Genomic DNA, 49,158 nt, shown 5'->3' on the forward strand with positions numbered 1-49,158 from the left:
CTGGTAGAGCTGGCGGGGGGGGGGGGGCTGCTGTCGCTCCCAGCCGCCCCCCCCCCCCCCCCCCCCCCCCCCCCCCCCCCCCCCCCCCCCCCCCCCCCCCCGCACCCCGACAGCCCCGCGCAGCGGACCCCGCCCGCCGCAGGCGCAACGGCGAGAACCCACCACGGCGGAAAAGCCGACCACGTGGGGACGAGGGCAAAGCGCAGCGAACCGGCTACCCCGAGGCCATGCGCCCACGTACGGTGAACCCATGACGAGCATCGGTGGAACCGAGATGGTCGACTGGAACCTCGCGGTCGCGACCGCGACCCGGTTCGTGCGGCCGGGGCCAGAGGTGAGCCGGGACGAGGCGCGCGCGATCGTCGCCGAGCTGCGCAAGCACGCCAAGTCCTCCGAGGCGCATGTCCGGGCGTTCACGCGGATGGCACAGCCCGACGCGACGGGCGAGGAGCCGCATGACACACCGGTCCTCGTCGTGGACCGGCCCGGCTGGATCAAGGCGAATGTCGCGGGGTTCCGGGCCGTGCTCAAGCCGCTGCTGGCCAAGATGGAGGACCGCCGCTCGACGGTCCCCGGGGGCGCGGTGCTCGGCGCGGTCGGCGGCAAGGTGACCGGCGTGGAGCTGGGCATGCTGCTGTCGTTCCTGGCCTCGCGGGTCCTCGGCCAGTACGAGACGTTCGCCCCGGCCTCCCGGGATCTGCCGGCCGCGGCGCAGGGCGGCCGGCTGCTGCTCGTCGCGCCGAACATCGTGCACGTGGAGCGCGAGCTCGAAGTGGCCCCGCACGACTTCCGGCTGTGGGTGTGCCTCCACGAGGAGACCCACCGCACCCAGTTCACCGCCGTCCCGTGGCTGCGGGACCACATCGAGGGCGAGATCCAGTCGTTCCTCGGTGAGACGGACATCGACCCCGGCGCCCTCCTGGAGCGGCTGCGCGAGGCCGCCCAGTCGCTGGCCGGCGCCAAGCCCGAGGGCGAGGAGGGCGAGGACGAGGGCCGCTCCCTCGTCGATCTCGTCCAGACGCCCGCGCAGCGCGAGATCCTCGGCCGGCTGACCGCGGTGATGTCGCTGCTGGAGGGTCACGCGGATTATGTGATGGACGGTGTGGGGCCCGATGTCGTGCCGTCGGTGGCCGAGATCCGGGAGAAGTTCCAGAAGCGCCGGGCCAGCGGCGCCGGCCGGCTGGACCAGGCGCTGCGCAAGCTGCTCGGCCTGGACGCCAAGCTGCGGCAGTACCGCGACGGCGAGCGGTTCGTCAGCGCGGTCGTCGAGGAGGTGGGCATGGAGGGCTTCAACCGGGTGTGGACGTCGCCGAACACCCTCCCGACCAAACAAGAGATCGCCAAACCGGCGGACTGGATCGCGCGGGTGCACCGCAAAGCGGACGGGGCACCGTAAGCGAATGGTGTGAGCTGGGCACGCCGCGTGGCAGTAGAGCGCCCCTTCAATCACCCGTCTGAGGGACCGTTACCGAGGGATAGGCGTGCAATGCTCGGGGAACCGCTCGCCTCTGTCACCATCTAGGCACTCTGTGTGACGAAGCCGTCCACGGCCCGAGGCTCCCCAGCTGAACGATTGGAAACGGACATGGGTCCCCATCCAGCGGTCGCCGCGATACGCCTGGCGGTCCGCCGCGTACTCCACGACGTGCTCACCCACCACTCCGCGCACGACCGGCACGAGCCCCCGCTCGTGCTCGTCGCGTGCTCCGGCGGCGCCGATTCGATGGCGCTCGCCTCCGCCCTCGCCTTCGAGGCCCCCAAGCTCGGGGTCCGCGCCGGGGGCGTGACCATCGACCACGGCCTCCAGGAGGGCTCGGACCTCCGCGCCGCCGAGGTCGTCCTGCGGCTGCGGGCCCTGGGACTCGACCCCGTAGAGGCCGTCGCCGTCGACGTGGACGAACCGAACCGGGTGGCGCACGGCACCGCCTACCGCGGGAGCGGCGGCCGGCAGTCCGGCGGACCGGAAGCCGCCGCCCGTGACGCCCGCTACGCCGCCCTGGACGCCGCCGCCGAGCGCCATGGCGCCACCGCGGTCCTCCTCGGTCACACCCGCGACGACCAGGCCGAGACGGTGCTGCTCGGTCTCGCCCGCGGCTCCGGGACCCGTTCGCTCTCCGGAATGGCCGCGACCAGCGGCCGGGACGGGCGCTATCGCCGGCCCTTCCTCGACGTGGACCGCCAGACCGCCCGTAAAGCCTGTCTGATCCAGGCGCTGCCCGTCTGGGACGACCCGCACAACGCCGACCCCGCCTACACCCGCTCACGGCTGCGCCACGAGGGGCTGCCCGCCCTGGAGAAGGCGCTCGGCAAGGGCGTCGTCGAGGCGCTGGCCCGTACCGCCCAGCTCTCCCGTGACGACGCCGACGCCCTGGACGCCTGGGCCGCCGACGCCGAGGGCTCGGTCCTCGACGACAGCGGCTCCCTCGACATCGCCGCCCTGTTCGCCCTGCCCCCCGCGGTGCGCCGCCGGGTGCTGCGCCGGGCGGTCATCGGGGCCGGTTCACCGGCCGGTTCGCTCTTCGCCCGCCACATCGAGGAAGTGGACCGGCTGATCACCGCCTGGCGGGGGCAGGGGGCCATCAACCTCCCCGGGCGCGTAGGTGTGCGCCGGCAGGGTGGCAGACTGGTCATTCGGCAGGGCTGAGCCGCAGACGCTGCCCCGCACCGAAGTCTCACGACTGACGCGAACACCGAACAGAGCGAGAGTGGCACGGGTGGACGACAAGGACATGGGTTCCGACCTTCAGTCGGTACTCATCAGCAAGGAAGAGATCGACGCGAAGCTGGCGGAGCTGGCCGCGAAGATCGACGCGGAGTACGCGGGCAAGGACCTGCTCATCGTCGGCGTCCTCAAGGGCGCCGTGATGGTGATGGCGGACCTGGCGCGCGCGCTGTCCACCCCCGTCACGATGGACTGGATGGCCGTGTCGTCGTACGGCGCGGGCACCCAGTCCTCCGGCGTGGTCCGCATCCTCAAGGACCTCGACACCGACATCAAGGGCAAGCACGTCCTGATCGTCGAGGACATCATCGACTCCGGTCTGACGCTGTCGTGGCTGCTGTCGAACCTCGGCTCGCGCGAGCCGGCCTCGCTGGAGGTCTGCACGCTGCTGCGCAAGCCGGACGCGGCGAAGGTCGCCATCGACGTGAAGTGGATCGGCTTCGACATCCCCAACGAATTCGTCGTGGGATACGGCCTCGATTTCGCGGAGAAGTACCGCAATCTGCCATTCGTCGGTACCCTCGCGCCGCACGTCTACGGCGGCTGAGGGCGTCCCGCGCTCGTCCGGCCGCGGTGGCCGGGCGGGCCTCGGACCGTCCGCTGCGGCCCGGCGGGAACCCTTCGGGGCCGCCCGCCGTTGGAGCAGGGAGAGCGGAATCCTCGGCTGCATGTTCACCGTCGGCGCAGGCGCCGGGTGACAATGCTGGGGTACCGTCCGAAGGCAGTTCTTTTTCGGGCCAGTAATACACCGTACGCACGACCAGCCCTCCCAAGGGCGTTGTGCCTCACTGTGGCAGGAGGGACGGGGCCTCAGCGGCTCCGTATGGATGGACGTGAAGCGATACTTCCGTGGGCCGGTCATGTGGATCGTGCTGGCCGTCCTCGCCGTGGTCGTGTTGATGCAGGTCGTCGGCTCGTCCGGCGGCTACAAGACGGTGGACACCGGTCAGGTCGTCAAGGCGATCGCTGACAACAAGGTGAAGTCCGCCGAGCTGACGACCGGTGACGAGAACAAGATCAAGATTGAGCTGTCGGGCTCCAACAAGGTGGAGGGCTCGAACAAGCTCCAGGCGAGCTACATCGGCGACCAGGGCGTCGACGTGGCCAAGAACCTTCAGGCCAAGTACCAGACCGGCGAGATCAAGGACGGGTACACCGTCTCCCCGTCGAAGCAGAACCCGTTCGTCGGTGTGCTGCTCTCGCTGCTCCCCTTCGTCCTCATCGTGGTCGTCTTCCTGTTCCTGATGAACCAGATGCAGGGCGGCGGCTCCCGGGTGATGAACTTCGGGAAGTCCAAGGCGAAGCTGATCACCAAGGACACCCCCAAGACGACCTTCACGGACGTCGCGGGGTCGGACGAGGCCGTCGAGGAGCTCCACGAGATCAAGGAGTTCCTCCAGGAGCCGGCGAAGTTCCAGGCCGTCGGCGCCAAGATCCCCAAGGGCGTGCTGCTCTACGGCCCGCCCGGAACGGGCAAGACGCTGCTCGCGCGAGCCGTCGCCGGCGAGGCGGGCGTCCCGTTCTACTCGATCTCCGGTTCCGACTTCGTCGAGATGTTCGTCGGTGTCGGTGCCTCCCGGGTCCGTGACCTCTTCGAGCAGGCCAAGGCGAACGCCCCGGCGATCGTCTTCGTCGACGAGATCGACGCGGTGGGCCGCCACCGTGGCGCGGGTCTCGGCGGCGGTCACGACGAGCGTGAGCAGACGCTGAACCAGCTGCTCGTCGAGATGGACGGCTTTGACGTCAAGGGCGGCGTGATCCTGATCGCCGCCACGAACCGCCCGGACATCCTCGACCCGGCGCTGCTGCGTCCCGGCCGTTTCGACCGGCAGATCGCCGTCGACCGTCCGGACCTCCAGGGCCGTCTGGAGATCCTCAAGGTCCACCAGAAGGGCAAGCCGGTCGCGCCGGACGTCGACCTCTCGGCCGTCGCCAAGCGCACCCCCGGCTTCACCGGTGCCGATCTGTCCAACGTCCTCAACGAGGCCGCGCTGCTGACGGCCCGGAGCGACGAGAAGCTGATCAACAACCACTTCCTGGACGAGGCGATCGACCGCGTCGTGGCCGGCCCGCAGAAGCGGACCCGGATCATGTCCGAGAAGGAGAAGAAGATCACCGCGTACCACGAGGGCGGACACGCCCTGGTCGCGGCGGCCTCACCGAACTCCGACCCGGTCCACAAGATCACGATCCTGTCCCGCGGCCGGGCCCTGGGCTACACCATGGTCCTGCCCGACGAGGACAAGTACTCCACCACCCGCAACGAGATGCTCGACCAGCTGGCGTACATGCTGGGCGGCCGCGCTGCGGAGGAGCTGGTCTTCCACGACCCGACCACGGGTGCCGCGAACGACATCGAGAAGGCCACCGCCACGGCCCGCGCGATGGTCACGCAGTACGGCATGACCGAGCGGCTCGGCGCGATCAAGTTCGGCACCGACAACTCCGAGCCCTTCCTGGGCCGTGAGATGGGTCACCAGCGCGACTACTCGGAAGAGGTCGCCGCGCTGGTCGATGAGGAAGTCAAGAAGCTCATCGAGACCGCGCACAACGAGGCGTGGGAGATCCTGGTCGAGAACCGCGATGTGCTCGACAACCTCGTGCTGACGCTCCTGGAGAAGGAGACCCTCGGCAAGGAGGAGATCGCCGAGCTCTTCAAGCACGTGGTCAAGCGCCCGGCCCGCCCGGCGTGGACCGGCTCGTCGCGCCGTACGCCCTCCAGCCGCCCGCCGGTGCTGTCGCCGAAGGAGCTGGCCCCGGCCAACGGCGCGGTGACCACCACCGCCACCGTCTCCACGGAGAAGGTGGAAGCGCCCGAAGAGCAGCGCCCGGAGAGCTGATCCCGTGGCCCCCAGGGGCCCCGGAATAAATGCCGCGCCCCCCAGGTTTAGCCTTGGGGGGCGCGGCATTCCGCGTCTCCACCGCGATTCGAGCGGGCGCAGAAGGAACGAGGCACCACATGACGGACCCTGTGACGCTGGACGTCGGCGGCAAGATCGGCACTTTCGACGAGAAGCGCGCCGAGAACGCCGTACGCGAGCTGCTCATCGCGGTGGGCGAGGACCCGGACCGTGAGGGGCTGCTGGAGACGCCGGCGAGGGTGGCACGGGCGTACCGGGAGATCTTCGCCGGGCTGTGGCAGAAGCCGGAAGACGTGCTGACGACCACCTTCGACCTGGGCCACGACGAAATGGTGCTGGTCAAGGACATCGAAGTGGTCTCCAGCTGTGAGCACCACCTCGTCCCGTTCGTCGGGGTGGCCCATGTCGGCTACATCCCGTCCACCGACGGCAAGATCACCGGCCTGTCCAAGCTGGCCCGGCTGGTCGATGTGTTCGCCCGGCGCCCGCAGGTCCAGGAGCGGCTGACCACGCAGATCGCGGACTCCCTGATGGAGATCCTGGAGCCGCGCGGCGTGATCGTCGTCATCGAGTGCGAGCACATGTGCATGACCATGCGCGGGGTGCGCAAGCCGGGTGCCAAGACGACGACCTCGGCCGTGCGCGGCCAGCTGCGGGACGCCGCCACGCGCGCCGAGGCGATGAGCCTGATACTGGCCCGCTGAGGCCGCGGGCCCGTACGGCGGTCCGTCGCGGGTCCCCTCACAGACGACCGGACGGCCGGGCCCCTCGCAGGAGGGACCCGGCCGTCGTCGGTCGGGGGGCGGGGCGCAGGCCCGTCAGGCCCTGAGGTGGTTGCCCAGCCACTCCAGGGCGGCGGGGATCTCGCGGCGCCAGGTGTTGAAGTTGTGGCCGCCGCTGTCGAGGATGATCGACGAGACCCGGCTCGGCGACTTCGTCTGCTCGATGAACCGCAGCGTCTGCCGGTAATTCGCCTCGCCCTGCTTGCTGCTGGTGACCAGCAGGTTCACCGGGGGCGCGGGCAGATTCCGCTGACGCCACAGCAGATTGTTCTCGCGCTCCAGCTGCTGGTTGCCGCCGAAGAGATCGCCGGTGGTGGCGTCCCGCGGGGCCTTGTAGGCGCCGGAGAGGGCGACGGCGCTGGAGTACGCCTCGGGGTGGCGCATGGTCATCTTCAGCGCGCAGTAGCCGCCGGTGGAGTCACCCACCACACCCCAGCTCTTGGCCTCGCGGCCTATTCGGTAGTGCTCGGAGATATCCGCGCGCAGGTCCTTCGTGAAGAAGGTCTCGGTCTGCGGGCCGTTCGGTATGTCCATGCACTCCGTGTCGCGCGGCGGAGCGACGGTCGGGCGCATCATGACCAGGACGGTCGGCCGCATCTTCTGCTTCTTGAGCAGTTCGTGCTGGGTCTGCGGGAAATGCAGCTTTTTGTAGAGCGCCTCGGCGGTGCCGGGGTAGCCGGTGAGCACCAGGGCCGCCGGGAATTTCTTCCCGGCGTATTTCTTCTGGAAGTACTGCGGCGGCAGGTAGACATACGCCGGGCTGGCGATCTGCGAGTGTTCGCCCTGGACCAGCACCTTGTCGATCCGGCCGCCGGTCGCCGGCCGGGAGCCGTTCTGTACGCTCACCCGCTCGGTGCCCAGCATCCGCAGCTTGGTGCCGTCCGGGCCGGTCTGGTAGTCGGTCACCACGCCCGGCTCCTGCTCCTGGCCGAAGAGGTCGGCCCAGGACGCGTAGAAGCCGAAGGAATTGTTGGCGTACAGACCGATCGTGGCGAAAAGGGAGAGCTGCGTCGCCACCAGCAGCCCGATACGCCCGAGCACGGCGCGCCAGTTCCCCTTGGAGAGGCGCGGCCAGAGCCAAATGGTGAGGACGAACAGTGCCACCGCGACGAGGACGGCAAGAAGCAGCACTTTCTGACTGGTGAGACCCATGTGGTGCTTTCTTCCGGGCGGCCGGGCCATCCGTACCGCTAGTGGAACCCCGAGCCCTGAAACGCCGTCATACAGGGCGCAAAAAGTCCAGATGCTGCGACAAGGCTCGCACGTTCTCTCGACCGGGGCGACGGGAAAGTGATGTCTGACAGGCTAGATGGCGAAAAGTCGGAGACGGTTGCGTGGCGTGGACCACGCTGGCTCCGTGGCCCGCGGCCCGAAGCGGTGCCCGGGATCGTCGGTACGGCCGGCGCGGTCGTCGGCCTGCTGAACCTGGCGGCAGGGGTCTTCCCGCGGTTCCGGCACAGCCGGATGCACGCCCTGGCGGAGGTGCTGCCGGGCGCGGTGAGCCCGCTGGCGGCCGCCGCCTCCATCGTCGTCGGCATCCTGCTGCTCCTTCTGGCCCACGGCCTCAAGCGGCGTAAGCGGCGGGCCTGGGGAGCGGCCGTGGCGCTGCTGCCGGTGGGGATCGCCGCCCAGCTGGTCTACCGCCACTCCGTGTTCGGGGCGGTGCTCTCGCTGGCGCTCCTGGTGTTCCTGGTGTGGCACCGGCGGGAGTTCGCGGCCCTGCCCGACCCGCGCAGTCGCTGGAAGGCGCTGGCCAATCTCGTCGTCCTCGGCGGGGTCAGCTTCGGCATCGGCCTGGTCATCGTCAGCTCGCACCCCCACAAGACCATCGGCTCGCCCTCCCTCTGGGAGCGCGCCGAGCACGTCCTGTGGGGCCTGTTCGGCTTCGAGGGCCCGGTCGCCTACACCCACCACGTCGACTACACCGTCGGCTACTCGCTCGGCGCGCTCGGCCTGCTGACCGTCGCCACCACCGCCTACCTCGCCTTCCGCCCCGAGCACCCGGCGGCCCGGCTGACCGACGAGGACGAGCAGCGGCTGCGCGCGCTGCTCGACCGGCACGGCGCCCGGGACTCGCTCGGCTACTTCGCGCTGCGCCGTGACAAGGGCGCGGTCTTCTCCCCGACCGGCAAGGCCGCGGTCTGCTACCGGGTGATCTCCGGTGTGATGCTCGCCAGCGGTGACCCGATCGGCGATGTGGAGGCCTGGCCGGGCGCCATCGAGCGCTTCATGGAGGAGGCGAAGGCGCACTCCTGGACCCCGGCGGTCACCGGTTGCAGCGAGACCGGCGGCCAGGTGTGGACCCGGGAGACCGGCATGGACGCGCTGGAGCTCGGTGACGAGGCGATCGTGGACGTCGCCGACTTCACCCTCACCGGGCGCGCGATGCGCAACGTACGGCAGATGGTCAAGCGCATCGAGCGCAACGGTTACGAGACGCGGGTGCGGCGGGTGCGCGACCTGGCGCCGGACGAGCTGGCGCAGCTCCAGAAGGCCGCGGACGCCTGGCGGGACACCGACACCGAGCGCGGCTTCTCCATGGCGCTGGGCCGGATCGACGCGGTGGCCGACGGTGACGCGGTGATCGCCACCGCGCATCTGCCGGCGGCCGAGGGCGAGGAGCCCGGCCCGTACGGCGACCTCAAGGCGATGCAGCACTTCGTGCCGTGGGGCGACAGCGGGATCTCCCTGGAGCTGATGCGGCGCGACCGCAGCGCCGACCCCGGGATGAACGAGCTGCTGATCGTCGCCGCGCTCCAGGCCGCGCCGGACCTCGGGATCAAGCAGGTCTCGCTGAACTTCGCGGTCTTCCGCTCCTCTCTGGAGCGCGGCGAGAAGCTCGGCGCGGGGCCGGTCATCCGGGTCTGGCGCGGGATGCTGATCTTCCTGTCCCGCTGGTACCAGATCGAGTCGCTGTACAAGTTCAACGACAAGTTCCGGCCTCGCTGGGAGCCCCGCTTCGTGGTCTTCCGCAACAGCCGCGACATCCCCCGGATCGGCCTGGCGGCGCTCCAGGCCGAGGGCTATCTGGAGCTGGGGCTGCCGCGCGTACTGCGGCGCCGGAAGACCGTGGAGCCGCGGCCGTGCGCGCATATGCCGCGGCCGGCCGCCGCGCCGGAAGCCGTCGAGCGGGCCGCCTGACCCAGGCCCGCCGGCCGGGCGACCGGGCCCGCCCCGACGGCCTCCGGCAGCCCGGCGCCCCTGAAGTCCCCGCATGCGGTGGCCGCAATCCGGCCGGTCGGCACACGGCCTACGCTGGTGCCATGAGTACCTTGCGTGGCCGGGTGGCCGGACTGCCGGACTGGGACCGCTGCGCGGTGCTGGGCGTCGTCAATGTGACGCCCGATTCGTTCTCCGACGGCGGCGACTGGTTCGATACCGAACTCGCCGTCAAACACGGCCTCGACCTGGTGGCGCAGGGCGCCGACATGGTGGACGTGGGCGGCGAGTCGACCCGGCCGGGCGCGGCGCGGGTGGACGAGGCCGAGGAGCTGCGCCGGGTCGTTCCGGTCGTCCGGGAGCTGGCCGCGGCCGGTGCCGTGGTCTCCGTGGACACCATGCGGGCCTCGGTCGCCGAACAGGCCGTGGCGGCCGGAGCGCGGCTGGTCAACGACGTCAGCGGGGGCGCCGCCGACCCGGCGATGGTGCCGGTGGTGGCCGCGCACCATGTCCCGTTCGTCGTGATGCACTGGCGCGGCCAGTCCATCGACATGAACAACCGCGCCGTCTACGGGGACGTGGTCGCCGAGGTCCTCGACGAGCTCGGGCAGAGCATGGAGCGCGCGGTGTCTGGCGGGATCGACCCGGACCGGATCGTCATCGACCCCGGCCTGGGCTTCGCCAAGGAGGCCGGGCACGATCTCGCGCTGGTCGCCCGGCTGGCGCGGCTGCGGGCGCTGGGCCGGCCGCTGCTGGTGGCGGCATCGAGGAAACGGTTCCTGGGCAGGGTGCTTGCAGGTGGCGAGGGAGCCGCCCCACCGCCGGCCCGGGAGCGGGATGCCGCGACGGCGGCGGTGTCGGCGATCGTGGCGCGAGAGGGGGCCTGGGCGGTGCGGGTGCACGAGGTCAGGGCGAGCGCGGATGCGGTACGGGTGGCCCGTGCCGTGGAGGGCGCGGCAGCGTCCGGCCGTAGTGGCACGGCGGCGACGGCCGCCGGCAGCGAGGCGAGCGGGACGACGGCGAAGACGACGGGAACGGTGTGAGCGGCTTGGGCCCACGGACGGACATCGAACTGGTCGAGCAGGCGAACACCACCCTGTACGAGACCATCGAGCGCGGCGATCACGAGGCGCTGTCCGACCTGTGGCTGGACGGCCAGGTGAGTGTGGTCCACCCGGGATGGCCGGTGCTGCGGGGGCGCGGCGAGGTGCTGCGCTCGTACGCCCTGATCATGGCGAACACCGAGTACATCCAGTTCTTCCTCACGGATGTGGAGATCGATGTCATCGGGGACACCGCGCTGGTGACCTGCACCGAGAACATCCTCAGCGGCGGGCCCGCCGAGGATGACGGCTCGGTGGGGCCGCTGATCGGCCAGCTGGTCGTGGCGACCAATGTCTTCCGGCGTACGGAGGACGGCTGGCGGGTGTGGTCGCACCACGGCTCGCCGGTGCTGGCGGACCGCGAGGACGAGGACGAGGACGACGACGGGGGAGCCGGCGAGGGCGGCGAGGAGGCCCTCTGAGCGCCTACCCGGGAGCCGGGGCCGGGGCCCGGGGCTGAGCCCGGGGCCGGTGGCCGGACGGGCGGGCCCGGCGCGGGCCGGTGTGAGCCTTGCCATGGCCGCCTGCCCTTGCATCCGGGGTGGATGGCTTGCGCGGCCCTCGGGGCGGACGTCAGCCATCCGGGTGAGGGCGCACCCGTTCGAGCCAAGTGGGGCACGGGTAGGGGTGGGGCGTGGGCAGGGGGGTAAGAGGGCCGCGCGGACGATCTCCCGGCCCGCTGATCGCTGCCCCGCCAGGCAGCGCTTAGCACCAGGACGGGGTCTTGTCCATAGCCCCCGTGGGCGAGGACTGCGGGTTCTCGAAGGTAGATTCGACGGCGGGGCAGTGTTGCCGGATCGCTCCGGCGGCTGCCCGGATCCGACGAACAGTGGCGCCAGAGGTGCCGTGGACCAGTGGGAGTGATTCGCGTGGATCGTGTCGCGCTGCGTGGGCTGAAGGCCCGGGGCCACCACGGGGTGTTTCCCCGTGAGCGTGAGGAGGGCCAGACCTTCATCGTCGACGTGGTGCTCGGTCTGGACACCCGCCAGGCCGCGGCGAGCGACGATCTCGCGAAGACCGTGCACTACGGCGTCGTGGCCGAGGAGGTGGTGGCCGTCGTCCAGGGCGAGCCCGTCGACCTCATCGAGACCCTGGCTGAGCGCATCGCCGAGCAGTGCCTCAAGCACGAGGGCGTGCAGGAGGTGGAGGTGGTGGTGCACAAGCCGGACGCGCCGATCACCGTCCCCTTCGACGACGTGACCATCACCATCACTCGGAGCCGAGTATGAAGTCCACCCGCCACCCGACCACCACTCCGCACGGGGCCGCCGCCGGGCACCCCGGTATGGGTGATCCGACCGTGCAGCCGGTGCCCGCCTCCGTAGTGGAGCAGGTGGACGCCGCCGATGTGACGCTCTCCAACCCCAAACGCGCCGTGATCTCCCTCGGCAGCAATCTCGGCAACCGTCTGGAGACCCTCCAGGGTGCCGTCGACGCGCTGGAGGACACCCCCGGGCTGCGGGTCAAGGCGGTCTCCCCGGTCTACGAGACCGTGCCGTGGGGCGTGGACCCCGGCTCCCAGACGTCGTACTTCAACGCCGTGGTGCTGATCAAGACGACGCTGCCGCCGTCCTCCCTCCTGGAGCGCGGGCAGGCGATCGAGGAGGCGTTCGAGCGGGTCCGCGACGAGCGCTGGGGCCCGCGCACCATCGACGTCGACATCCTGGCGTATCAGGACGTGGTCTCCGACGACCCGCGGCTGACGCTGCCGCACCCGCGCGCCCATGAGCGGGCGTTCGTGCTGGTGCCGTGGCATGACATCGACCCGGAGGCCGTGGTCCCCGGCCGCGGCGCGGTGGCCGAACTGCTGTCCGCGGTGGGCCGCGAGGGTGTGGAACCGCGGGCGGACCTGGAACTGCGGCTGCCGGAGTAGTCGTTAAGGTTGCGGGCCGGCTCCCTGCGGGATGCATCCGTACGGACCGGACGAGGCGGCCAGGACGACAAGGACGGCCGCGACGGCAGGGAAGGTCATGACGGCGCGAGGGGCGATCGCTCGGTGAAGCAGCTACACATCAAGGTGCTGGTCGGGCTGTTTCTGGCGGCCGGGGTGCTGGCCTGGGGCGGCGCCCGGCTGTGGGACTCGTTCGGCACCCTGCCCAGCGTTCCCGTCGCCGCCCCGATCGTGCTGGCACTGATCGCCGCGGTGCTCGCCGCCACCGCCTTCTCCTTCCGCTCGCGGCTGCGCGCCCAGCGCGAGCGCCGGCCGGACGCCAAGGGCGTCGAGCCGCTGGTGGCCGCCCGTGCGGTGGTCTTCGGGCAGGCCAGCGCGCTGGTGGCGGCGCTGGTCGCGGGGCTGTACGGCGGTGTCGGCGTCTTTCTGCTGACCTCCGGGCTCGATGTCGCACCGCGCCGCGACCAGGCGATCTACGCCGCGCTGTCGGTGCTCGCCGGGGCCGCGGTGGTCGCCGCGGCGATCTTCCTGGAGCGGGTGTGCAAGCTGCCCGACGACGACGGCAACGGGAACGGCGGGGTCGACGCGGCGCTGTGACGCCGCGGTGGGCCCGGGGAGGCGTGGTCCGATCCCGGGCAGGCACGGCCGGGCCCGGAGGCGCGGTCCTGCCGCACCGGGGCGGGCCGCCGCGCGGATCAGCCGGCCGAGCCCGGGGCCGGGACGCCGGGGCCCGGGACCGTATCGAGTGAGACCTCGCCGCGCGGGATCCGCGCGGCGTCCGCCGTGGTGGCACGGCGCAGCGCGGTGTGCAGCCGCGCGGGGGTGAGGACCCCCAGGAAACGGTCGCCGTCCTGGACCGCGACCCAGCCCGCGTCATGCTGCAGCATCGTGCTCAGCGCCTGCCTGAGCGGGGCGCCGAGCGGGAGCCGGGCGTCCATCCGCCGGGCGTGCTCGCGGACGGTGGCGCCCCGTGGAGCGGGCTTCTTGAGGTCCGGCCCGGCTCCTTCCGCCGGCTCCATGGGGGCGCCGGTGAGCGCCGCGGCCGGGACCCAGCCGTGCAGCGCCCCGTCGGCGTCCAGGACGACCGCCCAGGAGGCACCGTCGGCGGCGAGCCGCCCGGCCGCGCGGTCCGCGGGGTCGTCGAGGCGGACGACCGGGGGCCGTTCGAGGTCGCCGGGCTCGACGGGCGTGACGGAGAGCCGCTTCAGGCCCCGGTCGGCGCCGACGAACTCGGCGGTGTACGGGGTCGCGGGGGCGCCCAGCACCGTCGCCGGGGTGTCGAACTGCTCGATGCGCCCGGCCCCGTAGACGGCGATCCGGTCACCGAGCCGGACCGCCTCCTCAAGGTCGTGGGTGACGAAGAGGACGGTCTTGCGGAGCGTGGACTGAAGCCGCAGGAACTCGTTCTGGAGGTGCTCGCGCACGACCGGGTCGACCGCGCCGAACGGCTCGTCCATCAGCAGGACGGGCGGATCGGCGGCGAGCGCACGGGCCACTCCGACGCGCTGGCGCTGCCCGCCGGAGAGCTGCTCGGGGTAGCGGTCGCCGTAGGTGGCCGGGTCCAGGCCGACCAGATCCAGGAGTTCGGCGGCGCGCGCCCGGGCCTTGCTGCGCGGCCGGCCGAGGAGGTGCGGGACGGTGGCGGTGTTGTCCAGGACGGTCTTGTGGGGGAACAGGCCGACCTGCTGGATGACATAGCCGATACGGCGCCGCAGTTGCACGGGGTCCAGGTCGGATATGTCCTCGCCGTCGAGGAGGATGCGGCCGCTGGTGGGTTCGATGAGCCGGTTGACCATCTTCATCGTCGTGGTCTTGCCGCAGCCCGAAGGCCCGACGAGCGTGACCAGTTCGCCCTCCGCGACCTCGAACGAGAGGTCGTCCACGGCCGTGGTGCCGTCGGGGTAACTCTTGGTGACGTGCTCGAAGCGGATCATGCATCCCCCCAGTGGTGTACGGCCATTGTGGCCGGGCGGTCGTGAACGCGGTGTTGCGGGTGCATGGCGAAGCGGCCGGTGAGCGGCGGGAGCGGACCGGTTGTCAGTGGTCGGGGTTAGGGTCGCAGACAGTCACCGGATCGGTGAGCGACCGGGGCGGGGGAGGTGACGCGCCATGCGTGGTGGTGCTGCCGGGCCGGGCTGCCTGGAGGCGAACGACTGGATCTGCGGTGAGTATCTGCGCACCCGCAGCCAGGAATTGGTGGACGCGACGGTCCAGCATCTCGGCATCACGGCCGTGTCCGTGGTGCTCGGCCTGCTGGTCGCCTTTCCGCTGGCGCTGGTGGCCCGGCGGTGGCGGGGCGCCGCCGGACCGGTCCTGGGGCTGACGACGGTTCTCTACACCGTCCCCTCGCTGGCGATGTTCGCGCTGCTGACCCCGGTCTTCGGGGTCTCGGCGGCCGTGGTCGTGACGGGCCTGGTGCTGTATTCGCTGACGATCCTGGTGCGCAACATCCTCGCCGGCCTTCAGGCCGTGCCCGCCGAGGTCCGAGAGGCCGCCCGGGGGATGGGCTACGGCCCGGCGCGGCTGCTGTACGAGGTCGAACTCCCGCTCGCCCTGCCCGCGTTGGTGGCCGGACTGCGGATCGCCACGGTCTCGACGGTGGCGATGACCACCATCGGCTCCGTCGTCGGCTACGGGGGCCTGGGCAATCTGATAGCCGACGGCATGGCGGGCTTCTTCAAGGCGGAGGTGCTGACGGCCTCGGTGCTGTGCGTGCTGCTGGCGCTGCTCGCCGATCTGCTGCTCTTGGGGCTCCAGCGGCTGCTGACGCCCTGGACGCGGGCGCAGGGGCGGGCGAAGGCCGGTGCGCGGCGCGGCGCCCGTACGGCGAAGGCGGTGGGCTGAGCGATGGGGGCGATCACGGGCGCGTGGCAGTGGCTGTCGACGGCCGCCAACTGGGCCGGGGAGAAGGGGGTGTGGCACCGGCTCGCCGAGCATCTCTGGCTCAGCGGGCTGTGCCTGGCCCTCTCCTGTCTGATAGCCCTGCCGGTGGCGCTCTGGCTGGGGCACCTCGGCAAGGGCGGGGCGCTGGCGGTCAATCTCTCCAACGTGGGGCGCGCGGTGCCGACCTTCGCGGTTCTGGTGCTGCTGACACTCAGTCCGCTGGGCAGGCAGGGCGACTGGCCCACGGTCATCGCGCTGGTGCTCTTCGCGGTGCCGCCGCTGCTGACCAACGCCTATCTGGGCATGCGGGAGGCGGACCGCGATGTGGTCGAGGCGGCGCGCGGGATGGGCATGTCGGGGCCGCAGCTGCTGCTGCGGGTCGAGATACCGCTCGCCTATCCGCTGATCATGACCGGTCTGCGGTCGGCCACGGTGCAGGTGATCGCGACCGCGACGCTGGCCGCGCTGGCCGGCGGCGGCGGGCTGGGCCGGATCATCACCGCCGGCTTCGGCAACTACGACACCGCCCAAGTGGTCGCGGGCGCGGTGCTGGTGGCCGTGCTGGCCCTGGCCGTGGAGGGCCTCCTCGTCCTGGCGGAGCGGCTCCTCGACCCGATGCGGGGGCGGCGGCGCGCCGCGCGTACGGCTCCGCGCCTCACCAAGGGCGCGGGCCCGGACCGGGCCCCTGGCGCACCGAGCTCCGGCGCACCGGCCTCTGGCCCACCGGCCTCTGGCCCACCGGCCCTCGGCGCACCGGCCTCGGCAACTGCCCCCGAGGCGACGACCCGACCCTGATCCGGCACGACTCGACCGGACCTGATCCGAACGGACTGAATGGTGGCATCCATGAGCAGCACGTCGCGTGTGGCGCGCACCGCGGTGGCCGCGGGCGCAGTGATCACCCTGGCGGCCGGCCTGGCCGCGTGCGGGGGCCAGAGCCTGGAGGAGAAGGGCGGCGGCGGGAAGGGCGGTGGCAAGGGCGAGCTCGTCATCGGCTCGGCCGGTTTCACCGAGTCGAAGGTGCTCGCCGAGATCTATTCCCGGGTCCTGGCCGATGCCGGATACCGCACGCGGGTGCAGACCCTGGCCAATCGCGAGCTGTATGAACCGGCTCTGGAGAAGGGCCAGATCGATGTCGTTCCGGAATACGCCTCCACCCTCGCCGAATTCCTCAACGCGAAGGAGAACGGCAGCAAGGCGAAGCCCGTCGCCTCCAGTGACATCGGCAAGACGGTGACGGCCCTGGAGAAGCTCGCCTCATCGCGCGGGCTCAAGGTCCTGCCGGCGGGCGGTGCGACGGACCAGAACGCCTTCGCGGTGAGTAAGGAATTCGCCGCAGAGAACACCCTGAAGACCCTCTCCGACCTCGGTAAATCGAAGCAGAAGGTGAAGCTCGCGGCGGGGGAGGAGTGCGAGACCCGGGTGTTCTGCAAGCCCGGCCTGGAGAAGACCTACGGCATCGACATCACGGAGCTGGACCCCAAGGGCGTCGGGACCCCGCAGGCCAAGCAGGCGGTCAAGGACGGCACCGACCAACTGGTGCTCACCACGACCACGGACGCCACGCTCGACACCTTCGGCCTGGTGCTTCTGAAGGACGACAAGAAGCTGCAGAACGCCGACAATGTGCTGCCGGTGGTGAATGCCAAGAGCGCCGGAGACAAGGAGATAGCCGCCGCTCTCGGGAAGCTCACCCGTACCCTCACGACCGAAGACCTGATCAACTTGAACCGCAAGGTTGATGCCGAACGACTCAAGCCCGCGGATGTCGCACAGGCTTATGTGGAGTCCAAGAATCTGGTCAAGAAGTAACCAGCGGGAAACGGATCGGCGTGCGGGGCCCCACAGGTCCCGCACGCACGGTAAGTTTCTGGCCATGCCACGAGGACGCCACCGCCAATCCCCACCCCTCCACCGGCTGCTTCCTCCCGCGACGGTCGCCGGTGCGTCAATCGCCTGCGCCGCGGGCGCGTGGTTTGTCGGCGACGATCTGGTGCAACGGGTGCTCGCTGCGGGCGCGGCCGCCGCCGCACTGACCGGCGCCGTCCTTCTGCGGACCTGGGACCGTACGGCCGGCCGGCAGGTCGCCGAACTCAACCGCGCCCGGGTGCGCGACGAGTGGCGTACCGAGGAGCGGATAGCCGAACTCGAAACGGACGTCGAGGAAGCCCGCGAGATCCGGGCCGGCCTGGAGGCCAAACTGCGCTCCAAGCGCGCGGAGTTGGCCCGGCTGCGCAGCGAACACGCCGATCTGCTCCGCCGGTACGCCACCGCCGAGACCGAGCGGGCCAGCGCCCTGGAGGGCCGCCGGCTGCTCGCCATCGAGGCCGCCGCCCCCGCCAAGGCGCTGCCGGCCGTCGCCGGCCTCTCCCTGGCGCTGCACGCATCCCCCAAGCTCGCGACCCCGCACCCCAGTTCCCCCCTGCGCCCGGACGAGGGCGACGGCCCCGCGCAGGGCGGAGCGCCGCGCGCAGGGGCGACCACCGTGCCCGCCCGGCGCACGCCCGCCACGAACCCCGACCGCCCGGCCCCCGCCACCTTCGTGCAGGCCGACCAGGCGCTGCGCCGGCTGGCGCGCAACGCCGCCCGGCAGCGCGCCGCCCAGAAGGCCGCGCAGCTGTCGAAGAACGGCGCCGGGGCCGACGGGGCCGCCCGCTCCGGGCCGCCCGCCGTCCGCGACGCCCAGAGTGGCCAGGACGGTGAGCAGGGCCGGGGGAAGGCCCCGGCGGCAGCCGCACAGCGCACCGGCGAGGCCGACCCCGCCCGTACGGCCACCGCCGCCGGACCCGCGCTCCGCCCGGTGCCGGCCACCGCCGCCGCCATCGCCCCGTCCCGCCCCGCCGCGTCCCGTGCGACCGGCGGCTTCGACTTCTTCGGCAACGCGACCACCGCCGGCCCCCGGCAGCCGGGCGCGCCGCTGGAGGAGGATCTGGCGGACGTGGTCGGAGAAGAGGCCCTCGCCGAACAGTCGGCCCGTACGCAGCCGGCGGAGCCCGCCGAGGCCGAGGACACCCGGACCGACGGGGCGACGACCACCGGCAGCGGCGAGGTCATCGACCTGACCGCCCACGACGAAACCGAACAGCTCGACCTCGCCCCGCTGCGCACCGCCATCTCCTGACCCGGCCGCACAGGCCGACCGCACAGCTCGACCGCACAGCTCGACCGCACAGCCATCCGGCCCCGGAGCGTTCCTCAGCTCCGGGGCCGGACCGTTTCCGGGACGGCGGCGCGCCGCGTGGCGTGGCGGCGACCCGCTGTCCACAGGGTGTGGATGGCGGGCGCGCACGAGCGGGCCCCTACTTGTCGATATCCCCGACCACGAAGAACAGCGAGCCGAGGATGGCGACCATGTCGGCGACCAGGGTGCCCGGGAGGAGCTCCACCAGGGCCTGGATGTTGTTGAAGGACGCCGAGCGCAGCTTGAGGCGGTAGGGCGTCTTGTCGCCCTTGGAGACGAGGTAGTAGCCGTTGATGCCGAGGGGGTTCTCGGTCCAGGCGTAGGTCGCGCCCTCGGGGGCCTTCAGGACCTTGGGGAGCCGCTGGTTGACCGGGCCCGGCGGCAGCTCCGCGAGGCGGTCCAGGCAGGCGTCGGCCAGATCGAGCGCATTGTGGCTCTGCGCCAGCAGGCACTCGAAGCGGGCCAGGCAGTCGCCCTCCTGCCGGGTGACGACGTCGAGCGTGGACCCGAGCTCCCCGTATGCCAGATACGGCTCGTCGCGCCGCAGGTCGAAGTCGACACCGGAGGCACGGGCGATCGGCCCGGAGACCCCGTACGCATGCACCGTCTCCGGCGCGAGCACACCGACGCCGCGGGTGCGGCCGCGGAAGATCTCGTTGCCCAGGATCAGGTTGTCGTAGACGTCCATACGGGAGCGCACATCGGCCACCGCCTGCCGGACCCGGCCGAGCCAGCCGGCCGGCAGGTCCTCCTTGAGGCCGCCGACGCGGTTGAACATGTAGTGCATCCGGCCGCCGGAGATCTCCTCCATGACGGCCTGGAGTTCCTCCCGCTCCCGGAAGGCGTGGAAGACGGGGGTGATGCCGCCCAGCTCCAGGGGGTACGAGCCGAGGAACATCAGATGGTTCAGCACGCGGTTCAGCTCGGCGAGCAGGGTCCGCGTCCAGACGGCACGCTCGGGCACCTCCATGCCCAGCATCCGCTCGACGGCCATCACCACGCCCAGCTCGTTGGAGAACGCCGACAGCCAGTCGTGCCGGTTGGCGAGCATGATGATCTGGCGGTAGTCGCGCGCCTCGAAGAGCTTCTCGGCGCCGCGGTGCATATAGCCGATCACCGGCTCGGCGTGCTGGATGCGCTCGCCGTCCAGGACGAGGCGCAGCCGCAGCACGCCATGCGTCGAGGGATGCTGCGGGCCGATGTTCAGCACCATGTCGGTGCTCTCCGCCGCGCCGCCGATGCCGACCGTCGTCTCCGTCATGGGAACAGTCTTGCAGGACCCCCGCCGGGCGGAAGCCCTGGCCCTCAGGCGTCCCACCCCTTGAGCAGCCCCGCACATTCCCCGCCCACCGGCTCCATGAGCCAGCCGAAACCGCCCAGGCCCGCCGGGTCGGTCAGCTCCGCCGCCGCGCCGGCCGTGCTGAGCGCCCGCACGTACCCGGCCGGGTCGCTCGCGGCCAGGGACAGCGGCGGGCGCCGGCCGGTCACCCCCAGGGCGTGCAGCGCCGCGCGCTGGGTCAGCCGCTCCGCCGACGGCCCGGCGCAGGCGTCCAGCGCCACATGTGCCGTGATGTCGCAGCTGCCGTCCGGTACGGGCGGCACCTCGCGGCCGTCGCGGAAACCGGTGAGCGTGCCGAACAGCGGACGGTCGCCCCGTTCGTGCGCATAGTCGGCGGCGACGGCCAGCCCGGCGCGCAGCGTACGGACGGCCCGTGCCCAGGCATCGTCCCGGGGGCGGCCGATCTCGGCGCGCAGCCCGGGGGAGCCGCCTGCGGTGGCGTCGGCAGCCAGGGGCGGCGCCCACCAGCGGCGGAGCCAGTCCGCGTCGGCGCCGTCCACCGGCTCGCCCAGCCGCTCCGTGCCGTCGGCGCGGACGAGCACCCGGCGCGGCACACCGTCCTCATCCGTCTCGACGACCTCGACCGGCACATTGTCGAGCCATTCGTTCGCGAACAGCAGCCCGCTGACCGAGCCCGGCGCGGGCAGCCCGCCCCGCCAGTCGATCCGCGGATCGAGCCCCTGGGGGCGCGCGGCGCGCTCGACGGCGTACGGGCGCACCCGCGCGGCCACCTCCGCGGGCAGCGCGGCCAGCACCCCCGTGAGCAGTTCGCCGCGCCCCGCGCCCACATCGACCAGCGCCAGCTCGTCCGGCCGGCCGAGCGCGGTGTCGACGCGGCACAGGAGCGTGGCGACAGCACCCGCGTAGAGCGGCGAGGCATGCACGGAGGTACGGAAGTGACCGGCCGGGCCGGGGCCGCCGGGCCGGGTGTAGAAGCCGCTGTCCGGGCCGTACAGCGCCCGCTCCGTGGCCTCGCGCCACCCGCACCACTCGTTCGTCATCTGCCCCACGGTACGGGCGGGCGCCGGCCGGGCCGGCGGCACGAGGTGTCATCCGTCCAGCGCTCCGCCACATCTGGTGCAGAGTGCCTCCACCTTGGGGAGTAGGCCCGGCGCCCAGGATCGCTCGTTCGGTTGACTCGTACACGTATCCACAGTGCCTACGCTGGGTTACGTGCAGCGCCTCTATGACTTCCTCCGCAGGCACCCGACAGGGGTGGACACCTTCTGGGCCGTCCTCCTGTTCGGGTTCACCAGCCTGTGGTTCGGGCTCGACACCGACGGCGGCCTGCAGTTCCTCACCGCGATCTTCACGGTCGGCCTGAGCCTCGTCGTCGCGCTGCGCCGCAGGGCCCCGGTGAAGATGCTGCTGCTGACGGCCGCCATCGGCGTCGGCCAGCTGGTCTTCGGCGTCGGGACCAACCCCGGCGACGCCGCGATGTTCGTGATCACCTACACCGTGGCGTCCGGGCCCACCGTCCCCCGCTGGGCCTCCCGCTGTGCGCTCGCCGGTGCCGTCTTCGGCCCCGCCCTCTCCTTCTGGCGCTTCGAGGACGGCGGCGGCCGGCGGGTGGGAGAGAGCCTGTTCGTCACCGTGCTGCTCACCGTGCCCTTCGTGCTGGCCTGGGTGCTCGGCGACTCCATGCGCACCCGCCGCGCCTACTGGGCCCAGCTGGAGGAGCGGGCCGCCCGGCTGGAGAAGGAGCGCGAGGCACAGTCCCGGATCGCGGTCGCCGCCGAGCGCGCCCGTATCGCCCGCGAACTGCACGATGTCGTCGCCCACAACGTCTCGGTGATGGTCGTCCAGGCCGACGGCGCCGCCTATGTGCTCGACGCCGCGCCCGAACAGACCCGGCAGGCCCTGGAGACGATCTCCGGCACGGGCCGCCAGGCACTGGCCGAAATGCGCCGCCTGCTGGGCGTGCTCCGTACCGGCGAGCAGCCCGAGAGCGGCGAATACGTCCCCCAGCCGGGCGTCGAGCAGCTCAACGACCTCATCGACCAGGTGCGCAGCGCGGGACTGCCGGTCGACTTCCGGCGGGAGGGCGAACCCCGCGAGGTGCCCAGCAGTGTCGAACTGACCGTGTACCGCATCGTCCAGGAAGCGCTCACCAACACCCGCAAACACGGTGGCCCCCATGTCGGCGCGACCGTCCGGCTCTCCTACCGGGACGACGCTCTCGATCTGCTCGTCGAGGACGACGGGCGCGGCGCGCAGCGCGAGCTCTACGAGGAGGGCGGGTCGGACGGTCTCGGCCACGGCCTCATCGGGATGCGCGAGCGGGTCGGCATGGTCGGCGGCACCCTGACCGCGGGGCCGCGGCCGGGCGGCGGCTTCCGGGTCAGCGCGGTGCTCCCGTTGAAATCGGCCCGGTGAGGATGCCAACCGGCCCGGCCGGGACGGCGTCCTTGGATGCGGACCACCGACGCACCCGCCACTCGCATCCACCCCGTACCCTCAGCCCCACTCCTGTCCGAAGGGACCCTTGCACATGACCATCCGCGTGATGCTCGTCGACGACCAGGTGCTGCTGCGCACCGGTTTCCGGATGGTGCTGGCCGCACAGCCCGACATGGAAGTCGTCGCGGAGGCGGGCAACGGTGTGGAGGCCCTGGAGGTGCTGCGCGGCGTCCAGGTCGATGTGATCCTCATGGACGTCCGCATGCCGCATCTGGACGGGGTGGAGACCACCCGCCGGATCTGCGAGGGCGGGCAGAAGAAGGACGCCCCCAAGGTGCTCATCCTGACCACCTTCGACCTCGACGAGTACGCCTTCTCCGCGCTGAAGGCGGGGGCCAGCGGCTTCATGCTCAAGGACGTGCCGCCGAGCGAACTGCTCGCCGCGATCCGGGCGGTGGAGAGCGGTGACGCGGTCGTCGCGCCGTCCACCACCCGCCGGCTCCTCGACCGTTTCACGCCGATGCTGCCCGCCACCTCCGGCGAACCCTCCCGCCCCGAACTGGACCGGCTGACGGACCGCGAGCGTGAGGTACTGCTACTGGTCGCCCAGGGCCTGTCCAACGGCGAGATCGCGGCCCGGCTGGTGCTCTCCGAGGCCACGGTCAAGACCCATGTCGGCCGCATCCTCACCAAGCTGAGCCTCCGCGACCGGGTCCAGGCGGTGGTGCTCGCCTATGAGACGGGACTGGTGCGGGCCGGGGGGACGGGGAGCTAGGGGGCCTGCTCGCGGGGGCTGACGTTATTGGGGGCGACGGTGAGGTGGCTGGGGGCGGTATGGGCCCCGGTGGCGCGGTCGCAGGGGGGCGTGGCACCGGGGTGTGGCACCGGGCCGGAGCCGGGGGTCGGAGCCGGGGGCCGGAGCCGAAGCCGGGGGCCGGAGCCGCCAGGGCACGTCCGCCCCAGGCCCTCGTGCTCAGCGGAGCACGCCCTCAAGGAAGTCGCTGCCCAGGCGGGCCACCACCTGGAGGTCCAGTTGGTGGAGCACATAGCGCCCGCGGCGCCGGGTCTGGATCAGACCGGCCTTCTTCAGCGTCGCGACATGCCGGGAGACCTCCGGTGAGGTGATGCCGAACGCCTCCGCCAGCTCCCCCGTCGAATGCGGCCCCCGCGACAGCGTCCGGCACAGCTGCATCCGCATCGGGTGGCCCAGGGCCTCCAGCCGCTGCTGGACGAGTTCCAGGGCGGCAGGCGCCGGCAACTCCGGGCTCGCGACGGGGTACTGGAGCACCGGGCGCCAGCCCCGGGCATGGGCGAACACCAGATGCGGCCAGCCGAACGACGTCGGCAGGAAGGTGACGCCCGGATCCGCGGGGTCCGCGAAGGCCGTCGTACGCCCCTGGGCCAGCTTGTCGAGGACGATGCGGGTGCTGCCGCTGCCGCTGCCACTGCCGGGGCCGGTGCCGGTGGCGGTGCCGGGGCCGCTGCCGTCCGGGGCGTCCTCCAGCCACAGTGCCCGTGAGGTCGCGGAGAGCGTCTCGGCCAGGCCCTTGCGGCGCAGCAACTCGGTCTTGTGCCGGGCATCGGCGGCCAGTTGGATGCCCACCCGTCGCCAGATGTCCCCGAAGAACGCCTCCTCGCAGTCCTCGAACAGGCGGCGCAGCCACACCCGCAGGCCGTCGGGGTCGGTCAGCATCCGGTCGGTGAAGGCCGCCTGCCGGGGGCCGCGCGCGGCGGCCATCTCCCGTATGCGCGCCCGCTCGCCCGCGTCGACCAGGGGTGACGGGGTGGGGAGGGTGTAGCGCGGGGAGCAGGTGATCTCGAACGCGGCGGCCACGAACCGCTCGTCGTCGATCTTGTCCAGCTCGTCCAGGTCCTCGGCCAGCGTCGCCCCGGGGCGGGCCGGCAGCAGGATGTCGGAACGGGAGGACCGCCACAGGATGTCCGCTTCGCACAGCCGGTCGGCGAGGTCGGTCTTCAGCGCCGCGTTGGTCGCGGTGACCCAGCCGTGCAGCCCGGGGTGGTGGCCCGGCTCGGACAGCGCATGCAGTGCGGCGCCCAGCTCCGCCAAGGGGGACGGGGTGAAGACGACGCGCTCCGGCGGCAGCCCGGTGATGTCGATGACGTTGGCCATGCGCCCATCATGCGCGAGGCTCCCACCTGCGCGGACGCCAATTGACGGCTCTCGTCAATCGACGCGCCCCGAGCGGCCGGACCGCCGCACAGTGAGGCACATGAATGCCGGTCAGCAGCACCTCCTCGACCTCTACCGCGCCGCCCAGCGAGGCGAGGCCGCACCGCCCGCCCCGGGCACCCACGCGGTCCGCACCGCCCGCGAGATCCAGCAGTGGCACCACTTCCGGGCCGTCGTCACGGCCCCCGCCGACCGCCTGCCGTCCCGCATCCGCCGCGCCGTACGCTCAGCCGCCACGGCCCTGCTCCGCCGGGAGACCGGCGCCGCCGGAGCCCACGGCGGCGCACCCGCCCGCCTCAACTCCTGACGCCCCACCTCGGCTCCTGACGCCCCACCTCGGTTCTTGACGCCTCGCCTTAGTTCCTGACGCCCACCTCAGCCCTTGCCGCGCCCACCCACCTCAGCGCTTGTCACGTCCGCCCGGCCCCCTCCCTCCCCCCCCCACGCCCGCCCGCCTCACCCCCTCCCACGCCCGCAGGCCTCACCCCTTCCCAGGTCCGCCCCCGTCGCCCCCCTCCCACGCCGGCCCGCCTCACCCCCTCCCACCTCCGCCCGCGTCACCCCCGTCCCGCACGCCGCACGAAGTCCACGAACTCCCCGGTCGCCGACCGGATGTCTGCGTCCGTCCAGGCCAGGGCACCGGCGCCGACCGTGAGTTCCGTCATCGCCACCCCGGGCGGGCCGGCCGGCGCCGGCTCGTCCCAGTGCCGGAACAGCGCCGTTCCGGTGCGCTCCGCCTGCTGCACGACGGCCTCGTTCAGCAGCTCCGGCGGGTGTGGCAACCACAGCTGGAACTGGTGGGTGTGCGGCACCCCGGGGTGCACCCGGAACCACGGCACACCGGCCTCGGCCAGGCCGTCGCCCAGCGCGCGGGCCACCACCTTCGCGTGGGCCACGTACGCGGGCAGCCGCGGCAGCTCACGGTCCAGCCCGGCCAGGGCGGCCAGCGCGGCCGGCCACTGCTGGAACAGTTGGCCGCCGTACCGGTGCCGCCAGGCCCGCGCCTCCTCGGCGAAGTCCTCGGTGCCCGCGAGCGCGGCCCCCGATATGCCGTCCAGCGACTTGTAGAAGGAGACGTACACACTGTCCGCGAGGGCTGCGATCTCCGGGAGCGGGCGGCCGAAGTGCGGGCCGCACTCCCACAGGCGCGCGCCGTCGAAGTGCACCACCGCGTCACGGTCCCGTGCGGCCTCCACCGCCGCGGTCAGCTCGTCCCACGTCGGCAGCGCGAAGCCGGCGTCCCGCAGCGGTAGTTCAAGGGCGAGGGCCCCGAACGGCTCCGGCAGGTCGTAGATCTCCGCGGCGGTCGGTGGCCGCGGCGCGTGGGTGGGATGCACCATGCGCAGCCCGCTGACCACCGCCCAGGCATCGCCCTCATGCACCTCCATGTGCGACAGCGGATGGCCGGCGACCGTCGCATTGCCCGTACGCCCCGCCCAGCAGCGCAGCGCCACCTGCTGGGCCATCGTGCCGGTCGGGAAGAAGACGGCGGCCTCGGTGCCCAGGGCGGCGGCGGTCCGGCGCTCCAGCTCGCCGATGATGCCGTCGTCGTTGCCGTAGACGTCCGTCCAGTCGTCCAGGTCGTAGGTGGCCGGGGCCTCGGCCACCAGGCGGTCCAGCCGCTCGCGGACCGTCTCCCTGCTGCCGGCCGACAGCACCCGCCGCGCGCCGCGGAGCGCCGCTCGCATCCGCTCCCGCCCCACGCGAGCCCCACCCGCCCCGGCCGACGCCCCGCCCGACGCCCCCTCGCCCGACGCCCCGCCCGAAGCCCCCCGCGAGCCCGCATCCGTGCCGCGTCCGCCTGCTTCCCTCATCCGCCTCGCCCCCCGGTCCTGCCCTTGCCCCGCGCCTTCGCGCGCCGTCGCATCGATGGTCGCCCAGCTCCGCGCGGCGCCGCGACCCCTGTGGATAACTCCCGGAAGAGACCCCGGTCTCACCTTCCGCAGAGCTCTGAAAGTCACCGGAAACACTCGCGTAGCATGGCGATGAATCGTCCGGTACCCCCCGCGGACTGGAACGGAAGGCCATCGCCGCGTGAATGCACTCCCACCCCTCGAGGCCCAGGACCGCCCCGCCCGGCTGACCGTCGGGGTCGTCGGCGCGGGCCGTGTCGGGCCCGCCCTGGCCGCTGCGCTTCAGCTCGCAGGGCACCACCCGGTTGCCGTCTCGGGCGTGTCCGACGCCTCCGTACGCCGCGCCGCCGAGCTGCTGCCCGACGTGCCGCTGGTTCCCCCGGCCGAGGTCCTCGCCCGCGCCGACCTGGTCCTGCTGACCGTCCCCGACGACGCCCTGGCCGGCCTGGTGAGCGGCCTCGCTGAGACCGGTGCCGTACGCCCCGGCCAGCTGCTGGTGCACACCTCGGGGCGGTTCGGAACGGCGGTCCTGGACCCGGCCACCCGGGCCGGCGCCCTGCCGCTCGCCCTGCATCCAGCCATGACGTTCACCGGCACCTCCGTGGACGTCCAGCGGCTGGCCGGCTGCTCCTTCGGCGTGACCTCGCCCGACGAGCTGCGGATGGCCGCCGAGGCGCTGGTCATCGAGATGGGCGGGGAACCCGAGTGGATCGCGGAATCCGCCCGTCCGCTCTACCACGCAGCGCTGGCCATCGGCGCGAATCACCTGGTCACGCTCGTTGCCCAGGCGATGGAACTGCTCCACGAGGCCGGGGTGCAGGCCCCGGACCGGATGCTCGGACCGCTGCTCGGCGCCGCCCTGGACAACGCGCTCCGGTCCGGTGACGCGGCGCTGACCGGCCCGGTCGCCCGGGGCGACGCCGGCACCGTCGCCGCCCATATCGCCGAGCTGCGCCGGCACGCGCCGCAGAGCGTCGCCGGATATCTCGCGATGGCCCGTACGACCGCGGACCGGGCGCTGGTCCACGGTCTGCTGAAGCCGGAGCTGGCCGAGGACCTGCTCGAAGTGCTCGCCGACTCCGGCGACGGCCCCGGCACCGCCCCGGGCGCCCCCGGCCCCTCCGGCCCGGATCCCGACGCTCCCGGCCACGGCCCCGAGGGAGGCGACCGATGACCGCCTCGCCCCTGAGCCCGCCCCCCGAACCGGGCTCCCACCCGGACGCCGCTCCGGCACCGGACATGTCCGTGCCCCAGGAGCCCGTCAACCAGGAGCCCGTCAACCAGGAGCCCGTCAACCAGGAGCCGGACCAGCCCATGGAGGAGCCGGACCAGCCCATGGACGAGAGTCGCCCGACCCCGGCCCGCACCCGGGCCGTACGGCTCCTCCACACCGCCGCCGCCCTCCGCGAGCAGCCCCGGGGTACCGGCGCCCGTGCCGTCGTCATGACCATGGGCGCGCTCCACGAGGGCCACGCCACCCTGATCCGCGCCGCCCGCCGCCGGGTCGGCCCGCAGGGCCAGGTCGTCGTCACGGTCTTCGTCAATCCGCTCCAGTTCGGGGCGGGCGAGGACCTGGACCGCTATCCGCGCACCCTGGACGCCGATACGGAGCTGGCGGCCGCCGCGGGCGCTGACGTCGTCTTCGCCCCGTCCGTCGACGAGGTCTACCCGGGCGGAGAACCGCAGATCCGGGTCGCCGCGGGCCCCATGGGGACCCTCCTGGAAGGCGCCAGCCGCCCCGGGCACTTCGACGGGGTGCTCACCGTCGTCGCCAAGCTGCTGCATCTGACCGCGCCGGACCTCGCCTTCTACGGGCAGAAGGACGCCCAGCAGCTCGCCGTCATCACACGGATGGCCGCCGACCTCAACTTCCCCGTCGAGATCATCGGTGTCCCCACGGTGCGCGAGGAGGACGGCCTCGCCCTCTCCAGCCGTAACCGCTACCTCTCCGCCCCGGAGCGGCGCACCGCGCTCACGCTGTCCGCCGCGCTGTTCGCGGCCCGCGACCGGCTCGCCGCCGAGGAGGCGCTGCGCGCCCGCGCCGTCTCCACGGGCCACGCGGCGCAGGACCGGGCCGCGGCGCTGGCCGCCCTCGGCGAGGACCGGGCCGCCGCCGACGCGCACGCCGTCGCTTACGCCGCCGCGGGACCCCCGCACGGCCCGTCCGTGGCACGCGCCGCGGCCCGTGCCGTCCTGGACGACGCCGCCCGGCTCGAACCGCCGCTCCTCCTGGACTACCTGGCGCTGGTCGACCCGTCCGACTTCACCGAGGTCCCGGACGGCTACGACGGCGAGGCCATCCTCGCGGTCGCCGCCAAGGTCGGCACCACCCGGCTGATCGACAACATCCGTCTCGACTTCGGAGCCGGGCGCTCCGGACCGGCGCCCGCCCACCAGGACGGAACCGGCACGGACGCCGCCCCTTCCGACGCACCCGCCACACCTCCCCCCGCCCCCCAAGGCCCCCTCGGAGCGACTCGATGACCGCCACCGGAACAGGCACCGGCCCCGCAGCAGACACCGGCATACGCATGACCGCCCCTGCCCCCGGGTGGTCCATCGCGGCGGATGTCGTCGTGGTGGGCTCCGGGGTGGCCGGGCTGACCGCCGCGCTGCGCTGCGCCGCGGCCGGCCGCCGGACCGTCGTCGTCACCAAGGCCCGTCTGGACGACGGCTCCACGCGCTGGGCACAGGGCGGGATCGCGGCCGCGCTCGGCGACGGCGACACCCCGGAGCAGCATCTTGCCGACACCCTCGTCGCGGGCGCCGGACTGTGCGACGAGACCGCCGTACGCACCCTGGTCACCGAAGGCCCGGACGCCGTCCACCGGCTGATCGGCACCGGAGCCCGCTTCGACACCGCACCGGGCAGCGACGAGATAGCGCTCACCCGGGAAGGCGGCCACCACCGCCGTCGTATCGCGCACGCCGGCGGCGACGCCACCGGGGCCGAGATCTCCCGTGCGCTCGTTGGGGCGGTCCGCGCCGCCGGGCTGCGCACCATCGAGAACGCGCTGGTCCTCGACCTGCTCACGGACGCCGAGGGCCGTACGGCCGGTGTCACCCTGCACGTCATGGGGGAGGGCCAGCACGACGGGGTCGGGGCCGTACACGCCCCGGCGGTGGTGCTCGCCACCGGGGGCATGGGGCAGGTCTTCTCCGCGACCACCAACCCGGCGGTCTCCACCGGAGACGGGGTGGCCCTGGCACTGCGCGCCGGCGCCGAGGTCTCCGACCTGGAATTCGTCCAATTCCACCCCACCGTTCTGTATTTGGGGCCGGAAGCGGAAGGCCAGCAGCCGCTGATCTCCGAGGCCGTACGGGGCGAGGGAGCCCACCTCGTCGACGCCGACGGCACCCGCTTCATGGTCGGCCGGCACGAACTCGCCGAGCTGGCCCCGCGCGACATCGTCGCCAAGGAGATCATGCGGCAGGCGCACGAACAGGGCGTCGAGCACATGTATTTGGACGGCCGGCACTTCGGCGCCCAGATGTGGGAGACCCGTTTCCCCACCATCCTCGCCGCCTGCCGCAGCCACGGCATCGACCCGGTCACCGAGCCGATACCGGTCGCCCCGGCCGCGCACTACGCCTCCGGCGGCGTCCGCACCGATCTGCGCGGGCGCACCACCGTCCCGGGCCTCTACGCCTGCGGCGAGGTCGCCTGCACCGGCGTACACGGCGCGAACCGGCTGGCCTCCAACTCCCTCCTGGAGGGCCTGGTGTTCGCGGAGCGGATCGCCGCGGACATCGCCCAGGCCCCCGCCCCGCAGGCCGCGGCGAGCGGCGCACCGGCGGACGGCGCGCGCCCCGCGCCCGCGCCCGCCCCGCCCGCGCCCCGCACCGCCCTCCCGCTGCTCGCCCCGGAGACCCGTACGGCCGTGCAGCGGATCATGACCGCCGGTGCCGGAGTGCTGCGCAGCGCGGAGAGCCTCGCCCGTGCGGCCGCCGAACTGGACCGTCTCCACCGGGAGGCGGCCGTGACCGCAGGCCCTGCGGGCGGCGGCGAACCGGCCGGTGCGGCCGCCACCGGGAGCGCCGCCCGCCCCGTCGAACGCAAGGCCCCCGAGCCCGGCGTGGAGGCATGGGAGGCCACCAACCTCCTGTGCGTGGCCCGGGTGCTGGTCGCCGCGGCGCAGCGCCGGGCGGAGACCCGCGGCTGCCATTGGCGCGAGGACCACCCGGACCGGGACGATGTCTCCTGGCGCCGCCATTTCCGCATCACCCTGGATGCGGACCGCGCGCTGACCCTGCAGACGACGGAGACCGCCGAGTTCCCGCCGACGGCCACCTCGTAGCCACCGCTCCCACCGCCCGCCAAGACAGACCGCACCGCACACCCCACCTCCCCGAATACGGAGCCCACCCCGTGAGCAGCACCTCCGACGACCTCCCCCTCCTCCAGATCGGCGGGCCCACCGGCGGCGCCTCCGCCGGTGGCTGCGGCGATGCCTGCGGCTGCGGCGGCGACGACGGCTCGTTCGAACTCGACCCGCTGAGCTGCGGTCTCGACCCCGACCTGGCCGCGCTCCTGGTGGCCGCCGGCCTCGACCCCGTCCAGGTCGAGGAGATCGCCCATCTCGCCCTTGAGGAGGACCTCGACCAGGGCGTGGACGTCACGACCGTGGCGACCGTCCCCGAGGACGCCGTCGCCACCGGCGACTTCACCGCCCGCGAGGCCGGCACGGTCGCCGGTCTGCGGATCGCCGAGGCCGTGCTGTCCCTCGTCTGCACCGAAGAGTTCGCGGTCGAGCGGCACGTCGAGGACGGCGACCGGGTCACGGCCGGCACCAAGCTGCTGAGCGTCACCACCCGCACCCGCGACCTGCTCACCGCCGAGCGCAGCGCGCTCAACCTGCTGTGCCTGCTGTCCGGCATCGCGACCGCGACCCGGGCCTGGGCGGACGTCCTCGAAGGGACGAAGGCCAGGGTCCGCGACACCCGTAAGACGACGCCGGGGCTGCGCGCCATGGAGAAGTTCGCGGTGCGCTGCGGTGGCGGCGTCAACCACCGGATGTCGCTGTCCGACGCGGCGCTGATCAAGGACAACCACGTGGTCGCGGCGGGCGGCATCGCCGAGGCGTTCACGGCCGTACGGACCGAGTTCCCCGGGGTGCCGATCGAGGTGGAGGTCGACCGGATCGACCAGATCCCGCCGATCCTCGCCGAAGGCGCCGACCTGATCCTGCTGGACAACTTCACCCCCGAGCAGACCCGGGAGGCGGTGGCCCTGGTCGCCGGCCGGGCGATGCTGGAGTCGTCGGGCCGGCTGACCCTCGACAACGCCCGCGCCTACGCCGAGACCGGCGTCGACTACCTCGCGGTGGGCGCGCTCACCCACTCCTCCCCGATCCTCGACATCGGCCTCGACCTGCGCGAGGACGACGGCCAGGACGACCGGGGCGCAGCCGACGATGTGCGTGAGGACCGCTGACCGCCATGCTCCTGATCATCGACGCGGGCCCACCCGTCGCCCCACCCGCCACCCCGGGCGAGCCCTTCGTGCCTGACGTGAACCGGAGGCGGTGCGGAGCATGCTCCTGACCATCGACGTAGGAAACACCCACACGGTTCTCGGCCTCTTCGACGGCGAGGAGATCGTCGAGCACTGGCGGATCTCCACCGACGCCCGGCGCACCGCCGATGAGCTCGCCGTCCTGCTCCAGGGCCTGATGGGGATGCACCCGCTGCTCGGCGACGACCTGGGCGACGGCATCGAGGGCATCTCCATCTGCTCCACGGTGCCCTCCGTCCTCCATGAGCTGCGCGAGGTCACCCGCCGCTACTACGGCGACGTGCCGGCCGTCCTGGTGGAGCCCGGCGTCAAGACGGGCGTGCCGATCCTCATGGACAACCCCAAGGAGGTCGGCGCCGACCGGATCATCAACGCCCTGGCGGCCGTCGAGCTCTACGGCGGCCCCGCGGTGGTCGTCGACTTCGGTACGGCCACCACCTTCGACGCGGTCAGCGCGCGCGGCGAGTACGTCGGCGGCGTGATCGCACCGGGCATCGAGATCTCCGTGGACGCGCTGGGCGTCAAGGGCGCCCAGCTCCGCAAGATCGAACTGGCCCGGCCGCGCAGCGTCATCGGCAAGAACACCGTGGAGGCCATGCAGTCCGGCATCCTCTACGGGTTCGCGGGCCAGGTCGACGGGGTGGTCCAGCGCATGGCGCGGGAGCTGGCCGACGACCCCGACGACGTGACCGTGATCGCCACCGGCGGGCTGGCGCCGATGGTGCTCGGTGAGTCCTCGGAGATCGACGAGCACGAGCCCTGGCTCACCCTGATCGGTCTGCGGCTGGTCTACGAGCGGAATATCGCCCGCTCCTAGCGGAAACCGCCCGGTCCGCGGACGCCATTCCCGCACCGGATGATCGGTGGTGCGGCTCGCGGCCGCGCCACCGTTCACGAATTAAGCGGCTTTTGTCGGAATTGGTCGTAAAGTCGCCACATGCCAATGCCAAACGGAACCCGCGGCGGCATGGCGTTCAGCGCCGATGAGTTGCGTGTGCTCCGTCGCGCCCTCGCCCATGCCCTGAAGACGACGTCCCCGTCCGCCCCGCTCGGCGCCCTCGGGCCCGAGTGGACCCAGGACATCCAGGAATACCTCCGGCTGGCCGAGGCGGTCGACGAGGCGGTCAGCGAAGGCGGCCGGCTGCGCGCCTTCCTCCTCGCCGACCTCGCCCGCTACCGCGCGGCCCTGCCCGGCTCGGCCACCGGTTATCTCGCACACCTCAAGGAGGCGCTGGCAGTGGGCCATGTCCCCGGCCCCGACGATCTCGCCGCCCTCCGCTCGCTGCCGCGCTCCGGCGGAAAGGCCGAGTGCGAGCGCCGCAGCGCCCTGCTGCGCCACTGCGAGCAGCTCGCCGAACAATCCGTACGCACCCGGCTGCGCGCGCTGCCAGGCGGCCGCTCGGCCACTCGAAGCGGGCGGGAGCCGGAGCCCGAGCGGGAGCCGAAACCGGAGCGCAAACCGGAGCCCGCGCCGGCACCGCAGCCCAAGCGCCCGCAGCGGGACCGGCCCATCCCCACGCCGGGCGAGGTCTTCCCGCCCCGCCGCAAGCCCGCCCCGCCCCCCGAGAGCCGCACCGCCTGAACGCTGCGTACTCTGGAATCTCACGCCCCAAAGGAGGCCGAACGCCATGGATTACGTCGCAGCGCTGCTCCCGCCCGTAGTGATGGCCGTGGCCTTCACCGCCCTGATCGTGACGATCATCAAGAGCCAGGGCGGCGAGAACAAGGCCAAGGAGGACGCCGCCGTGGACGCCGCCCTGGCGCGAGCCGAATCCGCCGGTCAGGAGCCCACGGCACACGGCGCCTGAGCCGCCCGCCGCCCTTTCGGCGGCCTGCGCGCACCGTACGACCCGGGATCGACCGTCCCGGGTCGTACATCCTTTTCCGGCGCAAACGCAACGAGATCAACGGGCATTCGCGACATCTCCCACTATTGTTCTTGTGTGCCGAGACGCTTGGGTGATCTGGAAGACGCGGTCATGACGCGGGTCTGGGAGTGGAACCGCCCGGTCACCGTTCGAGAAGTCCTGGAAGATCTGCAGAAGGAACGGTCCATCGCCTACACCACGGTCATGACCGTATTGGACAACCTTCACCAGAAGGGCTGGGTGCGCCGCGAAGCAGAAGGCCGCGCCTATCGATATGAGGCGGTCTCCACGCGCGCCGCCTACGCGGCCGCACTGATGAACGAGGCATGGTCCGCCAGCGACAACCCCGCGGCCGCTCTTGTCGCCTTCTTCGGCATGATGTCGCCGGAACAGCGACAGGCCCTGCGCGACGCCGTACGGATGGTCCAAGTCGACGAACCGGCGGAAGACGCGGAACAACCGGCACAAGAGACGGAAGAGAGCACGCCGGCGGAAGAACCCGCGGCAGAAGCGGCACCGCAAGGGGCCGAGGAAGCCGGGCCCGCCGAAGGGGATGAGCCCGGGGCGAACGCCACCGGCAAGGGGCGATAGCGTCCCGGCATGCCTCCGCATTCAAAAGGCCTCACCGTCCGCCGGGCCAGGACCAGCGATGTACCGGCCGTACGCCGCCTCATCGACTCCTACTCACGCGACGGGATCCTGCTCGACAAAGCCACCGTCACGCTTTACGAGGACATCCAGGAGTTCTGGGTGGCCGAGCGCGACGAAGACGCCGAGGTCGTCGGCTGCGGAGCACTCCACGTCATGTGGGAAGACCTGGCGGAGGTCCGCACCCTGGCCGTGGATCCGCGGCTGAAGGGGTCCGGCGTCGGCCACCAAGTCCTCGACAAGCTGCTGCGCACCGCGAGCTGGCTCGGAGTGCGGCGCATTTTCTGTCTCACCTTCGAAGTCGACTTCTTCACCAAGCACGGCTTCGTAGAGATCGGCGAAGCTCCGGTAGACGGTGATGTCTACAGTGAGCTGCTGCGTTCCTATGACGAGGGCGTTGCGGAGTTCCTGGGCCTCGAACGAGTGAAGCCCAACACCCTGGGTAACAGCCGGATGCTTCTGCACCTGTGATGAGTGTTCTATGTCCGAATCGCTCCCCTATCTCATGGGTACGGAAGCATGCGTTCCCCGCTCTGTGGGCAAGTGAACCCTACCCAAGGGTTTGTGTTTTTCCCGGAAAAGCGGTTTGCTTTCCGTCGTAATCCGCATTCGATGAAAGGGAAACCGGTGGCACAGAAGGTTCAGGTTCTTCTTGTCGATGACCTCAACGGTGGCGAGGCGGACGAGACGGTGACGTTCGCTCTCGACGGCAAGTCCTACGAGATCGACCTCTCCGACAGCAACGCCCAGAAGCTGCGCGACTCCCTCGCCGACTTCGTGAAGGCGGGTCGCCGTACCGGTGGCCGCGCTTCTTCGGGTCGCGGCAAGTCGCGTGGTGCGGCCTCCGGTGGCAGCCAGGACACCGCGAAGATCCGCGCCTGGGCCAAGGAGAACGGCTACAACGTCAATGACCGTGGCCGTGTCCCCGCCGACATTCGCGAGGCATTCGAGAAGGCCAACGGCTGATCGCCGTACAGGCGGTCCGATTGGGCATTACCAGCACGCATCAACCGGGCACGGTGGCACTCCGTCGCCGCCGCGCTCACGAGTCGTACGAGGTCGGGGACGCCCCTGTCGTCCCCGTTTCCCGCCCCGAACCCCGTGGTGGGCAGGGAATTCTCCGCTTCGTACCCGGGCCGGGGAGGTCGCACCCATCGCGCGGCCTCCCGGGAACCGAATCCGTATGACGGTGCTGTGCCAGTGGGGAACACCGGCGCGGGCATCCGGTCTCCGGTCCCACGCGCCGTGAGATCCGGGACGAGCGCACCCCACTCCAGCCATTCCAGGATTCCCGGGAGTTCCTCGGCGCCGCCGGCCGCGATGAGCATGAGCAATTTCGGCCGATCACCGGGGTGATTCCCGTCGCATCCGGCCCGAACGAGCGCCACCGGGCCGGTGCGCGGCAATCGCCGGAGTACGGCACTTCCCGCCCCGGCCGGCATCTCCAGCACATCGAAGCGCCGCCCCGTGAGCAGCTCCACCGGCTCCGTTCCGGTGGTCGGCCAGCCCAGCTCTTCCTCGTACCACCGGCGAACGGCGGCGAGGGGGCTGCGGGGGCGCGGAAGCACGCGGGCCATGCCCGGTGCAACTCCCGAAAACCCAGGAAGTTACGCTGGGTAGAGGTGTGGATACGCACCGTGCCAGAGGGAGGGGCGCGGAGGGGCACTCGATGGCGTGCGGATGTTCGCCCGTAGCGGATGGAAGCGGCCCGCGCCGCATGGAGTGTCAGTGGCAGCGGGTAAGACAGTCTCAGTGGGAAGAGACGGTGTGACCGGCGCCCGAGGCGTTCCGCCCCGGCTGATGACCGACGGCGGACGGCGTGTCGGTAACGGGCGCGTTCGCCACGGGCGTAGTGGCAGAGGGCGTATATGCCTGGCCTGCGGGAACATCGTCTCGCACCATCGAGTTGGAGCAGATGTCAGCTGTTCGGCAGTAATTTTCCCCGCCGGAGCGGGGGTGATCCGGACGGGTGTCGGCAGTTGGAATGAGCTGTCCCGCCCCGCGGGACTAGCATGCGGAAGGACAGGGAGGGGACCGACCCCTAACTGCCTGACCGCTCTGAGGAGCGATTAACGATGTTCGAGAGGTTCACCGACCGCGCGCGGCGGGTTGTCGTCCTGGCTCAGGAAGAAGCCCGGATGCTCAACCACAACTACATCGGCACCGAGCACATCCTCCTGGGCCTGATCCATGAGGGTGAGGGTGTCGCCGCTAAGGCCCTGGAGAGCCTCGGGATTTCGCTCGAGGCGGTCCGCCAGCAGGTGGAGGAGATCATCGGGCAGGGCCAGCAGGCTCCGTCCGGGCACATTCCCTTCACCCCCCGTGCCAAGAAGGTCCTGGAGCTGTCGCTCCGCGAGGCCCTCCAGCTCGGCCACAACTACATCGGTACGGAGCACATCCTGCTCGGCCTGATCCGCGAGGGCGAGGGCGTCGCCGCCCAGGTCCTGGTGAAGCTGGGCGCCGATCTGAACCGGGTGCGGCAGCAGGTCATCCAGCTGCTCTCCGGCTACCAGGGCAAGGAAGCCGCCACCGCCGGCGGCCCCGCCGAGGGCACGCCCTCGACCTCCCTCGTCCTGGACCAGTTCGGCCGCAACCTGACGCAGGCCGCTCGCGAGACCAAGCTCGACCCGGTCATCGGGCGCGAGAAGGAAATCGAGCGGGTCATGCAGGTCCTGTCCCGCCGTACCAAGAACAACCCGGTCCTCATCGGCGAGCCCGGCGTCGGCAAGACGGCGGTCGTCGAGGGCCTGGCGCAGGCCATCGTCAAGGGCGAGGTGCCCGAGACCCTCAAGGACAAGCACCTCTACACCCTTGACCTCGGTGCCCTGGTCGCCGGCTCCCGCTACCGCGGTGACTTCGAAGAGCGCCTCAAGAAGGTGCTCAAGGAGATCCGCACCCGCGGCGACATCATCCTGTTCATCGACGAGCTCCACACCCTGGTGGGTGCGGGTGCCGCCGAGGGCGCGATCGACGCCGCGAGCATCCTCAAGCCCATGCTGGCGCGAGGCGAGCTGCAGACCATCGGTGCCACGACGCTCGACGAGTACCGCAAGCACCTGGAGAAGGACGCGGCCCTGGAGCGCCGCTTCCAGCCCATCCAGGTCGCGGAGCCGTCGCTGCCGCACACCATCGAGATCCTCAAGGGTCTCCGGGACCGCTACGAGGCGCACCACCGCGTCTCCATCACGGACTCCGCCCTGGTCGCCGCCGCCACCCTGGCCGACCGCTACATCTCGGACCGCTTCCTGCCGGACAAGGCGATCGACCTGATCGACGAGGCCGGCTCCCGGATGCGGATCCGCCGGATGACCGCGCCGCCGGACCTGCGCGAATTCGACGAGAAGATCGCCGATGTGCGCCGGGAGAAGGAGTCCGCGATCGACTCGCAGGACTTCGAGATGGCCGCGGGCCTGCGCGACAAGGAGAAGCAGCTCCTGGCCGCGAAGGCGAAGCGGGAGAAGGAGTGGAAGGCCGGCGACATGGATGTCGTCGCCGAGGTGGACGAGGAGCTGATCGCCGAGGTCCTGGCGACGGCCACCGGCATCCCGGTCTTCAAGCTCACCGAGGAGGAGTCCTCCCGGCTGCTGCGGATGGAAGACGAGCTGCACAAGCGCGTCATCGGCCAGAAGGACGCCATCAAGGCGCTCTCCCAGGCCATCCGCCGTACCCGTGCCGGCCTGAAGGACCCCAAGCGTCCCGGTGGCTCGTTCATCTTCGCCGGCCCGTCCGGTGTCGGTAAGACCGAGCTGTCCAAGACGCTGGCGGAGTTCCTCTTCGGTGACGAGGACGCGCTGATCTCCCTCGACATGTCGGAGTTCAGCGAGAAGCACACGGTCTCGCGGCTGTTCGGTTCGCCTCCCGGCTACGTCGGCTACGAAGAGGGCGGCCAGCTCACCGAGAAGGTGCGCCGCAAGCCGTTCTCCGTCGTGCTCTTCGACGAGGTCGAGAAGGCCCACCCGGACATCTTCAACTCGCTGCTGCAGATCCTGGAGGACGGTCGGCTGACCGACTCCCAGGGCCGGGTCGTGGACTTCAAGAACACGGTCATCATCATGACGACCAACCTCGGTACCCGGGACATCTCCAAGGGCTTCAACCTCGGCTTCGCGGCCCAGGGCGACACCAAGTCCAGCTACGAGCGGATGAAGAACAAGGTCAACGAAGAGCTCAAGCAGCACTTCCGCCCCGAGTTCCTCAACCGTGTCGACGACACCGTCGTCTTCCACCAGCTGACCGAGGACGACATCATCCAGATCGTCGACCTCATGATCGCCAAGGTGGACGAGCGGCTCAAGGACCGCGACATGGGCATCGAGCTCAGCGGCGAGGCCAAGTCGCTGCTGGCCAAGCGCGGGTACGACCCGGTGCTCGGCGCCCGTCCGCTGCGTCGCACGATCCAGCGCGAGATCGAGGACGCCCTCTCGGAGAAGATCCTCTTCAGCGAGCTGCGTCCGGGCCACATCGTGGTCGTCGATGTCGAGGGCGAGGGTGAGACCGCCAAGTTCACCTTCCGCGGCGAGGAGAAGTCGGCGCTGCCGGACGCCCCGCCGATCGAGTCCACTGCCGGTGGTTCGGGTCCGAACCTCAGCAAGGACGCCTGAGCGGCACAGCGCGGCACTCGCGGATAACCGCCTCAGACACTGCCCCGGAACCGTTTCCACGGTTCCGGGGCAGTGTTGTTCCGTAAGGGAGTCCGCTCTTTCCCGTCTTTCCCGCCCTGTTCTTTAGGGGCCGGAAATGCAGCACATTTTCGCCAGGGGTCATTTTCGGTCATTCGTGCACAGTCGGTCATTGGTGCACGGGTGGCGTACGGCGGATGCGGCGCGGACGCCGGCCGCACGCTACATCTGCACCACGCGAATGCCCTCGGGAACGCCGCTCACCGGTGGAATACGGCGGCCGATCCGCAGGGTGTCCAGCTGCGGAAAAGCAGCCAGCCATTCCATGGAAACGCCCAGGTCATAGGCGAGCCACAGCCGCGTCAGACCCTCGGCCGGAGCGATGCCCTCCAGCAGCTGGTCCGGTGTGAAAGGCCCGGCGATCCGCAGATGCGGGCGGCCGCCCAGCCGGCGCAGCGTATGCAGCTCCTCCAGGTTGGTGACCGGGAAATACAGCTCGGCCGGTTCGAGATGGGCGATGATCTCGCGGGCGTAGCGGGCGGTGTCGTGGCGCCGCCACGCCCCGGCGAGCTGCGCCCGTACGTCGTGATGCGCCCGGTCGCGCAGCCCCGTCAGATAGTCGATCGCCATGTCGTCGGCGATCGAGGTGGCGGTGATCGCGAGCAGATACGCCTCGTGGTCGGAGACCTGGGTGGGATCGGGCAGCATCTCCAGCACGATCGGCCCGATCCAGCCCAGCGCACGGGCCGCCGCCGGGGTGCTGGGCCGCACCATGGCGCGGGTGAAGCGCTGCACCCGCGCCCGGACCGCCGGATCCAGCTCCGTGGCGTGCTCCAGGCAGGCCGCCGCGAGCAGCTTGCGGTGCCGGGCCTCGGAGGCGCGTACGCCGGAGTGCGGGGCGAGCAGGCCGTCCAGGAGCGCCGCGCACTCATCGGGGCGGGCCAGCGCCACCGCCATCCGGACCACGTCCTCCCAGTCGTCGTGGTGGGCATGATCGAGCAGCAGCCCGAAATCGTGCCGCTGCACGGCCGCGCGGGCGGCCAGATAGTCCTGGAAGGTGCGGTGGACGAAGTCGACGGTGCCGGGGGTGGGCTCGCGCAGCAGCCCGGTGCGGTTGAGCAGATGCCGGAAGACGTCCTCGGGGCCGCCCTGGCGGGCCGCGTCCGGTATCGAGGGCAGATGCCGGGCGAGGGTGCCGACCGCGGTCGCCTGGTCCATCTCCGAGCGGCCGTTGACCAGCATCCAGTGGGCGAGCTTCTGCAGCAGCTGGATCTTGGGCTGCCGGGTCAGCTCCACCCCGTCGGTGGGGACCATGGCCCGCTCCCGGTCCCGGCGCTCCAGCAGCATCGACAGCGCCGCGTCATACAGCTCTTTCCGGCCAGACGGCAGATAGCCCCGGCGATCACGGTGCAGGGCACACAGCAGCCCGCACATCAGCGGATTGGTCGCCAGCCGCCCCAGATCGCGGGTGATCCGTACGGCATTGAGCAGCGTGCGTTCGTACTGGCCGAGCCGGTCCAGGTCGGCCGGGCACCGCTGGGCCGCGGCCCGGTGCCAGCGCTGAATGAACGCGGCGACGTCCTCGCGGCCCATCGGCGCAAGCGACAGCTCGCTGAACCCCTCACCGGCGAGCCAGTTGCCGGGGACCGCGGACGGCCGGGACGTGACGATCCAGACGTTCTCCGGATAGCGCGCCGTCCACTCGGCGAGCTTGCGGCGCACCTGCTCGCGCTCGCTCTCCGGGGCCTCGTCGATCCCGTCGATCAGCAGCAGCCCGCGCCCCGCGCCGAGCACCCGCTCCGTCCAGCCGGCCGGCGCCGCCCCGGCGTCCCGGTGGCCGACGGCGCTCAGGAACGTGCCGGGGGAGGGGATGCCCTCACAGGCGAAGCGCCGTACGGGCAGCAGGAACGGCACCCGGCCGCGCAGCCCCGCCAGCGCCTCGGGCAGCTCGTCACGGGCGGTGGCGACGGCCAGCCACTGCAGCAGGGTCGTCTTGCCCGACCCGGCCACCCCGCGGACCAGAACCTGCCCGCGGCCGGACAGCGCCTGCTCCGCGGGAAGCGGCGGGTCGTCCTGCCCCGCGGCGTCCGGCGAACCCTCGGTGTCCTGGGGGCCGGGCTCGCACTGGAGCCCCAGATAGGCGGCGTCCAGCGGCCAGCTGTCCGGGGAGTGCGTCAGATCGATCCCGAAGATCGTCAGGTGGTTGTGGAGGGCGGCGGTGTCCTGGGCGTAGCGGGCTTCGAAGGCGGCGTCTTGGGAGGCGAGGTCCGGTGTGGCGGGGGACGGGGGCGGAGCGGCGCCGTCCTGGAAGGCGGCGTCTTCCGCGGCGGCCTCGGTGGCCGGTTCTGCGGCGGTACGGGACGGCGGCGCGGCGGCGGGAGCGGCGCCCGGCCCGTGGATCAGCTCGGTGAGGGTACGGGTCTGCTCCACGAGCGTCCGGGCGACGAAGGCCGACCGCTCGGTGAAGAGGTACAGCAGATGCCGGGCGGCGACATCCAGCAGCAGGCCGTGCAGCCGGGCACCGTCGTGCGTCAGCTCACGGGTGGCGCCGGGCACCGTCCCGCAGAGGCGCCGGGCGAACTCGGCGGGGAGGAGGCGGGCGGCGTCGAGGTCGTCCATCTCGATGTCGGCGAGGGCGCGCAGGGTGCGGGCGAGGGCGGCGGCGACGGCCTGGTTCTCGGCGTCCGTCAGTCCGGTGTCTGCCCGGTCGGCGTCCCTCCGGCCGGCGTCCGTCCGGCCGGCCGACACCTGCTTGACGAGGGCCGCGGCGAGTCCGTGCAGCTCCTTCTCGCTCAGCGTTGGCTTCTCGCCGGTGAAGGAGAGCAGCCGGGAGATCTGCACGGGCCGGTCGACCGGCTCGGCAACCGGCCCGTCCGGGGCGAGGAGCCTGCGGATCAGCGGATCGACGACCTGGGGCGTGAGGTGGGCAACGATGTTCGTGGGATCCATGGGTTCCCCGTAACTGCGGTGCTGAATATGGGGGTTGAGGGGGCGCGCTGTCGGTCAGCCTAGGTGCGGGGGCGGGGGTAGTGGGTGAGTTTGATGTGGGGAGGGAGGGAGTGGCGGGAGGCCGGGCGGAGGTTGGAGAGATAGACCTCCTGGAGTTCTGGCAGGGCCGCCGCGGGGGAGAGGTCGATGAAGTCGATGATCACGCCGTAGAGCTGGAGTTCCCGGACGCCGGGGAAAGCCGGGAGGGCTGCGCGCAGCAGGCGGCTCATTTCGGACGGGGGGAGGTGTGCCGCGTTGAGGAGGCTGAGCGTTTTCACCTGCGGAAGCCGAAGTCCGGCCGGCAGGCGCAGGGGGACCCCTCCCCTCGCCAGGCCGAACGAGAAATCCTCCAGCTCGCTCAGCGAGGCCAGCGCACCCCATTGATCCTCGCCGAAGTCATCGGTGAGACGCGGAAGTTGGATGCCGCGCAAATGGGGCCAGCGGGTGATGCCGGTGAATTCGGCGCCGACAGGTCGGCTGAGGGTCATGTGGTTCAACGGGGCATCCACGGGGAGCGCCGCCAATCCCTCCGGCGGGAGCGTGCAGTGGAGCAGCAGGGTGCGGGGGTGGCGCAGCCGGCGAAGCCCGCGGGGAATCGGGATGTCTTTCTGGGGCGGCCCGGAGACGCTCAAGGTGTGGAGGCGAAGGTCCGTGATCGGGGCGACGCTTTCGACCGCCGGGCAGTCCCAGAGCGACAGCCACTTCAGTGCGGGGAATTCGCGGAGGAAGGTGAGGTCGGCGATCTCCGGGTTCTCCGTGATCGACAGACTTTCGATCAGGTCGAGCGGCAGCGCGCCGAGAAGTTCGGCAGCCGTGAAGGAGCCGCTCACCGAGACGCGTGGCCGACCGAGCGCCCGGAGTGCGTGCAGTTCGGCGCGCGACGTCGCGGTGATGGTCACCTTGGCGTCGAGGTGCTGGATGACCTCCCGGGCATAGGTGGCGGTATCGAATTGCGGCCATGACAGGGCGAGTTGGTGCTGAGTGCCCGTCGCAGGGTGATTCCGGAAGCGCTTCATGACTTCCAGCGCCGCGTCCGACCCGATGAGCGCCGCGGTCGCCACCACTTCCTGCGCCTCGTCGTCCGCCAGCCCCTCCGGACCGGGCAGCAGCTCCAGCACCAGCGGCCCCACCCCGAAGAGCGATCGCGACTCCTCACGGCTGCGCGGCGGCAGAAACGCCCGCGCGCGCTCGTTCACCTCGTCCCGTACTTGCGGATCGATCTCCGTCGCATGCTCCAGACAGGCCATGGCCAGCAGGTCGACCCGCAACCGGGCGAGGGGGCCATCGATACCGTCTGCGCGCGCCATCAACCCCCGCAGGATCTCCGCCCGCTCCCGCGGCCGCGCATGCGCCACCGCCATCCGGATCACGTCCTCCCACTGGGAGTCCTCCGCATGCGCCACCAGCAGTCCGAAGTCGCCGTCCTCCACGGCCGCCTTGGCGCCCAGGTAGTCCTGGAAGGTCCGGTGGACGAAGTCGACCGAGCCGGGGGCCGGTTCGCGCAGCAGACCGCTGCGCAGCAGCAGATGGCGGAAAATGGCCGTCGCATCGCCCTGTTCCGCCGCGGCGGGCACGGCCGGGAGTGCCTCGCCGAGGATGCGTTGGGCGCGCTCCCGGTCGAGTTCGTTGCGCCCGTTGCGGATCAGCCAGTAGGCCAGTCGCTGGAGCAGCTGGATCTGCGGCTCGTCGCTCAGCTCGATGCCCGTGGGGGCGGCCATATCGCGTTCCCGGTCGCGGCGGGAGAGCAGCATGCCGAGGGCGGCGTCGTACAGCTCCTTGCGGCCGGTGGGCAGATAGCCGCGGCGGTCCCGGTGCAGGGCGCAGATCAGGCCGCACATGAGGGGGTTGGTGGCGAGCCGGGCGAGGTCCTGTTTGGTGTGCACGGCGGCCAGCAGGGACTGCTCGTAGGCGTCGAGGCGTTCGGGGTCCTCGGCGTCGCAGCGGGCCGCGGCGTGCCAGCGGCCGATGAAGGCGGCGACCTCGGTGCGGCTCATCGCGGAGAGCGTCAGCTCGCCGAAGCCGTCGGCGGCGAGCCAGTCGTCGCGTACGGCGGAGGGGCGGGAGGTGATCAGCCACAGGTTGTCCGGGAAGGCGTCGATGAGATCGCGCAGCCAGCGGCGGGTCAGCTCGCGCTCGCGCTCGGGGATCTCGTCCAGGCCGTCGATCAGCAGCAGTGCCCGCCCGGAGGCCAGCACGCGGTCCGCCCAGCCCTCGGGCTGCGAGCCGGACACCGGGCAGCCGACGGACGCCAGGAAGCGGTCAGGGGTGGGCAGCGGCGCCCCGTCACGGGTGAGGGTGCGCAGCGGGAGGACGAACGGGATCCGGCCGTAGAGGTGGGGGAGGGCCGTGTCGCCGGGGGCCTTGGTGCAGGAGACGGCCAGCCACTGGACGAGGGTGCTCTTGCCGGAGCCGGCGACACCGCGCAGCAGCACCCGGTCGCGCCCGGCCAGGGCCTGGTCGGCGGGGACGGCCCCCGGTGCCGGCGGCGCGCCCCGGGGGCCGTCCTCCTCGGCGAAGGGAAAGACGGCCGCCACCTCCGGGGCGGCCGGGGCCGTCGCCTCCAGGCTCATATACGCGGCATCCAGCGGCCACCGGTCCGGGGAGTGCGCCAGATCGATGCCGTAGATGGTGAGTCTGCCGTGCTTACGGGCGAGATACGCGAGATAGCCGCGCTCGAACGCGGCGTCCGCCGCCCGCGGGGACGGATGCCGCGCCAGGAACTCGTCCATGAGCGTGATCAGGCTGTCCAGGCTCCTGCTCTGCTGGACCAGGGTGCGGGCCACGAAGGCCGACCGCTGGGTGAAGAAGTGCACGATGTGCAGGCAGGCGATGCCGAGCAGGGTGGCGTGCAGCAGCTCGGCGTCCCGGGAGAGCCCGCGGACGGCATGCGGGCTCGCCGCCGCCAGACGTTCGGCGAGGGCGGTGGCGCCCAGACGGACGGCCTGTACGTCGTCCATGTCGAGGTCACCCAGGCCGTGCAGCGTGGTGGCCAGGGCCCCGGCCACCGCCTGCTCCTCGTCCACGGCCAGGGGGCGCTCGCCGGGCCCGGCGCTCCGTACGGCCCGGTCGACCAGCTCCGCCGCGAGTTTGCGCAGGTCCTTGTCGGACAGCGTCCGCCGCTCGCCCTTGAAGCTGACCAGCCCGGAGATCCGGACCGGCTTCGCCACCAGGCCGGCGCCCGGCCCCTCCTTGACGAAGAGCTTCCTGATGAGCGGTGCGACCACGCCGGAGGCGAGTCGGACACCCACTGCTGACGGGTCCATCGTGCGATCCGCCCTCCCCCGTGGCCGGTGTTGTCGTCGGGCCACGTTATTGCGGCGGTCGGGGCGGCGGGGTGGTGATCGGCCAGGTGCACGGGCGGGTGGACCGCTGTGGCGGCGGTCACGGATTTCGGGCCACCATTACTACCCAATTCGGACATTTGGCGGGCCTGGGTAACCCGGGTCACAAAGGCCACGTAAGCCGGGTCACAAATGGCGAGTAAGCCGGGTCACAAAGGCCGGGTAAGCCACGTCACAAAGGCCCGGTTCGCCCGCATCACAAGACCTCGAAACCCCGCATCGGGCCTCCGGAAGGGGTGCGAAAAGCGGTTGGATCTTGATTATCGGTGACATGGCACACAGGCGTTTTGGGGCCTACTAAAAGAATTAGGGGAATGGGGGCCCGGGGGTACGGGGGTTTCCCGGGGCGGGCGAGGGGCTGGAGGCGGGTGAGCGGCGCGGGGGAGGTAAGCCCCGTGCGGCGCATGGGGAAACAGCCTGCTCAGGAGGCACGTAGCGGACCCGGGAGGCATGGCGAGATGTCCGAATTCGGGGGTTTCGTGCAGAGCTTCGGCGGGCGCGCAAGGGCCTCGGTCACCCGGCATCTCGTACGGGCCGGGTTAGTAGAAAGGCCCCTTGGCGGGGCGGCGAAGGCGGGTTACCAAGGAATGGCGATCCCGGTCCGCAGCCGGGAAACCAATCAATTCACTGGAGGAAAACCCGCATGTCGAAGTTCACCGCTCTCCGCAATTCGAAGAAGTTCGCGCTGCGCAATCGCGTCGCCGTTGTCGCCGCCGGTGTCGGCGTTACCGCCGCCCTGGGCGCCGGTATTGCCACCGCCGCCGACGCGGGCCTGCAGAACCTCACCTCGGGTGTCGGTTCGACCGTCTCCGCGCAGGCCGACGCACAGGTCAAGTCCGCCGCGGACGCCAAGGCCGCCGCGGCCAAGGCCAAGAAGGCCGCGGCCAAGAAGGCCGACTCCTGGGTCAAGCCGGTCGACAAGTACACCCTGGGCTCGACCTTCGGTCTGGCCGGCAGCCACTGGTCGCACAACCACAGTGGCCAGGACTTCGTCGTGCCGACCGGTACCCCGGTCAAGTCCGTCCACAAGGGCACCGTCGTCAAGGCCGGTCCCTACGGCGGCGGCGACGGCCCGGCGTACGGCAACGCCATCGTGGTCAAGCATGACAACGGCATGTACACCCAGTACGCGCACCTGTCACAGATCGGCGTGAACGTCGGCCAGCAGGTCGGCACCGGCGAAAAGATCGGCCTGTCCGGGAGCACCGGTAACTCCACCGGCCCCCACCTGCACTTCGAGGTCCGCACCGGTCCTGACTACGGGACGGGCATCGAGCCGACCGGATTCCTGCGGGCTCACGGCGATGCCGTCTGAGCTGAATCCGGCCGGGCTGGCCGGCGGTTCGGCGGGTTTGCCGCCGTGACCAGTTCTGTGGCGACCTCGAGGATGGCCTTGCGCTTCTCCTCGGGGTCGCCCTCCAGGTTCTGCATCGCGAACATGCCCGCATGCATGGAGAACAGTGCGGTGATGCAGCGCACCTGATCCGCCAGCTCCGACTCGGGCTCCCTGAGCAGCCCGAAGAGGGTCAGCATGCGCGATTTGAAGCTCTCGCCGATGCTCAGATCGCGCACCGCGGCCTGGTTCTCCTGCATGAAACGGAAGAGGGGCTCGGCCGAGCGCAGCGACTCGCTGTAGCGGCGGATCAGCTCCTGCTTCGTCTCCAGGGTCCGCGGCTGCTCCTCGGCCCAGGCGATCAGCTCGTCGATGGGCCGGCCCAGGTCCTGGAACAGGCCGATGACGATGTCTTCCTTGGTCTTGAAGTGGTAGTACAGCGCGGCCTTGGTGACCTCTAGCTTCTCCGCGATCTCCCGCAGCGACGTCTTGTCATAGCCCTGTTCGGAGAACAGCTCCAGAGCGACGTCCTGGATGCGCTGGCGGGTGTTTCCCCTGCGCGCCTGTGTGCTCATGGTGCTCTCCTGCGTCGTCGGTACTGGTCAGAGGGCTGCCCCGTGGGGCGCCAGAGAAACTTACTTGACGCCCGGCTAGTTCGTCGCCTACCTTCCTCACTGTACTGAACTAGCCGGGCGGCAAGTAAGTAGGAGTGAGTGATGGGGAAGTCGCGCCAAGCGACCCCGACGGGGGACGGACAGACCTCGGCCGTGCAGGCCAGACCGGACGCAGCGCCGGGCAAGGGGCAGGAAAAACAGCCGGCCAGCGTGCGGATGGTGCTCTTCGCGCTGATGATCGCGATGCTGCTCGCGATGCTGGACAACATGATCGTCGGCACCGCGATGCCGACCATCGTCGGTGAACTGGGCGGACTGGAGCACCTGTCCTGGGTGGTCACCGCCTACACGCTCGCCACCGCCGCCTCGACACCGATCTGGGGCAAGCTCGGCGACATGTACGGACGCAAGGGCGTCTTCCTCACCTCCATCGTGATCTTCCTGATCGGCTCCGCACTCTCCGGCATGGCACAGGACATGGGGCAGCTGATCGGCTTCCGCGCCGTCCAGGGCCTGGGCGCCGGCGGTCTGATGGTCGGCGTCATGGCGATCATCGGCGATCTGATTCCGCCGCGGGAGCGCGGCAAGTACCAGGGCATGATGGCCGGCGTCATGGCCGTCGCCATGATCGGCGGACCGCTCGTCGGCGGCACCATCACCGACCACCTGGGCTGGCGCTGGAGCTTCTACATCAACCTGCCGCTCGGCGCGATCGCACTGATCATGGTCACCGCGGTGCTGCACCTGCCGAAGAAGCGGTCGCAGACCCGGATCGACTACGTCGGCGCCGCGCTGCTCACCGTCGGCATCACCGCACTGGTGCTGATCACCACCTGGGGTGGCACCGAGTACGACTGGCTGTCGAGCCAGATCATCGGCCTCGGCGTCGTCGGTGTGGTCGCCCTCGCCCTCTTCGTACTCGTCGAGCGCAAGGTCAGCGAGCCGGTGCTGCCGCTGCACATCTTCCGCAACGGCAACTTCTCGCTCGTCACGCTCATCGGCTTCCTGGTCGGCTTCGTGATGTTCGGCTCGATGACCTTCCTGCCGCTGTTCCAGCAGACCGTGCAGGGCGCCTCGGCCACCAACTCCGGTCTGCTCCTGCTGCCGATGCTGCTGGCCATGATGGTGGTGTCGCTGTTCGCGGGCCGGGTCACCACCAAGACCGGCAAGTACAAGATCTTCGTCGTGGTCGGCGGCGGGCTGATCACCGCCGGCCTGACCCTGCTGTCCCTGATGGACACCGACACCACCCGCTTCACCTCGGGCGCCTACATGGCGGTGCTCGGCGCCGGTATGGGCTTCCTCATGCAGACCACGATGCTGATCGCGCAGAACAGCGTCGAGATGAAGGACATGGGCGTCGGCTCGTCCTCGGCCACCCTCTTCCGTACGATCGGCGGCTCCTTCGGCGTCGCCATCCTCGGCGCGATCTTCACCCACCAGGTGCAGGCCACGATGGTCGAACGGATCGGCAAGGCCGGCGAGAAGATGACCAGCGGCGGCGCCCAGATGGACCCGAAGGGCCTGGCCCAGCTCCCGCCGATGATCAAGGACGCGTACATGCACGCGGTCGCCACCGGCACCCACCACGTCTTCCTGTGGGGCGCGGCGATCAGCATCATCGGCTTCGCCGCCGCCTGGTTCCTCAAGGAGGTCCCCCTGCGCGGCGGCCCGGCCACCCCGGCCGAGAGCACGCAGCGCGACAACGCTCCCACGGACCGAATAGCGGTGCCTGAGTCCGTCTGAGCCAAAGCCGGTGGGGGGGGGGGGGGGGGAGGAGGGGGCACCCCCCCCCCCCCCCCCCCCCCCCCCCCCCCCCCCCACCCCGGGTCTCCGGCCCCCAGGGGGGGTCGCCCCAAACCCCCCC

The 49,158-nt window shown here is 71.5% G+C and carries 41 protein-coding genes; 31 read left to right on the top strand and 10 right to left on the bottom strand.

Features of this window, described 5'->3' with window-relative positions:
- Positions 1–250 precede the first annotated feature (250 nt).
- From ACZ4XD_RS09620 to folE, 5 genes are all read left to right on the top strand, one after another.
- A complete protein-coding gene (locus tag ACZ4XD_RS09620) occupies positions 251–1,396 on the top strand; it encodes a zinc-dependent metalloprotease (protein ID WP_085923330.1) in 1,146 nt (381 codons plus the stop codon).
- A 189-nt stretch (positions 1,397–1,585) separates the two neighbouring features.
- Positions 1,586–2,644 carry a tRNA lysidine(34) synthetase TilS gene (tilS, locus tag ACZ4XD_RS09625; RefSeq protein WP_468039940.1) on the top strand — a complete coding sequence of 353 codons (1,059 nt, stop codon included), beginning with the start codon at positions 1,586–1,588 and terminating at the stop codon, positions 2,642–2,644.
- Between the two features lie 85 nt (positions 2,645–2,729).
- A complete protein-coding gene (hpt, locus tag ACZ4XD_RS09630; protein WP_030077134.1) occupies positions 2,730–3,269 on the top strand; it encodes a hypoxanthine phosphoribosyltransferase in 540 nt (179 codons plus the stop codon).
- A gap of 280 nt (positions 3,270–3,549) precedes the next feature.
- Positions 3,550–5,562, top strand: coding sequence for an ATP-dependent zinc metalloprotease FtsH (gene ftsH, locus ACZ4XD_RS09635; protein WP_468039942.1), 2,013 nt, complete (start codon positions 3,550–3,552; stop codon positions 5,560–5,562).
- Positions 5,563–5,681: 119 nt separating this feature from the next.
- Positions 5,682–6,287, top strand: a complete 606-nt coding sequence (folE, locus tag ACZ4XD_RS09640) for a GTP cyclohydrolase I FolE (protein ID WP_398828115.1) — start codon at positions 5,682–5,684, stop codon at positions 6,285–6,287.
- A gap of 114 nt (positions 6,288–6,401) precedes the next feature.
- On the opposite strand, the gene ACZ4XD_RS09645 is transcribed toward folE, so the two are convergent.
- Positions 6,402–7,517, bottom strand: coding sequence for an alpha/beta hydrolase (locus ACZ4XD_RS09645; RefSeq protein WP_468039945.1), 1,116 nt, complete (start codon positions 7,515–7,517; stop codon positions 6,402–6,404).
- A gap of 141 nt (positions 7,518–7,658) precedes the next feature.
- Here ACZ4XD_RS09645 and ACZ4XD_RS09650 point away from each other — a divergent pair, with 141 nt between their 5' ends.
- The 6 genes from ACZ4XD_RS09650 to ACZ4XD_RS09675 all read left to right on the top strand — a co-directional run bounded on the left by ACZ4XD_RS09650 (position 7,659) and on the right by ACZ4XD_RS09675 (position 13,115).
- Positions 7,659–9,506: a phosphatidylglycerol lysyltransferase domain-containing protein gene (locus tag ACZ4XD_RS09650; RefSeq protein WP_468039947.1), complete on the top strand. Its 1,848-nt coding sequence runs from the start codon at positions 7,659–7,661 to the stop codon at positions 9,504–9,506.
- 122 nt (positions 9,507–9,628) lie between these two features.
- A complete protein-coding gene (gene folP, locus ACZ4XD_RS09655; RefSeq protein ID WP_468039949.1) occupies positions 9,629–10,567 on the top strand; it encodes a dihydropteroate synthase in 939 nt (312 codons plus the stop codon).
- Positions 10,568–10,572: 5 nt separating this feature from the next.
- Positions 10,573–11,049 carry a nuclear transport factor 2 family protein gene (locus ACZ4XD_RS09660; protein ID WP_468039951.1) on the top strand — a complete coding sequence of 159 codons (477 nt, stop codon included), beginning with the start codon at positions 10,573–10,575 and terminating at the stop codon, positions 11,047–11,049.
- 447 nt (positions 11,050–11,496) lie between these two features.
- Positions 11,497–11,856 carry a dihydroneopterin aldolase gene (gene folB / locus ACZ4XD_RS09665; RefSeq protein ID WP_042150312.1) on the top strand — a complete coding sequence of 120 codons (360 nt, stop codon included), beginning with the start codon at positions 11,497–11,499 and terminating at the stop codon, positions 11,854–11,856.
- On the top strand, positions 11,853–12,500 hold the full coding sequence (folK, locus tag ACZ4XD_RS09670; RefSeq protein WP_468039953.1) for a 2-amino-4-hydroxy-6-hydroxymethyldihydropteridine diphosphokinase: 648 nt from the start codon (positions 11,853–11,855) through the stop codon (positions 12,498–12,500). Before folB ends, folK begins: the two co-directional genes overlap by 4 nt.
- A gap of 123 nt (positions 12,501–12,623) precedes the next feature.
- Positions 12,624–13,115 carry a DUF3180 domain-containing protein gene (locus tag ACZ4XD_RS09675; RefSeq protein ID WP_468039955.1) on the top strand — a complete coding sequence of 164 codons (492 nt, stop codon included), beginning with the start codon at positions 12,624–12,626 and terminating at the stop codon, positions 13,113–13,115.
- A 98-nt stretch (positions 13,116–13,213) separates the two neighbouring features.
- On the opposite strand, the gene ACZ4XD_RS09680 is transcribed toward ACZ4XD_RS09675, so the two are convergent.
- The gene (locus tag ACZ4XD_RS09680) at positions 13,214–14,452 is read right to left on the bottom strand and encodes an ABC transporter ATP-binding protein (RefSeq protein WP_468039957.1); all 1,239 of its coding nucleotides are present in this window, start codon (positions 14,450–14,452) and stop codon (positions 13,214–13,216) included.
- A gap of 175 nt (positions 14,453–14,627) precedes the next feature.
- Here ACZ4XD_RS09680 and ACZ4XD_RS09685 point away from each other — a divergent pair, with 175 nt between their 5' ends.
- The 4 genes from ACZ4XD_RS09685 to ACZ4XD_RS09700 all read left to right on the top strand — a co-directional run bounded on the left by ACZ4XD_RS09685 (position 14,628) and on the right by ACZ4XD_RS09700 (position 18,522).
- Positions 14,628–15,362 carry an ABC transporter permease gene (locus ACZ4XD_RS09685; RefSeq protein ID WP_468039960.1) on the top strand — a complete coding sequence of 245 codons (735 nt, stop codon included), beginning with the start codon at positions 14,628–14,630 and terminating at the stop codon, positions 15,360–15,362.
- Positions 15,363–15,365: 3 nt separating this feature from the next.
- On the top strand, positions 15,366–16,196 hold the full coding sequence (locus ACZ4XD_RS09690) for an ABC transporter permease (protein WP_468039962.1): 831 nt from the start codon (positions 15,366–15,368) through the stop codon (positions 16,194–16,196).
- 51 nt (positions 16,197–16,247) lie between these two features.
- A complete protein-coding gene (locus tag ACZ4XD_RS09695) occupies positions 16,248–17,213 on the top strand; it encodes an ABC transporter substrate-binding protein (protein ID WP_468039964.1) in 966 nt (321 codons plus the stop codon).
- Positions 17,214–17,277: 64 nt separating this feature from the next.
- Positions 17,278–18,522: a hypothetical protein gene (locus tag ACZ4XD_RS09700; RefSeq protein WP_468039966.1), complete on the top strand. Its 1,245-nt coding sequence runs from the start codon at positions 17,278–17,280 to the stop codon at positions 18,520–18,522.
- Between the two features lie 178 nt (positions 18,523–18,700).
- On the opposite strand, the gene ACZ4XD_RS09705 is transcribed toward ACZ4XD_RS09700, so the two are convergent.
- Both ACZ4XD_RS09705 and ACZ4XD_RS09710 read right to left on the bottom strand, forming a co-directional pair.
- Positions 18,701–19,843, bottom strand: a complete 1,143-nt coding sequence (locus ACZ4XD_RS09705; RefSeq protein ID WP_468039968.1) for an NADH-quinone oxidoreductase subunit D — start codon at positions 19,841–19,843, stop codon at positions 18,701–18,703.
- 44 nt (positions 19,844–19,887) lie between these two features.
- Positions 19,888–20,922, bottom strand: coding sequence for an SAM-dependent methyltransferase (locus ACZ4XD_RS09710; RefSeq protein WP_468039970.1), 1,035 nt, complete (start codon positions 20,920–20,922; stop codon positions 19,888–19,890).
- Positions 20,923–21,094: 172 nt separating this feature from the next.
- Here ACZ4XD_RS09710 and ACZ4XD_RS09715 point away from each other — a divergent pair, with 172 nt between their 5' ends.
- Both ACZ4XD_RS09715 and ACZ4XD_RS09720 read left to right on the top strand, forming a co-directional pair.
- Positions 21,095–22,297, top strand: a complete 1,203-nt coding sequence (locus tag ACZ4XD_RS09715) for a sensor histidine kinase (RefSeq protein ID WP_468039972.1) — start codon at positions 21,095–21,097, stop codon at positions 22,295–22,297.
- Between the two features lie 115 nt (positions 22,298–22,412).
- On the top strand, positions 22,413–23,096 hold the full coding sequence (locus ACZ4XD_RS09720) for a response regulator (RefSeq protein WP_468039974.1): 684 nt from the start codon (positions 22,413–22,415) through the stop codon (positions 23,094–23,096).
- A gap of 198 nt (positions 23,097–23,294) precedes the next feature.
- Here ACZ4XD_RS09720 and ACZ4XD_RS09725 read toward each other — a convergent pair whose 3' ends face one another.
- Complete coding sequence (locus ACZ4XD_RS09725) at positions 23,295–24,452, bottom strand: DUF5937 family protein (protein ID WP_468039976.1); 1,158 nt, start codon at positions 24,450–24,452, stop codon at positions 23,295–23,297.
- A gap of 100 nt (positions 24,453–24,552) precedes the next feature.
- Here ACZ4XD_RS09725 and ACZ4XD_RS09730 point away from each other — a divergent pair, with 100 nt between their 5' ends.
- On the top strand, positions 24,553–24,819 hold the full coding sequence (locus tag ACZ4XD_RS09730) for a hypothetical protein (protein WP_468039978.1): 267 nt from the start codon (positions 24,553–24,555) through the stop codon (positions 24,817–24,819).
- Between the two features lie 250 nt (positions 24,820–25,069).
- Here ACZ4XD_RS09730 and ACZ4XD_RS09735 read toward each other — a convergent pair whose 3' ends face one another.
- The gene (locus ACZ4XD_RS09735) at positions 25,070–26,200 is read right to left on the bottom strand and encodes a threonine aldolase family protein (protein ID WP_468039980.1); all 1,131 of its coding nucleotides are present in this window, start codon (positions 26,198–26,200) and stop codon (positions 25,070–25,072) included.
- A 346-nt stretch (positions 26,201–26,546) separates the two neighbouring features.
- On the opposite strand from ACZ4XD_RS09735, the gene ACZ4XD_RS09740 reads away from it, so the two are divergent.
- From ACZ4XD_RS09740 to ACZ4XD_RS09785, 10 genes are all read left to right on the top strand, one after another.
- Positions 26,547–27,539, top strand: a complete 993-nt coding sequence (locus ACZ4XD_RS09740; protein ID WP_468039982.1) for a Rossmann-like and DUF2520 domain-containing protein — start codon at positions 26,547–26,549, stop codon at positions 27,537–27,539.
- Between the two features lie 161 nt (positions 27,540–27,700).
- A complete protein-coding gene (gene panC / locus ACZ4XD_RS09745) occupies positions 27,701–28,849 on the top strand; it encodes a pantoate--beta-alanine ligase (protein ID WP_468040098.1) in 1,149 nt (382 codons plus the stop codon).
- Complete coding sequence (locus tag ACZ4XD_RS09750) at positions 28,846–30,663, top strand: L-aspartate oxidase (protein WP_468039984.1); 1,818 nt, start codon at positions 28,846–28,848, stop codon at positions 30,661–30,663. Before panC ends, ACZ4XD_RS09750 begins: the two co-directional genes overlap by 4 nt.
- 71 nt (positions 30,664–30,734) lie before the next feature.
- Positions 30,735–31,799, top strand: coding sequence for a carboxylating nicotinate-nucleotide diphosphorylase (gene nadC, locus ACZ4XD_RS09755; RefSeq protein WP_468039986.1), 1,065 nt, complete (start codon positions 30,735–30,737; stop codon positions 31,797–31,799).
- 100 nt (positions 31,800–31,899) lie between these two features.
- Positions 31,900–32,697: a type III pantothenate kinase gene (locus ACZ4XD_RS09760; RefSeq protein ID WP_042150267.1), complete on the top strand. Its 798-nt coding sequence runs from the start codon at positions 31,900–31,902 to the stop codon at positions 32,695–32,697.
- 150 nt (positions 32,698–32,847) lie between these two features.
- Positions 32,848–33,462, top strand: a complete 615-nt coding sequence (locus ACZ4XD_RS09765) for a hypothetical protein (RefSeq protein WP_468040101.1) — start codon at positions 32,848–32,850, stop codon at positions 33,460–33,462.
- 46 nt (positions 33,463–33,508) lie between these two features.
- Complete coding sequence (locus ACZ4XD_RS09770; protein ID WP_042150260.1) at positions 33,509–33,688, top strand: hypothetical protein; 180 nt, start codon at positions 33,509–33,511, stop codon at positions 33,686–33,688.
- A gap of 135 nt (positions 33,689–33,823) precedes the next feature.
- Complete coding sequence (locus tag ACZ4XD_RS09775; protein ID WP_468039989.1) at positions 33,824–34,339, top strand: BlaI/MecI/CopY family transcriptional regulator; 516 nt, start codon at positions 33,824–33,826, stop codon at positions 34,337–34,339.
- 9 nt (positions 34,340–34,348) lie between these two features.
- Positions 34,349–34,867 (top strand): amino-acid N-acetyltransferase, encoded by a 519-nt coding sequence (locus tag ACZ4XD_RS09780; protein WP_042150254.1) that lies wholly within the window; start codon positions 34,349–34,351, stop codon positions 34,865–34,867.
- A 156-nt stretch (positions 34,868–35,023) separates the two neighbouring features.
- Positions 35,024–35,362 (top strand): histone-like nucleoid-structuring protein Lsr2, encoded by a 339-nt coding sequence (locus ACZ4XD_RS09785; RefSeq protein ID WP_042150251.1) that lies wholly within the window; start codon positions 35,024–35,026, stop codon positions 35,360–35,362.
- On the opposite strand, the gene ACZ4XD_RS09790 is transcribed toward ACZ4XD_RS09785, so the two are convergent.
- The gene (locus tag ACZ4XD_RS09790) at positions 35,293–35,973 is read right to left on the bottom strand and encodes an SCO3374 family protein (protein ID WP_468039992.1); all 681 of its coding nucleotides are present in this window, start codon (positions 35,971–35,973) and stop codon (positions 35,293–35,295) included. The genes ACZ4XD_RS09785 and ACZ4XD_RS09790 overlap by 70 nt on opposite strands.
- Before the next feature lie 498 nt (positions 35,974–36,471).
- On the opposite strand from ACZ4XD_RS09790, the gene ACZ4XD_RS09795 reads away from it, so the two are divergent.
- On the top strand, positions 36,472–38,997 hold the full coding sequence (locus tag ACZ4XD_RS09795) for an ATP-dependent Clp protease ATP-binding subunit (protein WP_042150248.1): 2,526 nt from the start codon (positions 36,472–36,474) through the stop codon (positions 38,995–38,997).
- 240 nt (positions 38,998–39,237) lie between these two features.
- Here ACZ4XD_RS09795 and ACZ4XD_RS09800 read toward each other — a convergent pair whose 3' ends face one another.
- Together ACZ4XD_RS09800 and ACZ4XD_RS09805 are read right to left on the bottom strand one after the other, a co-directional pair.
- The gene (locus ACZ4XD_RS09800) at positions 39,238–41,964 is read right to left on the bottom strand and encodes an NACHT domain-containing protein (RefSeq protein WP_468039995.1); all 2,727 of its coding nucleotides are present in this window, start codon (positions 41,962–41,964) and stop codon (positions 39,238–39,240) included.
- Positions 41,965–42,023: 59 nt separating this feature from the next.
- Positions 42,024–45,266 (bottom strand): NACHT domain-containing protein, encoded by a 3,243-nt coding sequence (locus ACZ4XD_RS09805; RefSeq protein ID WP_468039998.1) that lies wholly within the window; start codon positions 45,264–45,266, stop codon positions 42,024–42,026.
- A gap of 721 nt (positions 45,267–45,987) precedes the next feature.
- Between ACZ4XD_RS09805 and ACZ4XD_RS09810 the strand changes: the two genes are divergently transcribed.
- The gene (locus ACZ4XD_RS09810) at positions 45,988–46,659 is read left to right on the top strand and encodes a M23 family metallopeptidase (RefSeq protein WP_468040001.1); all 672 of its coding nucleotides are present in this window, start codon (positions 45,988–45,990) and stop codon (positions 46,657–46,659) included.
- Here the strand turns inward: ACZ4XD_RS09810 and ACZ4XD_RS09815 are convergent.
- On the bottom strand, positions 46,641–47,252 hold the full coding sequence (locus ACZ4XD_RS09815; protein WP_468040003.1) for a TetR/AcrR family transcriptional regulator: 612 nt from the start codon (positions 47,250–47,252) through the stop codon (positions 46,641–46,643). The genes ACZ4XD_RS09810 and ACZ4XD_RS09815 overlap by 19 nt on opposite strands.
- A gap of 141 nt (positions 47,253–47,393) precedes the next feature.
- Between ACZ4XD_RS09815 and ACZ4XD_RS09820 the strand changes: the two genes are divergently transcribed.
- Positions 47,394–49,037 (top strand): MDR family MFS transporter, encoded by a 1,644-nt coding sequence (locus ACZ4XD_RS09820; protein WP_468040005.1) that lies wholly within the window; start codon positions 47,394–47,396, stop codon positions 49,035–49,037.
- Positions 49,038–49,158 lie beyond the last annotated feature (121 nt).

The sequence above is a fragment of the Streptomyces sp. NPDC029466 genome (assembly GCF_055574515.1).

Bases quoted from the DNA above. Each gene is read 5' to 3' on its own strand.
- ACZ4XD_RS09765 (WP_468040101.1), top strand. From the start codon at position 32,848: ATGGCGTTCAGCGCCGATGAGTTGCGTGTGCTCCGTCGCGCCCTCGCC.
- ftsH (WP_468039942.1), top strand. From the start codon at position 3,550: ATGGACGTGAAGCGATACTTCCGTGGGCCGGTCATGTGGATCGTGCTG.
- ACZ4XD_RS09805 (WP_468039998.1), bottom strand. From the start codon at position 45,266: ATGGACCCGTCAGCAGTGGGTGTCCGACTCGCCTCCGGCGTGGTCGCA.
- hpt (WP_030077134.1), top strand. From the start codon at position 2,730: ATGGGTTCCGACCTTCAGTCGGTACTCATCAGCAAGGAAGAGATCGAC.
- ACZ4XD_RS09685 (WP_468039960.1), top strand. From the start codon at position 14,628: ATGCGTGGTGGTGCTGCCGGGCCGGGCTGCCTGGAGGCGAACGACTGG.
- ACZ4XD_RS09770 (WP_042150260.1), top strand. From the start codon at position 33,509: ATGGATTACGTCGCAGCGCTGCTCCCGCCCGTAGTGATGGCCGTGGCC.
- ACZ4XD_RS09620 (WP_085923330.1), top strand. From the start codon at position 251: ATGACGAGCATCGGTGGAACCGAGATGGTCGACTGGAACCTCGCGGTC.
- ACZ4XD_RS09690 (WP_468039962.1), top strand. From the start codon at position 15,366: ATGGGGGCGATCACGGGCGCGTGGCAGTGGCTGTCGACGGCCGCCAAC.
- panC (WP_468040098.1), top strand. From the start codon at position 27,701: ATGGACGAGAGTCGCCCGACCCCGGCCCGCACCCGGGCCGTACGGCTC.
- folP (WP_468039949.1), top strand. From the start codon at position 9,629: ATGAGTACCTTGCGTGGCCGGGTGGCCGGACTGCCGGACTGGGACCGC.
- ACZ4XD_RS09705 (WP_468039968.1), bottom strand. From the start codon at position 19,843: ATGACGGAGACGACGGTCGGCATCGGCGGCGCGGCGGAGAGCACCGAC.
- tilS (WP_468039940.1), top strand. From the start codon at position 1,586: ATGGGTCCCCATCCAGCGGTCGCCGCGATACGCCTGGCGGTCCGCCGC.
- ACZ4XD_RS09725 (WP_468039976.1), bottom strand. From the start codon at position 24,452: ATGGCCAACGTCATCGACATCACCGGGCTGCCGCCGGAGCGCGTCGTC.
- ACZ4XD_RS09810 (WP_468040001.1), top strand. From the start codon at position 45,988: ATGTCGAAGTTCACCGCTCTCCGCAATTCGAAGAAGTTCGCGCTGCGC.
- ACZ4XD_RS09820 (WP_468040005.1), top strand. From the start codon at position 47,394: ATGGGGAAGTCGCGCCAAGCGACCCCGACGGGGGACGGACAGACCTCG.
- folK (WP_468039953.1), top strand. From the start codon at position 11,853: ATGAAGTCCACCCGCCACCCGACCACCACTCCGCACGGGGCCGCCGCC.
- ACZ4XD_RS09800 (WP_468039995.1), bottom strand. From the start codon at position 41,964: ATGGATCCCACGAACATCGTTGCCCACCTCACGCCCCAGGTCGTCGAT.
- ACZ4XD_RS09700 (WP_468039966.1), top strand. From the start codon at position 17,278: ATGCCACGAGGACGCCACCGCCAATCCCCACCCCTCCACCGGCTGCTT.
- folE (WP_398828115.1), top strand. From the start codon at position 5,682: ATGACGGACCCTGTGACGCTGGACGTCGGCGGCAAGATCGGCACTTTC.
- ACZ4XD_RS09790 (WP_468039992.1), bottom strand. From the start codon at position 35,973: ATGGCCCGCGTGCTTCCGCGCCCCCGCAGCCCCCTCGCCGCCGTTCGC.
- ACZ4XD_RS09720 (WP_468039974.1), top strand. From the start codon at position 22,413: ATGACCATCCGCGTGATGCTCGTCGACGACCAGGTGCTGCTGCGCACC.
- ACZ4XD_RS09735 (WP_468039980.1), bottom strand. From the start codon at position 26,200: ATGCGAGCGGCGCTCCGCGGCGCGCGGCGGGTGCTGTCGGCCGGCAGC.
- ACZ4XD_RS09730 (WP_468039978.1), top strand. From the start codon at position 24,553: ATGAATGCCGGTCAGCAGCACCTCCTCGACCTCTACCGCGCCGCCCAG.
- ACZ4XD_RS09680 (WP_468039957.1), bottom strand. From the start codon at position 14,452: ATGATCCGCTTCGAGCACGTCACCAAGAGTTACCCCGACGGCACCACG.
- ACZ4XD_RS09645 (WP_468039945.1), bottom strand. From the start codon at position 7,517: ATGGGTCTCACCAGTCAGAAAGTGCTGCTTCTTGCCGTCCTCGTCGCG.
- ACZ4XD_RS09815 (WP_468040003.1), bottom strand. From the start codon at position 47,252: ATGAGCACACAGGCGCGCAGGGGAAACACCCGCCAGCGCATCCAGGAC.
- ACZ4XD_RS09760 (WP_042150267.1), top strand. From the start codon at position 31,900: ATGCTCCTGACCATCGACGTAGGAAACACCCACACGGTTCTCGGCCTC.
- ACZ4XD_RS09710 (WP_468039970.1), bottom strand. From the start codon at position 20,922: ATGACGAACGAGTGGTGCGGGTGGCGCGAGGCCACGGAGCGGGCGCTG.
- ACZ4XD_RS09695 (WP_468039964.1), top strand. From the start codon at position 16,248: ATGAGCAGCACGTCGCGTGTGGCGCGCACCGCGGTGGCCGCGGGCGCA.
- ACZ4XD_RS09650 (WP_468039947.1), top strand. From the start codon at position 7,659: ATGTCTGACAGGCTAGATGGCGAAAAGTCGGAGACGGTTGCGTGGCGT.
- ACZ4XD_RS09795 (WP_042150248.1), top strand. From the start codon at position 36,472: ATGTTCGAGAGGTTCACCGACCGCGCGCGGCGGGTTGTCGTCCTGGCT.
- ACZ4XD_RS09750 (WP_468039984.1), top strand. From the start codon at position 28,846: ATGACCGCCACCGGAACAGGCACCGGCCCCGCAGCAGACACCGGCATA.
- ACZ4XD_RS09780 (WP_042150254.1), top strand. From the start codon at position 34,349: ATGCCTCCGCATTCAAAAGGCCTCACCGTCCGCCGGGCCAGGACCAGC.